This window comes from Microbispora sp. GKU 823, from assembly GCF_002027145.1.
Taxonomy (GTDB): domain Bacteria; phylum Actinomycetota; class Actinomycetes; order Streptosporangiales; family Streptosporangiaceae; genus Microbispora; species Microbispora siamensis.
This window is the reverse complement of the sequence record NZ_MWJN01000043.1, coordinates 1-56312: the sequence shown is the minus strand read 5'-3', so window position 1 is coordinate 56312 and position 56312 is coordinate 1. Positions and strand designations below refer to the sequence as shown.

Sequence of the window (56312 nt, the reverse complement as noted above, 5' to 3'; positions counted from 1 at the left end):
GCGCCTGCGCGCCGAGGCCGCGCGACTGGGCGAGTAGCGCTCGTCTCCGCGGCAGGGTGGTGCCGGGACCGTCGACGAGCGGACGAAGAACCGTCCCACCGATCTCGTGGTCGGTGGGACGTTCTCGCGACTGGGCTCAGCAGTTCGGGATGTCCCGGCCCGCGTTGTCCTTGGCCTCGTCGTTGCCCCATTTCGCGAGGTAGTACGCGGAGACGTAGGCGCCCCGGCCGTTCTTGCCGGGGTTCGTCCGGTCCAGGTCGGTTCGCAGCCACCAGTGGTTGAACTGGTTCCCGTTCCGGACTTCCGCACCCCAGACCCGGCAGTACACATAGTTGGTGCCCTTGTTGAGGGTGCCCTGCGGGTCGTCGGTGTTCGGCTCCCGGTATCCGATGGCGTTGGCGAACGTGTCGACCCAGTATTTCCCGCCTGTTCCGGGATCGCCGCCGCCCCCGAGCACCCGCGGCCGGTAGGCGTGGAACTCGCTGCCCGGCTTCAGTCCGTAGGTGAGGACGCGGTGGTCGGTTCCGTAACCGCCGCGCTGCTCGTAGGCCCAGTAGGACGTGCGCGCGGGGTTCGCCCAGCTCTCGAAGATCACCACGTGCCGGGTGTTGTTGTCGCCGGTGGCGTCGATGACGAGGTCACCGGGGAGCAGGTCGGACATCGCTATCGGGCTGCTCACCGCCGACGAGGCGAGGGCCACGGTGTTCAGGCCGGGAGGGTTGAGCCCGAGCGCCATCGAGGCGTAGCCGGAGCAGTCCGTGCGATAGCCGTTGTGGTACTTGCCCTGGTCGTACGGCACTCGCTGCGGAGTTCTCGGATTCCAGGTCTTCGCCCGGTCGATGACCCGCTGCCTGGCGTCGTCCGCCGTGTGGGTCCGGGGCAGGCCGGGAAGGCCGGATCGGGCCGGGGCCACGGCAGCCGCGGTGGGGCCGAATCCCACGCAGAGGGCCGCGGCGGCGATGCTGACCACGGCCATCCCGCGGAAGCGCCGCGGTCCGTTCGATGTGTTCACGTTGTTACTCCCCCGTGTGACCTGGAGGCGGCGGCCGGCCACCTCCAGATGCCGAGAGTAATAACGTGAACGCGCTCCGTCGGGTAACCGCCTCCGCTGACGTCTGTGAGTCGCAGGCGCGGTCGCCGGAGCCGGGATCAGGGGCGGCCGAGGGCGCGGTAGTCCCAGCCGGCGTCGCGCCAGGTGTCCGCGTCGAGCGCATTGCGGCCGTCGACGATCCTGCGAGCGGCGACGGCCGCGCCCAGCTCCTCGGGGTCGAGGGCGACGAACTCCTGCCACTCGGTGAGCAGCAGCACGACCTCGGCGCCCTGGGCGGCCTCCAGGGCCGACCCGGCGTACCCGAGGTGGGGGTGGGCCGCCCGCGCGTTGGACAGGGCGACCGGGTCGTAGACCGTGACCTGCCCGCCCTGCTCGGCGATCTTCACGGCCACGTCGAGCGCCGGCGAGTCGCGGATGTCGTCGGAGTTGGGTTTGAACGCCGCGCCCAGCACCGCCACCCTGCGGCCGTCGAACGCCCCGCCCAGGATCTCGCGGCTGAGGTCGACCGTCCGGGTGCGGCGGCGCATGTTGATCTCGTCGACCTCGCGGAGGAAGGCGAGCGCCTGGGAGGCGCCGAGCTCCTCGGCCCTGGCCGTGAACGCCCTGATGTCCTTCGGCAGGCAGCCGCCGCCGAAGCCGAGGCCGGGGTTGAGATACCTGCCGCCGATCCGCTCGTCGTACGACAGCGCCTGCGACAGCTGGGTGACGTCGCCGCCGGCGCCTCGCAGACCTCGGCCATGGCGTTGATGAACGAGATCTTCGTGGCCAGGAACGCGTTCGCGGCCGACTTCACCAGCTCGGCCGTGGGGAAGTCGGTCACGACGATGGGGACCTCGCCCAGGGGCGCGTAGACATCACGCAGCACCTTCTCGGCCCGCTCGGAGGCGACCCCGAGCACGATCCGGTCGGGGCGGAGCGTGTCCTGCACGGCGAAACCCTCACGCAGGAACTCGGGGTTCCAGGCCAGCTCGACCTGCATCCCGGCGGGCGAGAGCCGTACGAGCTTGTCCGCGAGGCGCTCGGCGGTGCCGACCGGGACCGTGGACTTGCCCACGACCAGGCACTCGCGGTCGAGGTGGGGAGCCAGCGACTCGACGACCGCGTCCAGGTAGGAGACGTCGGCGGCGTACTCGCCCTTCTTCTGGGGCGTGCCCACGCAGATGAAGTGGACGTCGCCGAACTTCGCCACCTCCTCATAGGAGGTGGTGAAGCGCAGCCTGCCCGAGTCGAGGTTGCGGCGGAGGAGCTCCTCCAGGCCGGGCTCGTGAATCGGCAGTTCGCCACGCTGCAACCGTTCGATCTTGCTCTGGTCCACGTCCAGACCGAGCACTTCGAAGCCCAGTTCGGCCATGCACGCCGCGTGCGTAGCACCCAGGTATCCGGTCCCCAGCACAGTGAGGCGGTACGGCACGGCATGCTCCCCTCTTACCGACTCTTTGTGATCTGGCATGGTACCGGCCCAGTCAACTGCCCTGTGAGCCACCTGGGCAAACCGGCGCCTTGGCCCCCACGGTACGGCTCCGGACGTGCTCGGTCGACGTCAGGCCACCACTTACTCGCCCCAGTCAGGGTGTTCTGTCAAGGAGGGGACCGTACTGACTGGTAACTTTCTAGTCGGACGTCCTAGTATCGGCGCTATGAGCTTCCCTCTCTACGCCCCCGCTGAGGAGCACGAGATGCTCCGCGAGACGGTCCGGGCCCTCGCCGACGAGAAGATCGCCCCGCGTGCCGCGGCGGCGGACGAGAACGAGGAGTTCCCCTGGGAGGTCTACAAGGACCTCGTCGCGGCCGACCTGCACGCCGTCCACATCCCCGAGGCGTACGGCGGTGCGGGTGCCGACGCGCTCGCGACCGTGATCGTGATCGAGGAGGTCGCCCGCGCGTGCGCCTCGTCCTCGCTGATCCCCGCCGTCAACAAGCTGGGCACCGTGCCGCTGCTGCTGTCGGCGTCCGAGGAGCTCAAGCAGCGCTACCTGACGCCGGTCGCGCGCGGGGAAGCCATGTTCTCCTACGCCCTGAGCGAGCCGGAGGCGGGCTCCGACGCCGCCTCGATGAAGACCAGGGCCGAGCGCGACGGCGACCACTACGTGCTCAACGGCACCAAGATGTGGATCACCAACGCGGGCGTGTCGGAGTACTACACGGTCATGGCCGTGACCGACCCGTCGGCCGGCGCCCGCGGCATCTCGGCGTTCGTGGTGGAGAAGGACGACGAGGGCGTCTCTTTCGGGCCCAAGGAGAAGAAGCTCGGCATCAAGGGCTCGCCCACCCGCCAGGTCATCCTGGAGAACGTCCGCATCCCGGCCTCGCGGATGATCGGTGAGCCGGGCACCGGGTTCAAGACCGCCCTCGCCACGCTCGACCACACCCGCATCACGATCGCCGCCCAGGCGCTCGGCATCGCCCAGGGCGCGCTCGACTACGCGCTCGGGTACGTCAAGGAGCGCAAGCAGTTCGGCAAGCCGATCGCCGACTTCCAGGGCCTGCAGTTCATGCTCGCCGACATGGCGATGAAGCTGGAGGCCGCCCGCCAGCTCACCTACGCCGCCGCGGCCAAGTCGGAGCTGGCGATGCACGGCACCCCGGTCAAGGACCTCACGTTCTTCTCCAGCGCCGCCAAGTGCGCCGCCTCCGACGCCGCCATGGAGATCACCACGGACGCCGTCCAGTTGCTGGGCGGGTACGGCTACACGCGCGAGTTCCCGGTCGAGCGCATGATGCGCGACGCCAAGATCACCCAGATCTACGAGGGCACCAACCAGATCCAGCGCATGGTCATGGCCCGCCAGCTCCTCAAGTAGTCCTTGAGCAGCGAAACCCCGCCTGCCGTATACGGGAGGCGGGGTTCGCCGCGGACCCGGATCACCTGCTCGTCGAAGTCGACGTCCTCCAGGGCGAGGCCGAAGAGCTTGCTTGCCGGAGCCCACAGGACGCCGCAGTCACCGGGACCGGACCGAATTCGTGGGCTGCGTGCAACTTTCAGGCTGTCCTCCTGAACCGCGGCCGGGTCGTTGCGAGGCGGCGAAGGGCTTGACCTGGAGACGCACCAAGTCAGGGGGGCCACGTTTCTTCGGTTCCGCCTGGCCGCCCGCCTCCGCGCGACTGCAGCGCCTTGACTCGGGTGAAGCGTCCGGTCAGGCTCCTCGACTGTTGACCGATGGATCGATTGACGGGAGCGTCGACGATGGGTGCTCAACGGCGGCGGAAGCTGCGATCGGCCACGACGCTCGGCGTAGCGGTGTCCTTCGTGGCGGGGACATTGACCGCCCAGGCGGCCCTGGACCCGGCTGCGGCGGCAGCGGGTCCTACGTTGTCGGTGGACCTTTCCGCCGCCCGGCACGCGATCAGTCCGGACATCTACGGCATGAACGGCGCCGACCCGGCGTTCGCCGCCGAGATCGGCCTGCCTGTGGCGCGCTGGGGCGGCAACGCGAGCACGCGTTACAACTTCAAGAACCACACCTACAACACGGGAAGCGACTGGTACTTCGAGAACATCGTCGCCGGGCCCGACAACACGGTCGAGGCGTTCGTCAAGACCAACCAGGACCGCGGCAGCAAACAGGTCGTCACCGTGCCGATGAGCGGGTGGGTGGCCAAGGACTCGCCCGCCCAGCACCCGTTCGCCTGCGGATTCCCTGCCAGCCGGTTCCCCGCTCAAGACGGATTCGACCAGTGGGACGCCGGCTGCGGCAACGGCAGGCTCAACAACGCGAACCTCACCGGGGCGGTGCCTGAGGACACCTCGATCCCGGTGGACGCCTCGTTCGACGGCGAGATGGTGTCGCATCTCGTGAGCCAGTTCGGTACGGCGGCGCGCGGCGGCGTGTCGATCTACGAGCTCGACAACGAGCCGGTGTTGTGGAACTCCACGCATCGCGACGTGCACCCCGAGGCGGTCTCGTACGACGAGCTGGGCAGCAAGAGCACCGCGACCGCCGCGGCCATCAAGGCTGCGGACCCGAGCGCGGCGGTGCTCGGCCCGTCCGGCTGGGGATACTGCGAGTGGGTTGCGTCCGGGGTGGACGGATGTGCGCCGGGCGCCGACGCGGCCGCGCACGGCGGGCTCAATCTGTCGCAGTGGTTCCTGAAGAACATGAAGGACTACAGCGACGCGCACGGCGGCAAGCGCATGCTCAACTACTTCGACCAGCACTACTACCCGCAGATCAACGGCGGGAAGGACCCGGAGTCCAACGCGTGGCGGCTGCGGTCCACGCGTTCGCTGTGGGACCCGACGTACGTCGAGGAGTCCTGGATCGGCCCCACGGGCGTGAACGCGCCGCCGCTGCAGTTCATCCGCAAGATGAAGGAGTGGGTCGCGCAGTACTACCCCGGCACGAAGACCGCGATCACCGAGTACAACTGGGGCGCGCTGGACGACATCAACGGCGCCCTGGCGCAGGCCGACGTTCTCGGCATCTTCGGGCGTGAGGGTCTCGACCTCGCGACCATCTGGGGCGAACCCCAGCCGACGCAGCCCGGCGCCTACGCGTTCCGGATGTATCGCAACTATGACGGCGCGGGGAGCCGGTTCGGCGACGTGAGCGTGTCGGCGGCCAGCAGCGATCAAGGGCAGCTGGCGGTGTACGGGGCGCAGCGCTCGCACGACAAGGCGCTGACCCTGATGGTCATCAACAAGACCGGCGGTGAGCTGACCTCACCGTTGTCGATCGCCGGACTGCACGGCAACGCCAAGGCGCAGCGATTCACCTACAGCCCGGCCGATCTCAACTCGATCGTGCGCGGTGACGATCTCATGGTGCACCAGGGCCGGGTCACTGCAACGTACCCGGCGAATTCGATCACCCTGCTGGTCTTGCCAGGGCAGCGGCGTTGATGGACGCTGATCGCCCGTTGCCGCCAACCGGCCTTCTGCTTACGAACAGCGACGAGTCACCGAGGGCCGCGAACGCTGACGACAACGTCGGCCACCACGAGCACGCGTAGGCGTCCGTACAGCAGCACTGACCTCGGGACGGGCGGGGTTCGCCGTATCCGGACGAGCCGTGTGAACGATCTGCGGCCACGTGCCCGCCCGTCCCTGCTCTCTACGTCATCCAACCTGTGGTCGTACGCGCCGCGAGGCGTCAGACGTTCAGGCCGGGACGTTGGCGCATGCGCCCGTCCGTGCCGAGTTCGAGGACCGTGTCGATCCCGATCCGTTCGAGGAACGTGAAGTCGTGGCTGACGACGAGGAGGGCTCCGCGGTAGGCGTCGAGCGCTTCTGCGAGTTGCTCGACGCTGGCGATGTCGAGGTTGTTGGTGGGTTCGTCGAGGATCAACAGCTGGGCGGGCGGCTCGGCCAGAAGGAGCTTCGCGAGCGAGACCCGGAAGCGTTCGCCGCCGGACAGGGTGCTGACCGGACGGTCGGCGCTGTCCCCGCGAAGCAGCAGACGGGCGAGCTGGTTGCGGATCGTTCCGGCCGGTGTGCCGGGGGCGACCGACTGCACGTTCGCCATGGCGCTCGCGTCCTCGTCGAGTCCGTCGAGGCGCTGGGGCAGGTAACCGATGAGATCGGTCAGGAGTCTCCCGTGTGCTCGGCCGGGAACCGGCGTTCCGCCGTGGACGAGCTGTTCGACCAATGTCGACTTCCCGGCCCCGTTCGGCCCGACGAGGGCGACTCGCTCCGGTCCCTGGATGACCACGGTGCGGTCTTCGTCGTGGAGCTCGGCCAGGCGGCGGCCACGCGGTACATCGGGATCGGGAAGCGTGAGGTTGATGTGCTCGTCCTCGCGGACGCGTGCGTCGGCGGCGTTCACGGCGGCCTGGGCGGCCTGGACCTTGTCGTCGAGGGTGGAGCGCAGCGATCCGGCGGATGCCTGCGCCTTGCTGGCCCGGTTGCCCGCCAGGATCTTCGGGATGCCTCCGTCCTTCTGCGTCTTCCTGGCGGTGCGCTCCCTGCGGGCGAGCTTGGTCTCGGCCTCGACCCGCTGGCGTTTCTCGACCTTGAGCGCCTGCTGGGCCGAACGAGCGGCCTGAACCGCCGCGGCCTGCTCTTGTTCCAGGTGCTCCTTCCAGGCGCTGTAGGGGCCACCGAAGGTGTCGAGGTTTCCGGCGTAGAGCTCGGCGGTGTTCTCCATGTGCTCCAGCAGATCGAGGTCGTGGCTGACGACGACGAGGGTCCCGGGCCATTCGTCCACGAACTCGGCGAGCTTGGCCCGGGTGGGCCGGTCAAGGTTGTTGGTCGGCTCGTCGAGCAGCGTGATCGGAGTGCGGCGGATGCGCAGGCCGGTGATGGCGATGAGCATCGCTTCTCCGCCGGAGACTTCGGCGATCCGACGGTCCAGATCCGCGGCGGTGAAGCCGATCTGGTGCAGCGCCTCGTCGGCTCGCGCCTCGATGTCCCAGTCGTCGCCGATGGTGTCGAAGTGCCGCTCGTCGACGTCGCCGGTCTCGATCGCTCTCATCGCCGAGAGGATGCCGTCGATGCCGAGGAGCCCGGCGACGGTCGTCTCCTGGTGGAGGGTGAGCGTCTGCGGCAGGTAGCCGACCTCGCCGATCGTGTCGATGTGGCCGGCTGTCGGGGTCAGGCTTCCGGCGATCAGTCGCAGCAGGGTCGACTTCCCGGCGCCGTTGCGGCCGATCAAGCCGGTGCGGCCGGTCGTGAACGTGCCGTTGACGCCGGAGAGCGCGACGCTGCCGTCGGGCCATTCGAACGTCAGGTCGCGGAGCGTGATGGCGGACTTAGTGGACATTGGTGGTGGTTCTCTTCTCTCTGCCCGTCACCGCGGGACGGGTGTGATGGGGATCAGCACGCTTGTCTTCCACCGCGCGCGACGACGGGTACGGGTGGCCGAGTGCCCATGCGGCAACGGAGGCGATCCCGGCGACGGAAGCCCCCGACATGCGACAACGGGCGGATCCGCTGCCGGAACGAAGAGAAGCCGGAGGGGCGACGAGATCGACATCAGGTGCGTTCGCAAGCACGGACTCGTAACCGAGGTCGGTGCGGTGCGAACGTGCCGGTGAGGTTCACGCAGGGAGGTCAACGCCACGAAGTGGCGGACCAACGGCCCTGCGGGGAGGGAATGGTCGTCACCGACGAGGGAGCGATGCTCCCCACAGGTGAAAGCCACCGGCAGTTCGGTGGCTAGATTCTGTCGACCTCAATCTCCATGGCCCGGATCGTATCAGTTGCGAGGGTCCTCTCGTTTCTGTCTCGACAGGGGGAGGCTGAGGTCCCCCTGACCTTCGCCGAATGGTTCGAATCACAAGAATCCGGGGCAAATGTGATCCCAATGTCATAAAGATCCGCCATCGTGGAGGAGTGCGAACGTGGCTCGGCGATCAGGTGAGGAAACGGCTGGGCACGTTCGGCCTGATCGTGCCCTCGATCGCGCAGTGTGCCGTGGGCGCGGCGCTGGCCTGGATCGTCGCCGTTCATCTGCTCGGTCACGCCCATCCCCTCTTCGCGCCCATCTCTGTGATGATCTGCGTGGGTCTGGGGTTCGGGCAGCGGCTGCGCAGGGTGGCCGAGCTGGTGGTCGGCGTCAGTCTGGGCGTGGGCATCGGCGACGTGCTGGTGTCCTGGATCGGCTCGGGCCCCTGGCAGTTGGCGCTCGTGATCGCGCTGGCGATGACCATCGCGGCGCTGCTGAACAGCGGTGAGCTGTTCGTGTCGCAGGTCGGGTCGTCCGCGGTGCTGGTCACCATGCTGGTGCCGGGCGAGGACGCGGGCGGACTGGACCGGATGGCCGACGCGCTCACCGGCGGCATCATCGGCCTCGCCGCGGTCGCACTGCTGCCCGCCAGCCCGCTCACCATCGCGGGCAGACATCTGGCCGGCGTGCTGGACGCCTTCTCCACCGTGCTGGAACAGGCGGCGGAGGCGATCGAAAAGGGCGATATGGACCTGGCCGCCGAGGCACTGGAGTCCGGACGCAGAACCCAGACCGCGGTCGAGGATTTCGCGGTGGCGCTGGAGAACAGCAAGGAGATCATCAGGATCTCGCCGCTGCGCTGGCATCACCGGGCCAGACTGGCCAGGTACACGACCGCCGCCGTGCCGGTGGACCTGGCGCTGCGCAACGCACGGGTGCTGGTCCGCCGGACGCTCGCGGCGATGGGGGAGGCGAGCCCGCCACCGGTCGCCCTGGCCGAGTTGCTGCGCGAGGTCTCGGAGGCGGCGCTGCTGCTCCAGCTCGAACTGGGGGCTGGACGCGAACCGATGTTGGCCAGACAGGCGTTGCTCGCGGTCGCCGCACGGGAGCGGCCCAAGAACCTGGGCTTCTCGGCGAACGTCATCATCGCGCAACTGCGCTCCATCGCCGTCGACCTGCTCGAGGCGACCGGGATGGATCACGACACGGCCTCGGCCGCGCTGACCCCGCTGGACGAGCTGAGCGACGAGAGCATGCGCGGCTGAGGCCGAACGCCCTGTTCACCGTCGTACTCAAGGCCCTGCGCCGAGCAACCAGATCCAGCGGATGGTCATGGCGCAACTCCGCCTCTGTGCTCGCGAGGCGGGGGTGTCGCCGCCTTGGCACCTCGTGATGACCGGTTCTGGAGACGGCGACGGTCAGTTCGGGCAGGCGTCGCGGCAGCCGCCGAAGCGCCCGGCGTCCGGCCGGACGAAGCGGGTCTCCTGCGTCCCCCGCAGCGCCTCGGTCATCGCCTTCTTCCAGATCAGGCCGGGCACCGACGTGCCGTCCACGTGGGAATAGCGGCGGCCGCCGATGGTGACGTCGATCAATGGGTACCGGTTCGCGCCGCGAGAGTCGCCGAGGCTGACGGCCGAGGCCAGGCCGGGGGTGTAACCGGCGTACCAGGCGGTGCGGAAGCCGTCGCCATCGCCGGGCATGCCCGCCGCCTCGCGGCCGACGCCCTTGAGCGCGCTCTTCGCCAGCACGTCCGTCAGCACTCCGGTGACCGCGTCGGCGACCGCCGGGTCCAGGACCTGCACGCAGTGCGCGGGAAAGGAGCGCCCGGCGCCTGCGCCGTCGCGGATCTCCGTGATCACCCTCGGCTCGCAGAAGCGGCCCCGGGCGGCGAGGGTCGCGTAAGAATTGGCCACCGAGACGGGGTCGGCCTCGGTGAGGCCCAGCGCGAACGTCTCAAACTCCTGCAGCGGTGACCCGTCGGCGCTCCTGAGCCCGAGCCGCAGGGCCATCTTGACGGTCTCGCACAGGCCGACCTTCTCCTGTAATCGCATGTAGAAGGTGTTCACCGCGTCCTGGGTGCCCGATCGCAGGGTGACGAAGCGGGTCCCGCCCTTCTCCCGGTTGTGGATGCTGTGGGTCGGATCGCCGACGGCCCGGTCCGCGCAGTCCTTGAACGCCGTGTAGCGCTGGGCACGGTACTCGTCGGAGACGACGAAGCCGTCGTCGTACCGGAGACCGGCGGCGAGCGCGGCGGCCAGGGCGTAGGGCATCGCCGTCGTGCCCTGGTGGAAGCCCGGCCCGTCGGCAGGCTCACGGTTGGCGGCCATGGCCTTGATGGCGCCTTCGCCGGGGACGATCATGACCTGGGTGGCGAGCTGTGGGTCGTCGCGGTGGACGTGAGCGTCGATGGCCCGCTGCGCCGCCCGCTGGAGCCGCTGGTCGATCGTCGTCTGGATCGTCAGGCCGTCACGGGTGAGCAGTTGCGGATCCTCCGCGAGAAGTTGCTCTCTGACCCGACGGCAGAGGTAGGGATATCCGCTGCCCGCGCAGTCGCCGGAGAACTCCTCGATGACGGCGCCCTCGGCATCCAGCAGCACGCTTTTCCGGGCCGCGGGGGAGGCGGAGGCCACAGGGGAGGCGGGGACGGCGGCGGTGGTGACCGAGGGCGCGGGCTCCTCATCCGCGCCGCCGCCCGCCGGGTCCCGCAACAGCAGGAGAACCGCGATCACCGCACCCGCCGCGGCGACGCCCAGGAAAACCAGAAATGCCTTCATCGTCGCCCTTCGGTCGCCCAAGGCCGCGTTTCCGCCATACTCCGATTGCCGCGCCGACCCGAAACGTCCATCCATGATGCAGTCCCCGCATCACACCGGCAAAATTGCCGCGGGTGCCTCGGCGGCCCATTCCTCCGCCGTCTGAAACCTGATTTCGGTGGCGTGCCAATGCCGAGAGACGTGCCGTTATTCGGTTTTCAGCCCCGCCGATGAACGATTCAATGGCCATCGGAAGCGTTCGCCGCCTCGCGCACACCGCCCTGTCACCGATCGGATGAACCATGACCTTGCTCGTGCACCTCACCCCGGCCAAGAACGTCCGGTCGATCCGGCGGGCGGGAATTCGTACCACCAGCCTCGGGCGGAACAATGTGACAGGCGTCTACTGCCTGCCGGTGCTGCCCTCCTACCAGATCACGTATCAGTGGGGCCGGGAGTTGCGGCGCAGTGGTCAGCGCACTCTTGTGGCCGTTCACTTCCGCATCCCGGATGACGAGCCGGTGTGGGTGGGCCACTACAACGCCCCGCCGGTCCGACTCGGCAGCGCCGCGGCCGCCGCCCTGATCGCGGCGGAGCAGGACGCCCGCGGATACGAACTGCTGGTTCCGCGTCCGATCCAGGCCGGCGAGATCCACCGCGTCAGGGGCGTGAACCAGGTGACCGGGTGGCGTTACCTGCCGAACGCCCACGGCAGGCCGCCCTGTGGATGCCCGGTCTGCAACCCCCGGGGAGCGTACGGCGCGGCCAAGATCCGCAAGGCGTACCTGGATGAATGAGCCCAGGTCGTTCCGATGACAGGCTCACCACATGCGCGAGTAGCGGGAATGGTCAGGCGGGCGGGGCGTCCGTCCTCGATACATCGCGGCGTGTAGCCGTCGTATATCCGGCGTCCCGTGCCGGTTCCTAGCGTGGTGGGCGACCCGCCCGCCCGACCGGGGATGAGGACGCCCGTGGCCTATCTCTTCGCTTTCTGCCGGCTGCTCACGGGGATCGTCTTCCTCATGTCCGCCCTGAGCAAGCTGCGCGGGCGGGCGGCGTACGAGGAGTTCACGGTGGCCACGCGCGCCCTCGTGCGCCTGCCGGCCCGGCCCGTCGCGGTGCTCGTCGTCGTCGCCGAGGCCGCCGTCGCGCCGCTGCTGGCGTGGCGGCCGACCGTGCTGGCCGGTTTCTGCGTCGCGCTCGGGCTGCTCGTGGCCTTCACCGTGGCCATCGGCGTCGCCCTGCGGCGCGGCAGGCGGGTCCCCTGCCGCTGCTTCGGCGCCTCCGCCGTCCCGGTGGGCCCCGGTCATATGGCACGCAACGCCGTGCTCATCGTGGCAGCGGCGGCCGGAGCGATCCAGGCCGGGACCGGGGCGATTCAGGCCGGGACCGGATTCGCCCTCGCGGGCCTCGGCCCGGCCGGGCTCGCCGCGGTCGCCCTGGCGGCCGGAGCCGCGGCGGTCCTGCTGTCCGCGATCGGCGAGATCGCCGGTCTCTTCACCAGTTCACCCTGACGGAGGTAGTCCCTCATGCCGTTCCTGACAGCGCTCGTCCTGGGCGTCGGCGTCCTGTGCCTGATCGACCTGGTGCTGACGGTCGGGGTGATCCGGCGGTTGCGGGCGCACGAGGAGATCCTGACGGCGAGGCCGTCCGCGTTCCCGTCGATCGTGCTCCCACCCGGGGCGGTGATCGGCGGCTTCTCCGCGGAGAGCACCGACGGCGTCCGGGTCTCCGACGAGACGCTGACCGAGCCGGTCCTCATCGGCGTCTTCTCGCCCGACTGCCCGGCCTGCCACGACCGCCTGCCGCAGTTCGCCGAGCGCGCGCGATCCGTCCCCGGAGGACGCCGCAACGTGCTGGCCGTGCTCGTCGGTACGGAGGAGGAGGTGGCGGACCAGCGGCGGACGCTGGAGCCGGTCGCCCTCGTGCTGATCGAGAAGCACGGCACCGGCCTGACGAAGGCGCTGCAGGTGAACGGCTTCCCGTCCCTCGCCCTGGTCGACGAGAACGGGAGGGTCGTCGCCAGCGGGAGCACCCTGGAGGACCTCGACAAGATTCCCGCGCACGCGTGACGGCGCGGGTGCGGGGCGCCGCCGGAGCGCGGGCCGTGGCCACCGCTCTCGGCCTGGCCTGGCGGGCGAGCAGGGCGCTGACCATCGCCTTCGCCGTCCTCAGCACGCTCATGGCCGTCCTGCCGGTGACGATCGCCTGGTGCACCAAGCTGGTCCTCGACGAGATCGCCGACGGCCGGGCCGGGGCCGGCGTGACGGCGGCTCTGGGCGCCGCGCTCGCCGGGTGCGGGGTGCTGACGGCGCTCGGGCCGCAGATCGTCCAGTACGTCAGGGACGAGAGCGGGCGCAGGATCGGCCTCGTCGCCCAGGACAGCCTCTTCAGGGCCACCGAGCGGTTCGTCGGCCTCGCCCGGTTCGAGGACCCCGCGTTCCTCGACCGGATCAGAATGGCCCAGCAGTACGGCGGGGCGACCCCGGGCATGGTGGTCTCCGCGGCCCTGGGCACCGCCAGGACGGCGATGACCGGTGCCGGATTCCTCGTCTCTCTCGTGACGATAAGCCCCTGGATGGCCGTCCTCGTGGTCGGCGCCGCGGCTCCGTCTCTGGCCGCGGAGCTCTGGCTGTCGCGGCGGCGAGCCGCGATGCTGTGGGGCATCGGGCCGGTCGAGCGCCGCGAGTTCTTCTTCGGCCAGCTTCTCGTCAACGTCCAGGCGGCCAAGGAGCTGAGGCTCTTCGGCATCGGGGCGCACCTGCGCGGGCTCATGAATGCCCAGCGGCGGGCCGCGAACGCCGAGCGGAGCCGCACCGACCGGCGCGAGCTGGGCGTCCAGGCCGTCACCGGCACGACGGCCGCGCTGGCGGCCGGGGGCGGCCTGCTGTGGGTTCTCGTCTCCGCGGCGAACGGCACGGGCGGGGTCGGTGACGTGGCGCTGTTCGTGGCCGCCGTCGCCGGAGTCCAGGCGGCGGCCGGCGGTCTCGTCCTCGAACTCGTCACCGTGCACCAGCAGGTGCTGCTTTTCGGTCACTACCTCGCCGTCCTGGACGCCGAACCGGACCTGCCGGTCCCGGCCCGGCCCCGGCGGGCGGGCCCGCTGCGCCGGGGAATCGAGCTGAAGGACGTGTGGTTCCGCTACTCGCCCGGCCACCCCTGGACCCTGCGCGGCGTCAGCCTGACCATCCCGTACGGCACTGCGGTGGCGCTCGCCGGCAGGAACGGTGCGGGCAAGAGCACGCTGGTCAAGCTCCTGTGCCGGATGTACGACCCGGAACGCGGCTCGGTCCGGTGGGACGGGATCGATCTCAGGGAGTTGGACCCGGCGGAGCTGCGCGCGCGGATCGGGGCGGTGTTCCAGGACTACATGGAGTACGACCTGACCGCGGCCGACAACATCGGCCTGGGCGATCTCGCCGCGATGGACGACCGGGGGAGGATCGAGGCGGCGGCCCGGCGGGCGGGCGTGCACGGCGTCGTGAGCGGCCTGCCCCGGGGGTACGACACCATGCTGTCCCGTGTCTTCGCCGATCCCGCGCAGGACGGCGGCGACGTGGGCGTCCACCTGTCGGGCGGGCAGTGGCAGCGGCTCGCCCTCGCCCGCGCCTACCTGCGGGGCGAGCGTGACCTGCTGATCCTGGACGAGCCCAGCTCGGGCCTCGACGCCGAGGCGGAGCACGAGATCCACCAGGGCCTGCGGGAGCACCGCCGCGGTCGCACGAGCCTGCTGATCAGCCACCGGCTCGGCGCCGTGCGCGACGCGGACCACATCGTGGTCCTCGACGGCGGACAGGTCGCCGAGCAGGGCACGCACGCCGGGCTGCTCGCGCGCGGCGGGATCTACGCTCATCTGTTCGCCCTTCAGGCCGAGGGATATCGGCAGCGGGAGGACCGGGACGCCGGGGCCCCGCGCGACCGGCTCTCGGGGGCACGATGACACCCGTCCTGCTCGTCCTGCTCGCATCGGCGCTCGGGGGCGGCGCCGTGACGGCGGCCCGGCGGACCCTGCGCGTCGTCGAGGTGCACGGGGAGAGCATGAAGCCCGGTCTGCGGCCCGGTGACCGGGTCCTCGTGCGCAGGCTGCGGCCCGGCCGGTCCGGTCGGTTTGGCCGGCGCGTCCGGCGCGGGGACATCGTCGTCATCTCCCGGGTGGGCCCGGGGGAGGGACTCACGCTCGACGGCGGCACGAACCTGGTGATCAAGCGGGCCGCGGCCGTGGCGGGGGGATCCGATCCCTCCGGGATTCGAGGCGCTGGGAGAGGCCCGAGTGCCACCGGGGCGGTTGCTCGTCCTCGGGGACAATCCGTCGCGCAGCACCGACTCCCGGCAGTGGGGACTGCTCCCGGAAAGCAGGATCACGGGTGTCGTGCTCCGGCGGTTGAACGCGTGAACCAGGTGAAGCCGATACAGGAAGTCGTGTATCGCAGTGGTACGTCCGCGAACGAAGCCACTCCTAATGTCGGTCACCGAAAAGGAGCCCTTCAAAAGGAGGAACTGAATGACACGGACGATTCAGCGGCTGGCGGACCGGATGGTCGCCCGGCTGGTTCCGGCCACCCGCGCGGAGGCGATCAACTGCTGGTACGAGGGCTCAACCTGCGTCCAGCGTTACTGCTGCAGCGGGTCGGAGATCCCCGGCGGCCGCTACTGCACGTCGTGGCAGTACCTCTGCTAGACGAGCACGGCGGAGCGCCCCATTGAACAAACAGCGCCCCTTGGACAAGGGGCGCTCCGCTCTCGCGGCGCCACCCTAAATGAGGGCTGCCGAATCACCGCTCTCGCGTTTTCCGGCGGCTCGGGCGATCTCCATGGCGTACAGGCGGGTGAGGTCGTTCATCCGATAGCGGTCGGGGGCCGTCGACGTCGTCAGGCGGAGATCGGCCAGCCTGCCGAGCGCCGCCCACGCCGTGCGCCGGTCGCATCCGAGGAGCGCCGCCGCGGTCGCCGACCCGCACTCGGCCATGCCTCGCTCGCCGAGGCGGTGGAACAGGGCGAGCGCGCTGCCGTCCGCCGTTCCCGTGCGTCGCCGCAGAGCCTGGTAGTCGAGGTCCAGGGCGCTCCGCACGGAAAGGTCACCGCAGGTCAGCAGGTCGAGCCGGTGCTCCTCGTCGGCCAGCATGTCGGCGAACGCCGCCAGCGTCCACTCCCGCCTGACCGCCAGTCGCTTGCCCGCGATCCCCAGCGCGAGCGGCAGGTTGTCGCAGAGCCGGGCCACTCTTCTCACCTGCTCGGGGTCGACCCGCTCCCGGCCGCAGAGCCGGACCAGCAGCTCGTACGCCGCGTCGTCCCTCAGGGGGGCGAGGGGCAGGTGATCGACATCGTCGAGCGCCGCGAGCACCGTCCTGCTGGTGATGACGAACCGGCAGCCGGGAGCGGCGCCGAGCAGCGGGCGCACTTGCCCCTCGTCGGTCACGTTGTCGAGGAGGACGAGCACGCGCCTTCCGGCCGTGGCGGTCCCGAGCTGGAGCACCGCGTCGTCGAGGTCCGGAGCGATCTGGTCGTCCGCCAGCCCCAGCAGGCCCAGCAGCCGGGTCAGCGTCTCGTACGCACCGGGCCGGGGAAGGGCCCGCAGGTCGACGTGGAACACCCCGCCGGGGAAGCCGGGCGCCGCCGTCCGGACGGCACGGAGGGCCAGGGCCGACTTGCCCACCCCCGCCTGGCCGTGCACGGCGACGGGCCGCGGAGGTGAGGCGGTGATCGCCGCGACGATCTCCCGCAGCTCCGGATCCCGGCCCACGAGACATCCGGGACCCGCGACCGGTGTCCGATTCGGCCCCGCTTCCGGCGCAGGCGCCGCGCGGGACGGGCCGAGGGCGGGAAGGATGGGTTCCGCCCGGAGCGCGGGGTCCCGGTTGAGTATGCCCCGGTGCAGCTCGGCCAGCTCCGGCCCGGGCTCGACGCCCAGCTCCTCCGCCAGGAACGTTCGCGCCTGCCCATAGGCGGACAGGGCGGCCGCGGAGTCGCCGGTGCGATACAACGCGAGCATGAGGCTGCCCCACAGCCGCTCCCTGGTGGGATGGGCGGCCACCGTCTCACGGAGCTCCGGCACCGCGTCGGCGTGCTCGCCCAGCATGAGGCGGGCCTCGGCCTGCGCCTCCAGGGCCAGGCAGCGCTGCTCGGCGAGCGCGTCCAGGCGCGGGCCGAGCGCCGCCGATCTGGGCACGTCCTCGGCCGGTGCGCCCCGCCACCGCGTGAGGGCCGCCGACAGGTGCCGCAGCGCCGCCTCCGGCCGCCCGGCGGACAGCGCCTTCCTGCCCTGCCGCAGGGCGTCGGCGAACTCGATCACGTCGAGCTCGCCGGCGTGCACGGTGAGGACGTAGCCGGGCGGCCGAGCCGTCAGCCGGTCGCCTTCGCCGAGCGTGCTTCGCAGGCGGTTGACGTAGGTGCGGACGTTGGCGACGGCGGAGCGGGGCGGCTCCTCGTCCCACACGGCCGTGACCAGCCGGTCGATCGACACGACCCGGTTGGGCTCGAGCAGCAGCGCGGTCAGCAGGGCGCGCTGCTTGGGCGAGCCGAGCGGGACCGGCCTGCCGTCCCTTCTGACCTCGACCGGGCCCAGCAACCCGAACCTGAGGTTCAATCCGCCCTCCGGAAGCCCGAGAGGGCGGGCGTACGCTTCCAACCGCGTGATCGGTGCACGAGGGGACCTCCGTAGGCGTCGGGACGCCACGAAGATCCCTGCTCCTCGCGCGCCCTCACAAGTCCGGCGAGCGTCCGGAACAGTTCCGGATCACGTCTACCGGGGCAAGTGCGTGATTAGGGGGGAACCAGGCGGGAACCGACTACCGCATGACGGGTACGGGCGACGAGGGCCTGTCCGACCGCGTTATCCAGGTGGCGACCCGCCTGTTCGCCGGGCTGGGCTACGACGGCACGGACATGCGGCAGATCGCCGACGCCGCGGGCACGGATGTGGCCTACGTCAGGCGGCGGTTCGGCGAAAAGCGCGAGATCTACCTCGAGGTCATGGATCGCATGAACAGCGCGCACAACGCCGTCCTGGAAAAAGGGGTCAAGGACATCGTCAGCGCCTCGCCCGAACAGAAGATCTTCGCCCTGCACCGGCTCCTCGACCGATACATCGACTTCTGCCGCAAACAGCCGGAGTATCCGGCGCTCTACACCCACAGGTGGCTTTCCGACGCCACCGACATCCCCGAGCTGGAGCCGATGTACGCCGCGCCGGCGGCGCAGTTCGTGATCGACACCATCGCCCCCCTGGTCACCGCTCCCGACGTGGACGTCGACTACACCATCAACTCGGTGATCTGGTGCGTCCACAGCTTCGTGCAGAGCGGCGTGTACGACCGGTCGGGCCGGCGCTACGACCACGACCATCCCGGCGCGCTGTGGCGCTTCCGCAGCTATCTGCATCAGATGGTCCACCGCACGCTCCGCCTGCCGGGGGAGCCCCCGCCGTTGGAGCGTCCCTCCCGCAGGTGAGACGGCCCGTCGCCGACGCTCACCGGCCGGGCCGGGGCGCAGGGCCCTGCATCCGTGCGGTCAGGACGTCCGTCCCGGGACCGGACAGGCCGGCCAGACCGGCCGGACGCCCCGTCGCGATCAGGAGCAGGTCGCCGGCCGCGCCGCTGATCTCCTGCCCGCTGCCGGAGGTCCAGTCCACGTCGGTGGCGACCAGGTGAAGGTCCGCGAGACGCGCGGGCGCGTCGTAGAAGCGGTTGCCGGCGACGTAGGTCAGGGCGGCGACCGCGGGGCCCGCCGGGAGCGGCCGGTCACGGTGGAGCGGGCGGGCGATGTCCTGCCCGTGCACCAGCAGGTCCACCAGCGGATCCAGCGGTCCGCTGCCGGGCATGCGGCGCGGCGACGTCGCGCTGCCGCGCAGCTGCGCGATGAGATCGGCCGGAGTGGATCTCCGCGCGCGTGTCCGGGCACGCCTGTCGGTCATGCGGTGGAAGTCGCCGCGGGCGCGGGCCATACCGGCCACCATGTCCAGCACCGTGGTGCGGGTGGTGGTCGTCAGGTGGGCCACCACGTCCTTCACCGTCCAGCCCGCGCACAGCGAGGGGGTTGCCCACTCGGCGTCGTCCAGCTCTTCCAGCAGGTCGCACAGGCTCATCCGCTCGTTCGTGATCGCGTCGCGCACGGCATCGGCGTCCATTCGCCGCTCCTTCCGTCCCGTCCCGACTGATGTATACACTGTGAACAATCTGCAATGTGCACACTGTAGACATCCACGAAGGCGTCAGGCAAGCATGAAGAGAACCTCGCCGGGCTACCACCACGGCAACCTGCGTTCGGCCCTGATCGAGGCCGCTCTCGATCTCGCCAGAGACAAGGGCGCCGGTGCTCTGGGCCTGCGCGAGGTGACCCGCGCGGTCGGGGTGAGTCCCAACGCCGCCTACCGGCACTTCGCCGACCTGCGGGCGCTCGTCCTCACCGTCGCGCTGGAGGCCCGGCACCGTCTCGCGCGCGCCATCATCGACCGGCTCGACACGATCGCGCCCGGCCTCGACCCCGCGCGGCGATCCACGGAACGGCTGCGCACCTTCGGGCTGGCGTACGTGGAGTTCGCCCAGTCCACTCCCGGCTGGTACGAGCTCGCCTGCGCCTCACAGGAGGCGCCGCCGGACGGAGTCGAGGAGGGGGGCCCGCCCCCGCCCCACCTCATCCTGCTCGGCATCCTCGACGAGATGACGCGGGCGGGAGTCATGGCACCGGCTCGCCGTACCGGTGCCGAGTGGTCGTGCTGGTCCACTGTTCACGGCCTCGCCGAGTTGCGCGTCCACGGGCCGCTCCAGGCGCTGTCCGGGGAGGAGGCCGTCCGGCTGGCCCGCCTCGCGCTGGACACCCTCATCCAGGGCCTGACCGCGAAGTCATGATCCTGAGCGATGGCTGACGCCCCTCCTGGGACGTCCGGGCGGGGCCGCCGGGTTTCCGGGCTGTTGACGATGTCCCACCTCCTGATCTAACTTCGTCTCTGTAGGGGACGAAGTTAACGCAGCGTCTTTGCGGGGCTTCGTCGTGCCCGTGGTAGTAATGAGATCCGCGGAGGAGGACGTACAGACAGAGTTGGTGCACCATGACCGAGCGGTACCTCGGCGTCGTCGGCATCGGCGAGGCGCTGGGCGTGAGCCGGCACGCGGTGCACAAGTGGCGCTCCCGCTATCCCGGCGATTCGGAGCACCCGTTCCCCGACCCCGACGTCGAGGTCGACGGCACGCCCGGCTGGCGGCCTGACCGGCTGGCGGAGATCATCGAGTGGCGCAACGGCCTGCCGGGCCGTGGCGCGGGCGGCGGACGTCCTACCGCCGCACGACAGGAGTACCTGAAAGAAGCGGCGGCGCGAGGCCTGGACCGGGACGAGGCGCTGCGCGCGCTCGTCACGTTGTCCGAAGAGTTTCCCGAGATGACCGAGCCGGAAATCTGTGCCTGGCTCATCGGGCACTGGCGGAGATAGCACTTTCCCCGATCAATTCCTGAGCGAAGGCGATGACGCATGCCCGAAATCGGCGGCGAGACCGCACCCGGATTCGAAGCGGTACGTGAGGCCTTCGCGGCCAACCTGGCCGGCGGACAGGAAGTAGGCGCCGCGGTCGCCGTCTACCTGCACGGCCGGAAGGTCGTCGACCTGTGGGGCGGGATCGCCGACCCCGAGACCGGCCGCCGCTGGGAGCGCGACACCCTGCAGGTCGTGTTCTCCACCACCAAGGGCGTCACCGCCGCCTGCGCGCACCTGCTGGCCGAGCGGGGCGAACTGGACCTGGACGCCCCCGTCGCCGACTACTGGCCGGAGTTCGCGGCATGCGGAAAAGACCGGATCCCGGTCCGCTGGCTGCTCACCCACCAGGCAGGCCTGCCCGCGCTCGATCGCCCGATCACTCCGGCGGAGGCGATCGCCTGGCACCCGATGGTGACCGCGCTGGCCGCCCAGCGGCCGTTCTGGGAACCGGGCACCGCGCACGGCTACCACGCCCACACGTACGGCTGGCTGGTCGGGGAAGTGGTCCGCAGGGTGACCGGCCGGAGCCTCGGCACGTTCCTCGCCGAAGAGATCGCCGCACCGCTCGGCCTTGACCTGTGGATCGGGCTGCCGGAATCCGAGCGGCACCGGGTCAGCCGGATCGTCGCCGCCCCGATCGACCCCGGTGCTTTCGCCGCGATCGACCTGGACGCCCTTCCCGAGCCCGCGCGCGAGGTGATGAGGGCCTACACCGATCCCACGTCGCTGACGATGCGGGCCATGACCGTCGTCACGCCGATGCTGAACCACGACGACCCCGCCGAGCAGTTCGCCGAGATGCCCTCGACCAACGGCATCTGCACCGCTCGCGCGCTGGCCCGCTTCTACGCCGCGCTCATCGGCGAGGTCGACGGGCACCGCATCCTCTCACCCGGCACTCTGGCGGCGGCGACCGCCGAACAGGTCAGCGGGGTGGACCGCGTCCTGCGGGTGCCAGTCCGGATCGCCACCGGTTTCGGCCTGCCGACACCCGACGCCTTCTGGTACAGCCCGACCGCCTTCGGGTTCCCCGGCTACGGCGGATCGCTCGGCTTCGCCGATCCGGCGACCGGCCTGGCCTTCGGCTACGTCATGAACCACATCCAGGAAGGCGTACCTGACCGCAGGGCCGCCACGCTCCTCGACGCGGTCCGCGGCGCGATCGGGACGCAGGCCCGGTAGCACCAGTCATCCGCCTGATCGGCCTTGGCGACATCTACGCCCTGGGGGAGTTCGGCTGAGGCCTCGCCGGTCACGCGGGCCGTCGGCGGTCACAGGACCGGCGGGTCGAAGTCGAAGTCGAGACGGCGGCCCTCCTGCGTCGCCACGGCGTCGGGGTGGTCGGTGCCGAGCACCCGCGCGTACCGGTCGAGGGTGTCGGCCAGGAGCGCCTCCGCCTCGGCGGTGACCCCGAGCGTCCGCAGGTCCACGACGAGGTTGGCCGCGCCTGCGAGGGTCAGCGGGTGGTCCTCGCCGAGCAGGGCCCGCAGCCGCTCGAGCGTGCTCGCGCCGAGCTCCCTGGCACTTTCGGGATCGCCCAGCTCCGCGAGGTCGCTGGCCAGGTTGATCGCGCAGGTGAGCGAGAAGTGGTGGTCCCGGGTCCGGCGGTCGAAGCCCTTCAGCGCCCGTGCGTCGATCTCCCTGGCCTGGTCCGCCTGCCCGTCCACGCGAAGCAGCAGCGCGAGGTTGGTGTCGCAGCCGTACTTGAACGGGTGGTCGTCGCCGTACATCCGCGGATAACGGGCCGTCATGTCCTGCAGCAGGGCGAGCGCGTCGCCGATCGCCCCGGAGGCGCGCTGCGCGTTGGCCAGGCACAGCGCCGCGGCCAGCGTGTCGGGGTGGTCGAGGCCGAAGATGCGCTCCTGCAGCTCGTAGGTGACCCGGGCCAGGTCGAGCGCCTCCTCGACCAGCCCGGCGCGGCGTTTGGCGATCGACAGGTCCTTGGCGGTGCGCAGCGTCCAGGGGTGTTCGCGGCCCAGCTCCTGCACGCCGTAGTCGTAGGCGTCCTCGCCGATGTCGCAGGCCTGGCGATACTCGCCGTTCAACCGCAGGATGCGGGCGAGGGCTCGCGGGCCCGCTTCCACCTGCGGCCGTTCACCCCCGAGGCGGCCCGCGAGGCGGTGGCCGGGCCGCTGCGCGACACGGGCAGGACGATCACGCCGGCCGCCGCGGAGCTGCTCGTCGACGACCTGCGGACCGCCGTCATCGCCGACGAGGCGGGCAACGTGTCGGAGATGACGCTGGACCGCCTGCAGCAGACCCGGAGCATGCCCAACGCGGTCGCCCGGGCCCTGGAGGACCGGCACATCCTGCGGGCCGAGCACCGGCGGGGCATCCGGTGGTACGAGCTCGCCCACGACCGGCTCATCCGGCCGATCTCCCGCGCCGACTCCCCCGAGGCGTACCTCCGGGCCGCCCGCGCGGCCCTGGCGGGACGCAAGTGGGAGCAGGCCAGGCGGCTCGCCGACGAGGCGGTGCGGGCCTCCGACCTCGGCGAGTCGTGGGTGCGCGCCGAGGCGGCCGAGATCTTCGCCGACGTGGCCGTCGCCAACGGCGAGATCGAGACCGCGCGACGGCACTGCGAGGAGGCGGCCGTGCTCTACGCGGAACGCCAGCGGTTCGACGGCGTCGCCAGGGTGCTGAGGATCGACGGGCTGCTGTGGCTGGAGCAGGGGGACCACGCGAAGGCGATCGAGCGCCGCTGGCGTCCGTCGCCGCCGCGGCGGTCGTCCGGGCGGGCGTGACCTGCGAGGTCGACGTGCCGATGACCGGCGGCGTGGTCACCATCCCCTCGCTGGGCCAGGTCACGCTGCCCGGTGCGAGCGCGGCCGGGGACGCCACCGCCACGGTCCACTCCGCTCCGGACGGAGCCGAGGTGAGCGTGGAGGGCGTCGCCGTACGGATCGGGGGAGCGGCCCCCGGATGGGCGGGGCTGCGGTCACTGTCGGCGGAGGCGGGCGGACGGTCGTTCCGGGTGCTCGTCGACGACCTCGACCCGCACCGGATGCCCGGCTCGGGCAACCTGCGCAGCCGCCTGAGCGAGTCGGAGACCGAGCGTTGGCAGGGGGTGCTCCAGGAGGCGTGGGGCCTGCTGGCGCGCAACCACCCGGACGTGGCCGACGAGGTCGCCGCGGCGATCACCGTCTTCACCCCGCTCACCGCGCCCGACCAGGGCCTGTCCAGCGCGACCTCGCGGGAGACGTTCGGCTGCATCGCGCTGTCCACGCCGCCGGACCCGCACACGCTGGCGGTCACGCTCGCCCACGAGACCCAGCACGCCAAGCTGTCCGCGCTGCTGGACATCGTCCCGCTCAATGCGTTGGTGACAGCGCCGTCCGGAGCGATGAGTCGCAGCGCTTCGAGCATCGCCCGGTCAGACAGTTCTGCGAGGTGATCGCGGCCGGTCGCCACCAGCAGATCACGAAGCCGGGCGACTTCCACGGCGCTCAGGTCATCGAGCCCCGCACGAGATGCCTCGGCAGACCAGTCGATCTGTCCTCGCGCGATCAGCACCTCGCGCTGCTGCGAGGGCGGAAACGGAAGGCATTCCTTACCGAGGCGACGGGTGGCGAGGCCCGCGGTGTTGCTGTGCGGCATGACTCCGCGGGGAACGGACAGGGCGACCAGGCGGACGCCGTCCACGAACCTCTCCACGACGAACGGCGTGATCGGCGGAGACGTCCGGTCGAAGACCCCTTTGCGGATGCCGTCCAAGGAGTACGAGGCGGGCACGCCGCGCAAGGCGTTCTCCCGCGCTGTCGCCTTGTCGTCCACGCCCAGTACCACCGTGCCGCCTTGGGCGTTGATAAAGCAGACCAGGGCATCGGCCAGCAGATTGAAGGTGGCCTTTGGGGAGTCGGCGACGAGTTTGAAGTCCAGGGTTTCAGACTCCAGGGCGTCCGCCGTCACGCCTTTGCCGACGGTGTCGAGGATGGCGCTCAGCGCCTCCGGCTCCACTGATGCTAACTGAGAGACCGTCGTATGTTGACGCGATCTCAGTTGGCTCTCAGTGGGTCTCGTCCGTACGGTCCTCCAAACCCGTGCTTCCGACACGGCGCTGCCAGGCCGGTGGTCGCCGATCGGCTGCGGCAGTTCTGCCGGACCGGAGGCGAGTGCCGGCCGGGGCGGTTACTTCTTGCAGATGTTCTGTGTGGCGGTGCGGGCCGAGGGGGTCGCCTGCGGTGCAGGTGCCGACGGCGTGGCGGAGCCCTCCGGCGCGGCCACCGTCACCTTCTTCACGTCGTGGTTCTTCTGGCCCACGACGACCTCGATGCCGGTGACGTCCGGTTGCTCACGCAACTCGGCGCCGGGAATGGCGGCGGCCACCGTACGCGCCGAGTCCTCGCGGCCGGGCGGGTAACGGACGACCGTGGTGGCGAAGTCGCGGCGGGCCGTGTCGCCGGGAGGTGACGGCACCATGAACCCGGCCTCGACGAGGCGGGCCTTCGTGGTCGCGCCAAGGCCGGTGATGAGCGTGCCGTTGAGCACCTTGACCGAGATGCGGCCCGGCGGGATCGTGAGCGCCGTCGTGGCCGGGGAGGGCCCAGAGGAGGGCACAGGAGAGGGCGCTGCGCTCGCCGGCGCCGCGGGGCTGCCCGAGGCGGACGCCGAGGCCTTCGCCGACGGCTTGACGAGGGGCTGGTCGGCGTCGATCCGCTGGAACAGGTCGCGGGCGGCCGGCTTGTCCCACAGCACCGCCGACTCGCCCGTGGGCGCGTGGTAGTTCACGTCGGCCAGCGGGACGGTCGCGAACGACACGTCGTCGGTCGAGACGTCTTTGAACTGGTTCACCATGCCGAGCAGGTCCTTCTGCAGGGCCGCGTCCACCGTGAGCGTCTTGAACGTCGAGTCGAGGAACCCGGCGAGCTTGGCGGGGTTGGCCAGCGTGCCGCCGCTGAGGGCCTTGCCGAGCAGCGCGGAGATGACCTGCTGCTGCCGGTCGATCCGGTCGAGGTCGGAGCGCGCCGTGGCCCTCGTACGCGCGTACGCGAGCGCGTTGACGCCGTCCAGCGTGTACGTCCCGGGCTGCAGGTTCAGCTTGGTCTTCGGGTCGTCGATGGGCACCGGCGTGCAGACGGTGACGCCGCCCAGCGACTCCACCACGTCGATGAACCCGAGCACGTTCACCTCGACGTAGTGGTTGATGCGCAGGCCCGTCGCCTGCTCGACCGTCTTCACGGCCAGCTTGGCGCCACCGAACTGGTACGCGGAGTTGATCTTGTGCTCGCCCTTGCCGGGGATCGTCGTCCAGGTGTCCCGCGGCAGGCTGACCACGGTCACCTTGCGGTGGTCCTCCGACAGGTGGATCACCATCATCGTGTCGGTGCGCTGCCCGACGTCGCGGCCGAGGTGGAGCTGGTTCTGCTGGCGCCTGGTCAGGTTGTCGCGCTTGTCCACGCCCACCAGCAGGATGTTCATCGCGCCCGTGGATTCGGCCTCGCTCGTGCCGGCGTCCACCGAGTGGATCCGGTTGAGCGCGTAGTTCGGCGCCACCCACGCGATGCCCGAGCCGATCAGCACGACTCCGGACAGCGAGCCCGAAATGACCAGGGATCGGAGGTTCGACCTTCGTCGGCGGGCGCGTTGCGCCGTCACCCTTACCCCGCCGTACCCGTCGCCCCCTACGCGGACGCCGGAGTCCTCCTCATGGTCGCCGGGCATTCCCGTCCTCCGGTTGCCGTCTCCACCCCTCCGTACAGTAGCGTGAGCGCCGCCATGAAGCCCTTTCCCGACTCGCGACAGTCGAGCCAGAATCCGGCGCGGCCCTGGCCGCCGGTGTCGGTGATCATGCCGGTGCTCAACGAGGAGCGGCACCTGCGCGACGCCGTACGGCAGGTCCTCGAACAGGACTACGAGGGCCCTCTCGAGGTCGTCATCAGCGTTGGCCCCTCCCACGACCGCACGCAGGAGGTCGCCGACGCCATCGCGGCCGAGGACCGCCGTGTCGTCGTCGTGCCGAATCCCACCGGCCGCACCCCCAACGCCCTGAACGCCGCCATCGCGGCCTCCCGCAACCCCATCGTCGCGCGGGTCGACGGGCACGCGATCCTGCCCCGCGACTACCTCCGTACGGCCGTGGAGACGCTGGAGCAGACCGGCGCGGACAACGTCGGCGGCATCATGGCCGCCGAGGGGATCACGCCGTTCGAGCAGGCGGTGGCCTGTGCCATGACCTCGAAGATCGGCGTGGGCAACGCGCGGTTCCACACGGGCGGGGAGGCCGGCCCGGCCGACACCGTCTACCTGGGCGTCTTCCGCCGCAGCGCCCTCGACCGGGTGGGCGGCTACGACGAGCACTTCCTGCGCGCGCAGGACTGGGAGATGAACCACCGCATCCGGGAGACCGGCGGGCTGGTGTGGTTCCAGCCGAGAATGCGCGTCACCTACCGTCCCCGGCCCAACGTGCGCGCCCTGGCCAAGCAGTACTTCCACTACGGCCGCTGGCGGCGGGTCGTCTCCCGCACCCACCAGGGCACCATCAACCTGCGCTACCTCGCCCCGCCCGCCGCCGTGGCGGCGATGGCGCTGGGCCTGGTGGTCTCGCCCTTCTTCTGGCCCGGCCTGATCATCCCCGGGGGCTACCTCGCGGCGATCCTCGCGGGCTCGGTCCTCACCGGCCGCGGACTGTCCGGCGCCGCGCTCGTACGCCTGCCGCTGGTGTACGCCACCATGCACGTCTCCTGGGGGACGGGCTTCCTGACCAGCCCCCCGAAGCTAAGCAAGCCCCGTCCCAAGCCGGAACGGGCGAGCCTAGAAGACCTCTTCGAAGACTGAGGTGTCCAGCGTGAAGCCGATCGGGTGGGGGACGTGGATCTCCCGCCCGAACGGCACCGTCGAGGTCACCTGGTAGAGGCCCTCCTTGGGGTCGCTGTAGACCGTGACCGACGCGGGCCTCGTCAGCGGGTCCACGAGGAGCATCACCGGGACCCCGCCCCCGGCGTAGATCGCCGGCTTCTTGAGACGGTCGTCCTCCGCGCTCCCCTTCGAGACCACCTCGGCGACCAGCAGAAGCCCGGAAGAGAACAACTCACGGTTCCCCCAACGCGGGCAGTCGAACGGTGCGATGACGAAGTCCGGCTCTACCGGATCCCGGCTGCCGTCGATGCACACGTCCACGTTCCCGCTGAAGCCCTCCCATCCTCGTTCGTTCATGAGCGGCAGGAGTGCCTCGAACAACCGCATCGCCGCCGACGCGTGTTCGGGAGCGTCCCGCAGGCGGGTGACGAGCCGTCCGTCGATCACCTCTGTCCGCAGGCCGGGCAGCGGAGGCAGCGCATCGAACAGTTCGCGCGGGGTTCTGGGCAGCGGCCGGCCGGGCACCGGCGCCAGAGCGGGCCTGGGCGGCGCTTCAGCGGCATCCATAGGGCTGTCTCCTCGGTTCGTTCAGTCGCGCGCGGAGGGGACGAGGGCTTCGAGGCCGAGGGAGCGGGCGCGGGCCTCGGCGCGGGCGGCGGCACGCCGTACGGCCTCCTCGAAGCGGGCCAGCGGGTCCGGATGGTCGGCGCCGAGCAGGTAGGCGCGCAGGGCCCGCCGGGCCGGGGCCATCTCGTCCTCCCCAGGGGCGCCGAGACTGCGCAGGATGCCGGGAAGCTCCGCCAGGTCGGGCCCGAGCAGGTACGCCGCCCCGGCGGCCGGGTAGCGCTCGCGGAACCGGTCCGGCGGCAGGTCCGCCACGTTGGCCACGACGTACGGCTTGCCGCTGGCCACGAAGTCCGACACCACGCTGGAGATGTCGGAGACCAGCACGTCGGCCTCGTTGAAGCACTCGTAGAGCGACGGCTCCCGGCCGGTCACGATGAGATGCGGCATGCCGGTGCTCTCGTGCAGCAGGGACATGATCTTCCGGTGCGCCGCCCTGGCCGCCGGTGAGCGGTGCCCGGTGAGCGGGTGGGGCTTGTAGATCACCCGCACCGGCTGGTCGAGCAGGGCGCGCACGATCGCGGGTCCCATGGCGACGAGGGAGCTGTGGAACAGGTCGTCGCTCCACCCCTCCCACGTGGGCGCGTACAGGACCGTCCGGTACGGCGCCGCCCCCTCGGCGTACGGGCTGGTGCGCAGCACCCCGGCGAGCTGGGGGCGGCCGACCTCCTCGATGGCCTCGTCCCGCACGCCCACCTGGGCGCGCAGGTAGCGGTCGCGCCCGGCCGGTCCGGCCACCCAGACCTCGTCGTACACCTTCGTGTACGGATTGAAGGACGCCTCCTTGTCGCTGTCGCCGTGGCCGATGAACACGCTCCGCACGCCCGGCACCCGGAGCATGTGGATGTTGTTGCCGACGTTGGCGGGGAACAGCGCGACCCGCACGCCGTCGAGCGCGCGGAAGTTCATCAGGTCGACCGACAAGGGGATGCACACTACGGGCAGCGTGGTCGGGCCGAGGGCCGTGGCCAGCGGCCGCTCGCGCAGCACCACCAGCGTCCTCGGCGTGATCCGCTCCAGTGTGCCGAGCCACATGGTGGCCTGGTAGACCGCCGTGGCCGGCCCGGAGAAGTACATGACGACCTCGGGCCGGTAGGCCGCGACCCAGTCGTCCACGGCGGCGAGGACCCGCCGCCGGTCGCCCAGGTGCCTGGCCCGCCTCGCGTGGGCCAGCAGGGCGACCACGGCGGTGACCTCCAGCATCAGGGCCGCGACGGCCCCCGCCACGCCCGTCCAGCCCAGGCCCATGGGCGCCGTTGCCGCCGCGGGCACGACCGCGAGCGCGTCGAGGTGGAGCAGCTTGGCGCCCCGCCAGGTGAGCAGCGCGCGGGGCGGCGCGGGCGGGATCCGCAGCGCGGGCAGGTCGATGTTGCGGGTCACCACCGGCATCTGGTTGTGCCGGCGGTCGACGTGCTCGGCGAGCCACGTCTGCACGGCCCGCAGGCCGTGGAACAGGAACAGCCCGGCCGCGAGCGCCGCGAACCACCACGGCCGCCCCGGCGCCAGCCGCGCCAGCAGCACGACGGCGGCCGTCTCACGCGACAGGAAGCGGACCGTGGCCCCGAGATGGGCCCGGCTCAGCGCCCCCGCCGCCCGGCCGGGCAGCACGGCCTCCGCGGCGTACGACAGCGGCACGAGCACCGCGAAGGTCGCGGGCAGCGGCCACACGGCGGCCGCGAGCAGGGCCGGGTACGACGCGAGTGTGAGCGCGGTGAACGCGCCCCTGCGCCCACCGGCCAGGCTTCTCAGCGCCGGCCGCCGGACCAGCGCGACCAGTGCGTTCGGGGCCCTGCGCCCCCTGTTGTTTCCCCCCATGGGCGAGCGCCCATCCCTCCGTGTTTTCGCGGGTACGCGGTTGCGGTCATCGGCTGAGCCGTACGTCCACGACCTGTCCCGTGAGGCGGGACAGCAGCACGTCGATGCTGGTGCGGGCGACGGCGGCGGGGGAGAGAAGCGTTCCGGCGGGTTCCTCGCCGAACGCGCGCAGCCGCATGGGGGTGGCGGTGCGCTCGGGGTTGACGCAGTTGACGCGGACACCCTGGCAGGCCCACTCGTCGGCGAGCGCCTGGGTGAGGTTGACGACGGCGGCCTTCGTGGAGGAGTAGAGGCTGTAGTCGGCCCGGCCGCGGGTGTAGGACGAGGAGGTGTAGAGCAGCAGGTGGCCGCGGGTCTCCATCAGGTATTTCACGGACGCGCGGGCGATATTGACCGGTCCGAGGTAGTTGACCCCGATGGTCTCCTCGATCGTGTGCTGCCCGGCCTCGCCGAGCTTGCCCATGTGCAGCACACCCGCCGTGTTGACGACGTAGTCGATCCTGCCGGTCTCGGCGTACACCCGGGCGAGCGCGTCCTCCACCGCGGCGACGTCCTCGACGCGCACGCCGTTCTGGCTGCGGGAGAACGAGTGGACGCTCGCGCCGTAGCCCCTGGCCAGTGCGACGATGTCCGCGCCGATGCCGTAGCTGCCGCCGAAGACCACGAGCGTGCGGCCCTCGAGCCCGGCCCGGTAGGCCTCCTCGTCCAGCGCGGGCGCGGTGTTCTCGGCGAGCTGGAAGAGCTTGTCGGCGATGAACACGTCGACCGGATGGGTGACCTTCATGTTGTGCTCGCTGCCGGGCACGATGTAGATCGGCACGTCGGGTAGGTAGCGCAGCACGACGCCGCAGTCGTCCGTGGTCGGCAGCGAGGGGAACTCGGGGTCGGCCAGGGCCCGCTCGTACGCCGCCCGGATCACCGACAGCCGGAAGCACTGCGGGGTCTGCCCCCGGCGCAGCCGGGAGCGGTCGGGGATGTCGCGGATGATGTCGCCGCGCGGGCCGGGCGCGGCCACCACGATCGTGTCGGAGGACGGGATCGCCACCTCGACCGCCTCGTAGCGTTCGAGCGCGGCCACGCACTCGCTGATGATGCGGGGCTCGATCAACGGCCGTACGGCGTCGTGCAGCAGCACGTCGCACTCCTGCTCGCCCAGCGCGCACAGCGCCCGCCAGGTCGTCTCGGTGCGGCTCGCGCCTCCTTCGAGCACCCGGCCGACCTTGGTGTAGCCGTTCCTCCTGATGAGCTCCTCGGCCTCCGCGACGAAGCCGGGGGCCATCAGGACGACGACCTCGTCGATCTCCGGGTGGCCGTCGAACACGTCGAGGGTGTGCTCCAGAATCGTCTTCCCGGCGATCTTCAGAAGCTGTTTCGGGGTGTTGAGGCCCACGCGCTGACCGACGCCGCCGGCCAGCACCACCCCCACCCTGCGCAGACGCGATTCGGCGATCATGATGTCCTCCCCGGAAGGAGACCATACCCGTGCCGGAAGCCGGAGAAGGTGATTGCCACCTAGTGATCACTCGGTTACTTTGCGAGGTGAGCACGTGCGGTCGACGTGAAGCGGGTTTCCATATGGGGGCGGATCCGAGCAAGCCCGGTACGTCACGGGACACAGAGACGGTGGCGGTCGTCCTCGCGACCTCGCCGGCCGCCGGTCTGCCCTGGTCCGACGGCGCCCGGTCCGACGGCAGCCTCCTGGAGCGGCTCACCGCCCAGCTCCTCACGCTGCCGGTCCGCGAGGTGCTGGTGGTGGTGCGGAGCCAGGACGCCCAGGCGGGGGGATGGGAGAGGGCGGCGGCGAGCGGCACGCGGCACCAGATCTGCGTCAGCGACGGGCTCGCCGAGGACCTGCGGATCGTGGCCAAGACGGCCCGCGCCTCCACCTCCCCGGTGGCCGTGCTCGCGGCCGACGTGGTCGCGCACACCGAGGCGCTGTCGCTGCTGCTCGAACATCCCGCGCGCCCGACCGGCGCGATCGTCGCCAGCGGCGACCCGGCCCCGCTGCGGCCGCCCGTACGGACCGAGTGGGGCCGCGTCGTGTCGGCGGGCACGTCCTTCCACGAGGTCGAGTGGGCCAACGGCACCTTCCGCGGCGTCCTCCAGGTGGGGGAGGCCCATCTGGCCGGGCTGGCCGACATCGCCGAGGACCTGGCCGACCTGGCCCAGCGCCGCCACCTCGGGCGGGTCGGCGACGGCGAGGTGCCGGAGTTGCTGCTCACGGGCCTGGTGCGGGCGGGCGTCCAGGTGCACGCCGTCTCGTTGAACACCCTGCACTGCGGGCGGGCCGGCACACGCCCCGCCGCCGAGCGCGCGGTGCGCGAACTGGCCGACGTCGACGAGGCACAGGCCAGGCTCGACGCCGCGGTGAAGAGCGGCGACGGCTTCTTCGCCACCCACTGCGTCAGCTCGTGGTCGCGTCACCTCATCAGGCCGGCCGTCCGTCTCGGCCTGACCCCGAATACGGTCACCGGCATCTCGGTCGGATTCGCCGCCATCGCCGCGATCTGGTTCTCCGACGGCCGCAGGGCGGGGCTCGTGGTCGGCGCCGTCGCGCTCTACCTGTCGTTCGTGCTCGACTGCCTGGACGGGCAGCTCGCCCGGTACACGCGCAGGTTCTCCCCGCTCGGGAGCTGGCTCGACGCGATCTGCGACCGGCTCAAGGAATACCTGGTGTACGTCGGCCTGGCGGCCGGATACGCGGCCGGCCCTCGGGAGCCGTGGGAGATCTGGGCCCTTGCGGTGGGCGCGATGATCCTCCAGACGATCCGTCACATGATCGACTTCTCCTACGCGGGCGCGGTGGCCGACCGGGCCAGAGCGGCGGACCTGCGGGCGGCGGCCCCGCGCCCGATGGCCGTGCCCTGGGACGAGGCGCCCGCGGCGGCCGCCGCGAAGGGCACCGGGTCGGTGCTGGCGCTGTCGCGGCGGCTCGACGCGCTGAGCGGCGCGCGGGGCGTGGCCTACTGGGCGAAGAAGATGATCGTCCTGCCGATTGGGGAGCGGATGGCGCTGATCGCGGTGACGGCCGCGCTGTTCGACGCGCGGGTGACGTTCCTCGCGCTGCTGGGCTGGGGCGTGGTGGCGCTGGCCTACACGGCCGCCGGGCGGATGGCGAGGTCGTTCGCATGAGCGAGCGTAGCGAGCGAATCGGTAGACACAGCGTCTGGCGCATGCCGCTCCGAGCCGAAGGCGAGGAGGTGGCATGAGCGAGCGTAGCGAGCGAATCGGTAGACACAGCGTCTGGCGAATGCCGCTCCGAGCCGAAGGCGAGGAGGTGGCATGAGTCGTCGCCCCCGCGAGGCCGGTGGGAAGGCAAGGGGCGCGATCTCCGTGCGCATGACCCCGGTGCCGCGCAGCGTCGTGGTGGCCTACCGCGACGACGGCCCGCTGTCGAAGGCGATGGGGCTGCTCGTGGCCGGGCAGCTCCCGCCGCTGCCGCCCGCGGTCGCCGGGGCCTTCGTGACCGCCGTGCTGCTGGTGCTCGGCATCGCCGGGGGCCGACGACTTCGCGGTCTTCGCCCCGGCGGTGGCCCTGCTGCTGGCCGGGGCGGGCAGCGCCCACCGGCACGACGGCCGGCTCGACTGGCTGGCGCCCCCGATCCTGCGGCTGACCGAGTACGGCTTCATCGCCTCGGCCGGGTTCGCCCGCTCCGTCCCGCCGGTGCTCGTCGTCGCGCTGCTCGGCGCGATGGCCTTCCACCACTACGACACGGTCTACCGGCTGCGCCAGCACGTGTATCCGCCGCCGTGGCTGGCGACGGCCGGGCTGGGCTGGGACGGCCGGATGCTCGTCGTCGCCCTGGGCGGCCTGCTCGACGTGATGACCGCCGTGTTCGTGCTGCTCGCGCTCTACCTGTGGGGCCTGTTCGGCTGGGAGAGCCTGACCTGCTGGCTCGCCGCCCCCCGCACTCCCGACGAGGCCGTGGAACCGGCACCACAGGATTAACGTCAGACCAACGGTGGATTACCCAAGCGGGGTGCCGAGCCAACTAACCTTTGGGGTTACTGTCTGACGCTCGACCTCAAGGAGTGCGGGAAATTGCTCGGAATGGTGCTGGCCGCCGGAGCCGGACGTCGCCTGCGGCCGTACACCGACACGCTGCCGAAGGCGCTGGTGCCGGTCGACGGTGAGACCACGATCCTCGACATCGCCCTGCGTAACCTGGCGGCCGTGGACCTCCGCGAGGTCGTGGTGATCGTCGGCTACCAGGCCCAGGCCGTACGGGAACGGCAGGCCGACCTGGAGCGGCGCCACGGGGTGACGCTCACGCTTGTCCACAACGACAAGGCCGAGGAGTGGAACAACGCCTACTCGCTGTGGTGTGCCCGCGACTACTTCTCCCAGGGTGCGCTGCTGGTCAACGGCGACACCGTCCACCCCGTGTCGGTGGAGCGGACCCTGCTGGCCGCCGAGGACACCTCCGACATCCTGCTCGCGGTCGACGACGTGAAGTCGCTGGCGGACGAGGAGATGAAGGTCACACTGGAGGACGGCTGGCTGAAGCGGATCACCAAGCTGATGGACCCGGCCGAGGCGTACGGCGAGTACATCGGCGCCACGCTGATTCGGCCGGGCGCGGCCGAGCGGCTCGCCGACGCGCTCAAGGCCACCTTCGAGCGCGACCCGCAGCTCTACTACGAGGACGGCTACCAGGAGATGGTCGAGCGCGGCGAGAAGATCGCCGTCGCGCCGATCGGCAAGGTCGAGTGGGTCGAGGTGGACAACCACGACGACCTCGCGAAGGCCCGTGAGATCGCGTGCCGTTACTGATGTCCGCGGCCTTCTGAGGAGTACGCATGCCGATTCTGGCAAGGATGCTCCCCGCCCCCCTCAAGATGGAGGTGCGGCGGGGCGCGATCGCGCAGCTCGGCACCCTGCTCGCGGACAGCAGGGTGGCCACCTCCGGCCGGGTGGCGGTCGCGGTCGGCGTCGGGCAGGGCGACCGCATCGCGGAGGTCATCGCGCCTTCGCTGGGTGAGGCCAAGGTGCTCCGGGTGCCGGACGGCACCGTGGACGCGGCCGTGTCACTCGGCGCGGACCTGCGCAAGGGCAACTACGAGGCGGTGATCGGCGTCGGCGGCGGCAAGACGATCGACGCCACCAAGTACGCCGCGTCGCTCGCCGGCATCCCGATGGTCGCCGTCGCCACCAACCTCTCGCACGACGGCATCTGCTCGCCGGTGGCCTCGCTGGTGTACGAGGGCGGCAAGGGCTCGTTCGGCGTCCCGATGCCGCTGGCGATCATGGTGGACCTCGAGTTCGTCCACGACGCCCCGCCCTCGCTCGTCCGGTCCGGGATCGGCGACGTGCTCAGCAACCTGTCGGCCATCGAGGACTGGCAGCTCGGCAACGCCGAGCGGGGCGAGCCCATCGACGGGCTGGCGATCTCCATGTCGCGCACGGCAGCCGAGGCCGTGCTCGGCCGGCAGGACTCGATCGAGTCGGACGCCTTCCTGACCGTGCTCGCCGAGGCGCTGATCCTGTCGGGGATGTCGATGGTCATCGCAGGGTCAAGCCGTCCGGCGAGTGGTGGCGATCATGAGATCCTTCATGCTGTGGACCAGCTTTTCCCCGGCACCTCCAATCACGGTGAGCTGGCCGGCATCGGCGCGGCGTTCTGCTACTTCCTCCGCGAGGACGCGCACCGGCTCGGCCAGGTGACCGGCTGCCTCAGGCGGCACGGCCTGCCCGTCGCACCCGACGACGTCGGCCTGACGACCGAACAGTTCACGGCCGCGGTGATGCTGGCCCCCAGCACCCGGCCCGGCCGCTACACCATCCTTGAGCACCTCCGGCTGTCGGAGCACGAGGTCCGGGGGAGAGTTGAGGACTATGTCCGCGCCGTCGGTCGCTGAGCTTCGGGCGGTCGCCCAGCCGCAGACCACCATGGACCGCCGCAGCGGCGAGCACTGGGCCGGCCTGCTGTACATGCGGCGGCTGTCCATCTACGCCACCTGGCTGCTGGCCAAGACACCCATCTCGCCGAACCAGGTCACCGGCCTGATGATCGTGTGCGGGGTGGCGGCGGGCGCCGTGCTCGCCCTCCCCGGCTTCTGGGCGGCGCTGGGCGCGGCCCTGCTCATCCAGGTCTACCTGCTGCTCGACTGCTCGGACGGGGAGCTGGCCCGGTGGACCGGCCGCACCTCGATCACCGGGGTCTATCTCGACCGGGTCGGGCACTACTTCGCCGAGGCGGCGCTGCTGATCGGGCTGGGCTTCCGGGCCTCGGAGACCCTGCCCGACTGGTACACGGTGATGGGCGTGGCCGCGGCGCTCGGCGCGATCCTGATCAAGTCGGAGACCGACCTGGTCGACGTCGCCCGCGCCCGGTCGGGCCTGGTGGCGACCACCGAGGCGGCCGCGCAGCAGTTCACCTCGCCGCGGCTCGCGCTGGCCCGCAGGGCCGCGGCGGCGCTGCGGTTCCACCGGTTGATCCAGGCCGTCGAGCTGTCGCTGATCGTCGTGGTCGCGGCGGTGCTCGACAACTGGTTCTCCGCCACCCGGATCCTCGTGGTCGCCTGTGTCGTGATCGCGGGAGTCCAGCTCGTGCTGCACCTGGTCAGCATCCTCGCCTCCCGGCGGCTGTCATGAGCGCGCCGTCTCCCGCCCGGCATGCCGGTCGGTCGTACATCGGCGGTTGGGTAGGGGTTTGTTGGCAGTTCCGATACCCTTATTCCACGGTAAACCAGGCAGATTCCGGATTGCCCGGCCATACAGACTCGGTGATCATGAAGTCGTGTGTAGTGCGCCCCACGTCGAGGCGATGACGCGGTGAAAATCTCCTGTGTCATCCTCACCATGGGCAACAGGATCGCCGAGCTCGACAGGGCGGTGGAATCCGCGCTCACCCAGACCGACGGTGACATCGAGGTGGTCATCGTCGGCAACGGCGCGGACGTGCCGCAGCTGACCGTCCAGCCGCTTCCCGGCTCCGCCGCGACGATCAAGACCGTACGGCTGGAGCACAACGCGGGCATCCCCGAGGGGCGCAACCGCGGCGTGCAGGAGTGCTCGGGCGACATCGTCCTGTTCCTCGACGACGACGGCTGGTACGCCAACTCCAAGGTCGCCGCGCACGTCCGCGAGCGGTTCACGCACGAGCCCGACCTCGCCGTGATCAGCTTCCGGGTGATGGACCCTGAGGGCGGCTTGGTGCAGCGGCGGCACGTGCCCCGCCTGAGGGCCGGCGACCCCGAGCGGTCCTCCCCTGTGACGACCTTCCTCGGTGGTGCCTGCGCGATCCGCAAGTCGGCGTTCCTGCAGGTCGGAGGGCTGCCCGAGCGGTTCTTCTACGCCCATGAGGAGACCGACCTCGCCTGGCGCCTGCTGGGCGAGGGCTACCGCATCGAGTACGACGCCGAGACGGTCATGTACCACCCGCTGGTGCTGCCGTCCCGGCACAGTGACTTCTACCGGCTGAACGCCCGCAACCGCGTCTGGCTGGCCCGGCGCAACCTGCCGTGGCCGCTCGCGATGCTCTACCTGCTCAACTGGGTCGTGCTCACGCTCGTACGCGAGCGTTCGATGCCCGCGATCAAGGCGTGGTTCCGCGGCTTCTTCGAGGGGCTGCGCGAGCCGGCGGGCGAGCGCCGTCCCATGGCCTGGCGCACCGCCTGGCGCATGCTCCGGCTCGGCCGCCCGCCCATCGTCTAGGGCGCGCGCTCCGGACGGGCGGCTGCGGCGAGGGCGCCTCCCGTGCTCAGCCGGCCGCCGACGTGGTGCTCAGCCGAGCGCCGACATGAACGACGCGACGAGCCGGGATCGGTCGCCGGGGAGCACCCGCCCGCCGTGGACCATGAACGACGTCGTGGAGGCCTGCGCCAGGCCGCGCCCGGCGAACCACGAGATCAACTCCTGGTGGCGGTGGTGGAGGTCGATCCTGATCCGGACGTCCGCGTCCCGGGCCAGGTCCGTGACGAGGGCGCGGGCGGTCTCGTCGTCCTCCGCGACGACCGGTCCGACGAACAGTTTGTCACCGCTCCGCCAGGCCGCCCCGTAGCCGGTGATCCCGCCGTCCCGCTCGACGACCCGGACCTGCTCGGCGAAGGCGAACAGACGGGCCAGCAGGTGAGATCGATCGGCCCCGAAGACCTCGACGTCGAGGGCGCACAGCGCGGCCAGGTCCCGCGCGGGCTCGGCGAGCCGTGAGGCGGTCCGCCCGGTGCCCGGCCCGCCGTACGGGTCGTCGCCGGTGTCGAAGCGGCCGACCCGGGCCTCGACCACGCCGACCGTCTCGAAGCCGAGCTTCTCGTAGAGGGGCCGGCCGTACTCCGTCGCGCACAGGAACAGGGTCGCGTCGCCGGCCTCCACGAGGACGTGGTTCATGAGGCGGCGCCCCAGCCCGCGCCCGCTGTAGCGGGAGGCCACCAGCATCATGCCGACCGCGGCCGCCGTCCTGCCGTACCGGGTGAGGACGACGGTCCCCGCCAGGCCGCCGCCGTCCGGGGCGTCGATGCCGAAGCCCTCGCCGTTCTCCAGCAGGAGCCGCCACTTGCGCTCCTCCCGTGGCCAGGAGCGGTCCTGCGCCAGGTCGAGGCAGTGGGGCAGGTCGCCGAGGCCGAGGCGGCGGACAGGCGGGAAGGACGGGTCTGCGGGCTTCATGGTCACCTTTCCCTCGACGGCCCTCCGACGGTAGCGCCCCCGGCATCCCGGCCTGCGGCGGAGCGCCGACCGTCTTCGTTTGTTTCCCCCCCGGCCCCCACGCCGGCTCACGTCCGGTGACGCTCCGCCGAAACCGTGGTCAGGTGCAAACTGTAAGATTTCGGGCGTTTGCTCTGTCCGATCTCCTGGGGTGTGGGATTGCCCGTTTTCCATCGCGAACGGCTCCGCGTCTTCGTCGACTCTCCGGTCTTCCAACGTGCGGTCATCGCCGTCATCGCGCTGAACGGGATCGCGCTCGGGCTCGAGACCTCGCCCGAGCTGGCCGGACGCCACGCCACGGCCTTCCTCGTGATCGACCGGGTCATCCTCGCCGTCTTCGTCGTCGAGGTCCTCCTGCGGATCGTCGCGCACGGCAAGGCGTTCTTCCGTGACCCCTGGAGCTGGTTCGACCTGGTCATCGTCGGTGTCGCCCTCGTGCCGGCCTCCGAGTCGTTGTCGATCCTGCGGCTCTTCCGGTTCCTGCGCGTCCTGCGGCTGATCTCCGTGGTGCCGGGCATGCGGCGGGTGGTCTCGGCGCTGTTCGCCGCGATTCCGGGACTGGCCTCGGCCGTGGTCCTCCTGCTGCTGTCGCTCTACATGGCGTCCGTGATCGGTGAACAGCTCTTCCGCGAAGCGGCCCCGCAGTACTTCGGAGATCTCGGCCGGTCGCTGTTCACCATGTTCACGGTGCTCACGGTCGAGAACTGGCCGCAGGTGGCCGAGGACGTGATGGCCAAGGAGCCACTGGCGTGGATCTTCTTCGCCACGTTCATCGTGATCACGGCGTTCTTCGTCCTCAACCTGCTCATCGGTGTGATCGTGTCCGCGATGGAGGCCGAGGTCAACGCCCAGCGGTGGAAGGAGGACCAGGCGTTGGAACTGGAGCAGCACACCGCGGTCATGAACGAGATCAGGGCGCTCAGCGAGAAGGTCGACCGGCTGGCGGCCGGCCTGCCGGTGCCCGTGGACGCCCGTCGTGCAGGGGCCGACACCCCTTCGGGAGCGGACCGCTGCTCCTGCCGCCACGAACCGTGAAGTCGGGCGCCACTCCTCCGGCGAGCGCTGGCGCGGGGCTCCCGGTCACGCGTCCCAGGTGACCGGGAGGCTCTTCACCCCGTAGATGTCCGCGGTCTCCGGGCGCAGGGCGACCTCTTCAGCCGGTACGGCCAGGCGCAGCGTGGGGAAGCGGTTGAGCAGCGCGGGGAACGCGACCCGCATCTCGACGCGGGCCAGCTGCTGACCCAGGCACTGGTGGATGCCGTGGCCGAAGGCCAGGTGCCCGCCGTCCTGCCTCCGGAGGTCGAGCACGTGGGGATCGGCGAAGCGCTCGGGGTCGCGGTTGGCGGTGTTGTACGACAGGATGACCGTCGTGCCGGCCTCGATGGTCTGGCCGCCCAGCTCGACGTCCTCCAGCGCGGTCCTCATGAACGTCTTGGCGACGCTCAGATACCGCAGCAGCTCCTCCACCGCCCGGTCGACGAGCGCGGGATCGGCACGCAGCGCGGCCAGCTGCTCCGGGTTGCGCAGCAGCGCGAAGGTGCCCAGCGCCAGCATGTTCGCGGTGGTGTCGAACCCGGCCGACAGCAGGATCAGGGCCATCCCCCTCAGCTCCTCGTCGGTCAGATCGCTGTCGGTGAGGTCGCTGAGCACGTCGTCGGTGGGGTTCGCGCGCTTGGCGGCGACCAGCTCCGCGAGGTACTGCTGGGTCGCGGTGTAGGCCGCGATCAGGTCCTCGTCGCTCGACTCCCCGCCGAGGAACGTGTCGATCTGGTCCTGGAAGCGGCCCCGGTCCTCGTACGGCACGCCCAGCAGCTCACAGATCACGATGGAGGGGATGGGCTTGGCGAACGCGGTCACCAGGTCCGCCGGCGGTCCGGCCTTCTCCATGGCGTCCAGGTGGTCGGCGGTGATCTGCTCGACGCGCTCGGTGAGCTGCCGCATCCGCCGTACGGTGAACTTGCCCACCAGCGGTTTGCGGTAGCGCCCGTGCTGCGGCTCGTCCATGAGGAGGAACTCGCCGGGCGGCGCGGGAGGGACCTCCACGCCGGTGAAGTCGATGGTCGGGTGGTGGATCATGAGCTCCTTGCGCGAGCTGAACCGCGAGTCGGCCAGCACCGACCTGACCAGGTCGTATCCGGTGATCAGCCAGCCCTGGTGCCCGTCCGGGAAGGGGTAGCGGCTGATGGGGCCGTGCCGGCGGGCGTCGATCAGCTCCGCCGGCGGGTCGAAGGGGCAGCCGGGCTGACGGGGCGGTCGGCAGGGTGGTGACGGTGTGGACCATGGTCGTTCCTCTTGTCGGCTGGGCTTCACTCGCGAGAGTGCGTGTTCCCACCATGGCCGACCGCCCTGACATCGGGCCTCGCCGTGCTGACACACGTATCAGCTCGGCGACGGCCCGGTATCAGCGCGGTCCGCGATCGTGGACGCCATGAACGGTTCAGCCATCGCGGCCTCGGGGCTGCGGAAGGCATACAAGGACAAGGTCGTGCTCGACGGCATCGACCTGGACGTCAAGGCCGGCACGATCTTCGCCCTGCTCGGGCCCAACGGCGCCGGCAAGACCACGACGGTGAACGTGCTGACCACACTGCTGACCCCCGACGCCGGCCGGGTGGTCGTCGCCGGGCACGACGTGGTCACGGAAACCAAGGCGGTGCGCGCGGCGATCGGGGTCACCGGGCAGTTCGCCGCGGTGGACGACCTGCTCACCGGCGAGGAGAACCTGCTGATGATGGCGGATCTCCTGCACCTGCCCAAGGCGGAGGGCAGGCGGATCGCCGACCGGCTGCTCGACCGGTTCGATCTGGCCGAAGCGGCGGGCAAACCGGCGGCGTCCTACTCCGGCGGCATGCGCCGCAAGCTGGACCTCGCCATGACGCTGGTCGGCGAGCCGCAGATCATCTTCCTGGACGAGCCCACCACGGGACTCGATCCGCGCAGCCGCCGCACCATGTGGGAGATCATCCGGGAACTGGTCGCCGGCGGTACGACCGTCTTCCTCACCACCCAGTATCTGGAGGAGGCCGACGAGCTGGCCGACCGCATCGCCGTACTCGACCAGGGCCGGCTGGTCGCGGAGGGCACCGCCGACGAGCTCAAGCGCCGGGTCCCCGGCAGCCATGTCCGGCTGCGGTTCACCGGCCGGCACGAACTCGACGCCGCGGCACGGATCCTGCCCGGGTCCACGAGGGACGACGAAGAGCTGACCTTGCGGGTGCCCGGCGACGGCGGGGTGAGGTCGTTGCGCGCGCTGCTCGATCGGCTCGACCAGCACTCCATCGACGTCGAGGAACTGTCGGTGCACACACCCGACCTGGACGACGTCTTCCTCGCCCTCACCGGCAACGCGAACAAGGAGGTCAGTGCACGATGAACGTCATCGCGGATTCCGGGACCATGCTGCGGCGCAACTTCCGGCACACGATGCGCAATCCGATGGCGCTGTTCAACGGCATCGTCATGCCGGTCTTTCTGATGTTCCTGATGGTCTACGTGTTCGGCGACGCGTTCAGCGTCGGCGTCGACTACGCCGACTACGCGACGCCGGGGTTGATGCTGACGACGATCTGCTACGGCATCGGCGCCACCGCGATCGCGGTGAACTCCGATATGACGACCGGATTCATCAACCGGCTTCGCGTCATGGACGTGTCCAGGGCCGCGGTGCTGAACGCGCACGTGATCGTGACCATGCTGCGGAGCCTGGTGGCCATCGCGTTCGTCACCGGGGTCGCGTTCCTGATGGGATTCCGGCCGTCGGCGAGTTTCGCGGAATGGCTCGGCGTGATCGGCATCGTCGTGCTGACGGTGTTCGCGATCGGCTGGCTGACCGTGGCGTTCGGCCTCGCGGCGAAGACGCCGGAAAGCGCGGGCCTCGCCGCTGTCCCGCTGATGCTCCTTCCCTTCCTGAGCAGCGCGTTCGTGCCGGCCGGCAAGATGGGTCCCGGTGCGCGGCAATTCGCCGAATACCAGCCGTTCACCCCGATCATCGAAACCCTGCGCGGGTTGCTGACCGGCACGCCGTCGGCGGGCTCGGCCATCACGGCGGTCGCCTGGTGCGCGGGGCTGGCGTTGGTCGGCTACCTGTGGGCGCGCGCGTCGTTCAAGAAGCGAGCGTGATCTCGGCCAGCTCGCGCCAATCCCGCCGCCGCCCGTCACGGATCGCCTCGGCGAACACGGCTTCGCCGAGGCGATTCCGCGCCTCCGCGGCGATCCTGGAAACGTCCGGGTGCGAACGGTTCGGCGTGCCGCGCACGCCTTCGCTCGCCGCGAGCAGCCGCGCGGCCTGCTCGTGGTCTCCCTGGCGCAGTGCGAGATCCGCGATCCCGACCAGCACCTCGGCGATCGTCGGCGGATGCTCGTACTTCATGACCGCGTGGAGCGCCTCGGTCCGGTACGCGCGGGCCTTGTCGAGATCCTCGGTGAGGTAGCCGTACAGGTCCATGATCGCGGCATGGACGGAGTCGCTCCTTTCCGCGTCGTCCAGCACGGCACGCACCCTGGCCAGGTGCTCGTGTGCCTTGTCCGGCTCGCCGCGCCAGCGCGCCAGTTGCGCCTGCACGAGCGCCAGCTCGGCATGCGAGTCCGGCCAGCCGATCGCGCCCGCGCACCGCTGCGCCTCCGCCATCGCGGAAGCGCTGGACCGCTCGTCGCCGAGCAGCCAGTACAGCTGAGCCTGCCGCGCCCGCAGGCCGACCACGTCCTCGGTCCCGCCCACCTCGGTCAGCGCCACGATCGCCTCTTCGAAGTGCTCACACGCGCGTGCCAACTCGCCGCGCATGGCGAGCCGATCGGCCAGGAAGGTCAGCGCCAGCGAGATCCCCATCCGCTCACCCAGCGTGCGGAACTCGGCGAGGGCGATTTCGGCGTCGGCGTCCACGTCGGTCTCGTCGCCACCGAGCGTGAGCCGCAGCCGGCCACGGGCGAGCCTGGCCTGCGCGCGCACCCACGGATCGTCGTCGGCGATGAGCGGCTCGAACGCGGGGAGGAACTCCGCCGGGCCCTCCAGCATCCGCTCCAGCACCCCGACGAACCCGAGCAGCGGGTGGCGATACCCGCTGCGCTGGGCGAGCCGGTGCGCCTCCTGGATCCACTCCCGCGCCTGATACTGGTCGCGCCGACCCCGGCGGTCAGGAACATCGTCACGATGAGGTACGCCATCGCCCGCACCTCGTCGGGCACCTCACCGTGCATCTCACCGTGCATCTCACCGTGCATCTCACCGTGCATCTCACCGTGCATCTCGCCGCGCATCGAGGCCGCCGCGATGCTCAACTCGGTGCCCTCGGCCCTGTGCCCGCCGAGGTACCAGTACCAGCCCGCGGCCCCGACCAGCCGCATCGCCTCCTGGGCCCATCCCTCGGCGATCGCCCCGCGCAGGGCCGCATTGATGTTGTCGTGCTCGGCCTCGAGCCTGGCCAGCCATTCCAGCTGCTCGGCCCGGCGCAGGTGCGGATCGGCCGTCTCGGCCAGCTCGATGAAGTAGGCGAGGTGTGCCCGTCGCGCCTGCTCGGTCTCCCCGGCTTCGGCGAGCCGGTGCGCCGCGTACTCCCTGATGGTGTCGAGCATCCGGTAGCGCGGTGCGTCCTCGCCGTCGGCGAGCAGCAGCGACTTCTCGATCAGCGCGGTCAGCACGTCGAGCACCTGCTCCCCGGCGGACGCCTCGTCCCCGCACACCCGTTCGGCCGCTTCCAGGCTCGCCCCGCCGGAGAACACCGAGAGCCGCCGCAGCACGCGGCGTTCGGCCTCGCTCAGTAGATCCCAGCTCCAGTCCACGACCGCGCGCAGCGTCTTGTGCCGGGGGAGCGCCGTACGGCTGCCGCTGGTCAGGAGGTGGAATCGGTCATCGAGCCGGCGTGCCAGCTGCTCGACGGACATGGTGCGCAGCCGCGCCGCGGCCAGTTCGATCGCCAGCGGAATCCCGTCGAGCGCCCGGCAGATCCGCGCCATGGCCGACAGGGTGTGCGGGTCGGAGCCGATGTCCTTGCGTACCAAACCCGCGCGGTCCCGCAGCAGCCGTACGGCGGGGGAGGAACCGGCCTCGGAGGGGTCCGCTCCCTTGGCGGGCAGCGCGAGCGGCTCGACCTGCCACAGCACCTCTCCGGTGATACCGAGCGGTTCCCTGCTCGTGGCCAGGATCCGCAGTCTCCGGCACTCTCCCAGCAGCCGGTCCGCGAAAGCCGCGGCCTCCTCGATCACGTGCTCGCAGTTGTCCAGGATCAGCAGGATCGCGCGCTCCCGGACCGCGGCGATGAGCTGATCCATCGGTTCCCCACCCCGCGCGCGCCGAGCAGTGCCTGGTCACGCAGGCCGATCGCGGTGAGGGCGGCCTGCGCCAGCTCACCGCCCGCCCGCACCGAGGCCAATTCGACCAGCCACGCCCCGTCCGGCAGCTCGGCGAGCATCGTCCGTGCGGTCTCCGTGGCCAGCCTCGTCTTGCCGGAGCCACCCGCCCCTATCAAGGTGACCAGCCGGTGCGTGACGGCCAGACCGGCGACCGCGGAGACGTCGTCGTCCTTGCCGACGAAACTGGTCAGCTCGGCGCGCAGGTTCGTCCTGCCGTTCTCCGCCCGCTCGCCCAGCTCGCCTCGCAGCAACGCGGTGTGCAGCGCGGAGAGCTCGGCCGACGGATCCGTGCCCAACTCCTCGGCGAGCCGCTCGCGCGTCCGCTGGTACACGGTCAGCGCCTCAGCCGTACGCCCCGCTTCGGCGAGCGCCCGCATCAAGGCCGCCACGAACCCTTCCCGCAGCGGATACGCGGCGACCAGCTCGGTCAGCTCGGAGACCAGCTCCGAGCCGCGGCCGAGGCGGATGTCCGCATCGACCCGATCCCCGAGCGCGGCGACGTGGAGTTCGTCCAGACGCGCGACCGCGGCGTCGAACGCGTCGCTGTCCCGCAGTGCGATGTCCGCCATGGCCGTCCCGCGCCACAGTGCCAGGGCCGAGCGCAGCAGATCGGCACGCGCCGCGGGCTCGGCGGTGCGGGCCTGACCGACCAGGTGCTCGAACCGGCACACGTCCACGGCGTCGGGAGCCACGGCCAGCCGATAGCCGCCGGAATGCGCCTCGACCACACCGTCCGGCAGCACCCTGCGCAGCCTGGACACCAACGCCTGCAAGGCGTTCACTTCGTCCGCGGGCGGCCGCTCCCCCCAGATCCAGTCCACCAGCCTCGCACGCGTGACGATCCGGCCGGGTTCGAGGGCGAGTGCGGCGAGCAGGGCGCGCAACCGGACCCCGGGGACCTCCACCACGGCGCCATCGCCGTTACGGACCTCGAACGGCCCGAGCAATCCGACTCGCACATCAGTGATTGTGCCGTACGCCCCCAAATGACCGAACCGCGGAGACGACCGACCAGAGGGAGTCGTCGCCCGCCTGGCGCGCGACGACTGAGCGTGATCACGCGCGTCAGCGGGCCGCGTGGCGGGCGGTACGGACGGCCAGGGCGGCGCAGAGCAGGGCCGCGGCGAGGCCGGCCACGACGAGCGGGGACGGCCCGGCGGGCAGCCCGCCCGTACGGACCGCGCCCATGTAGTCGACGGCCGCCGTCCCGTTGACGGCGAGATACCACAGGCCGAGGTAGACGACCTGGAAAACCCGGTGCGTACGGCAGGCCACGCCGAGCGCCAGAGCGAGCGAGGGCACCAGGAGCGTGCCGCCCGCCCATGACCCCACTCCGGGCCAGTCGGCGGCGACCGCCATGCGGACGAGGGGGCCCACGCCGGTCGCGGCCGTGAGGACGACCCCGGCCGCCCACTCCGCGAGCAGCCCGCGCCAGGGCGCGGGATAGGCGCCGAGCAGTCCCTCCACGCCGTGTTCCACCCGCTGGGTGCCCATCCGGGACCAGATCAGCACCGGCCATATCCAGGCGAACGGGAGCGCGGTCGCGGGTTCCGGCGTGGCGAAGGAGGCCGCCGTCACCCCGGCGGCCACGAGCCACCACCAGCGCGAGACGCCCTGGAGGAGGATGCGCAGCTCACCGGAGAGAAGCCGTCCCGACGCCCGTCCCGGACGCGGCGCGCCCCCGGGGACGGTTGCAGTCCGGAAGGCCGGTCCCGTGCTCTCGGCGGTGGCGCCCCGCTCGTACGGCGCGACGGCCGGGGCGGTGAGACGACGCGCCGGGTCGAACCGGGCGAACCAGAGGCACGGCAGCAGCGCCAGGACGAGCGCCAGTAGGAGGACGACGAGACGGCCGCCGAGGAACGCGCCGGTGACCGAGAAGCCGTCCCACTGGAAGGTGCGCAGCGGCCTGGCGACGGAGGTCAGGCCGAGGCTGAACTCCCTGCCGTGCGCATCGACGCCCTGCGCGGTGAGGGCGGCGCGCATCGAGTCGGCGGCCCCCTGAGTAGCAGCGTGCACCCCGAGACCCCCGAGGGGCGCCTTCCGCGACTGGCCGCCGATCAGGAGGACCAGGGAGACGACGAACCAGACGACGTTTCCCACGCCGCCCCGCAGCAGCGGCACGGTCTCGAACAGCACCGCGGCCGCCGCCGTCAGCGCCAGCGGGGGCAGCGTGATCGTCGCGAAGGGCAGGAGGAGCGCCACCGGGTCCACGGCCCCGGACTCGCCGCGGGCGAGCTGCATGATCGGCGCGGCCACCGCGAGCACGCCGGCCATCGAGGCGAGCACCAGGAAGTCGCTGAGGAACTTCCCCAGCAGGTACGCCGGCGTGCGCAGTGGTGTGGCGGCGACGAGCTGGCCCACGCGGGTGCGCTCGTCCCGGCCGATCGCGTCGCGTACCAGGTAGAACCCGCCCATGGTGAGCCAGAGGGCGCCGGCGAGCGCGGTCGCGTCCCGACCCAGGCGCTGGTGTAGACGCCGCGGTAGCCCCCGACGTCCAGGATCACCCATCTGGAGTCCGCGGGCGGGACGGCCAGCCGGGCCAGGCCGACCGCCGCCAGCAGGATCAGCGCGTACGCGGGCCGCCGCACCCGCTCCCGGAAGTCGGCGACGGCGAGCGCGATCATCGCCCGCGCCGTGACCCGTGCCGTCATCGGACCGCCTCCCGGACGCCGCCGCCCACGACGGCGAGGTACAGGTCCTCCAGGTCGGGAGGCACCCGTACGGCGCCGGCGGCCGGCGGAGTGTCCGACAGGAGCCGCAGACGGACCCCGTCCACCGTGCGGATCACGCGGCCGGCCGGGTGGCGCTCCCGCAGGACGGCGGCCTCGGACGGATCGACGAGCGTCTCCCAGACGTGGCCGTCTACCTCGGCGAGCAGCGCCTCGGGGGTGCCGCGCCGCAGCAGCCGTCCCCCGGCCACGACGGCGACGTCGGACGCGACGGACTCAATGTCGGACACGATGTGCGTGGACAGCAGGACCACCCGGTCCTCCGCCAGGTCGGCGAGCATGGCGCGGAACCGCACCCGCTCTTCGGGGTCGAGCCCCGCCGTCGGCTCGTCCACGATCAGCACCCTCGGGTCGGACAGCAGGGCCTGGGCGATGCCGACCCGGCGCAGCATGCCGCCGGAGTACTTGCCGAGGGGCGTCCGGACCGCCTCCGTGAGGTTGACGAGTTCGAGCAGTTCGTCGACGCGCGTACGCGTCGCACGCGCGGCCAGCCCCTTCAGGGCGGCGAGGTAGGAGAGGAACTCCCGCGCGGTCAGGTGCGGGTAGACGCCGAAGTCCTGCGGGAGGTAGCCGAGAACCCCGCGCAGCGCGCCGGGCCGGGACACCACGTCGGTCCCGTCGAACAGGACCCTGCCTCCCGTCGGCCGGGTGACCGTCGCGCAGATCCGCATCAGCGTCGACTTCCCCGCGCCGTTCGGGCCGAGCAAGCCGAGCAGTCCCGCGCCGCACCGCAGGGTGACGCCGTCGACCGCGCGCTTGCCGCCCTTGTAGGTCTTGGTGACGTCCACCAGTTCGAGGGTCGGAGTGTCGATCATCTCGTCACCTCACCCGGCCAGGCCGCGCAGATCGGTCGCGCGGCCGTCGCGCAGCACTTTGACCTCGCGGGGCACCTCGACCCTGAACCTGGCCGAGCAGTCGGCCCATCCGGAGCATCCGGCATCGAGATCGAGAGTGCTTCCTTCGAGGGTCTGGCTGGAGTGGGGGTTCGTGCCGTGCACGTCGAACCACAGGGTGACCTTGATGTCCTTCCTGTCCGTCGCGACGAGGTCGGTCGGGGTGTCGTGCGCCCGCACGTCGAGCGTCCTGCCGCCGAACGAGAAGGTCTGGGACACCGGTGTGGCCTTCGACGCGTCCGAACAGCCGCTCAGAACCGAGCCGCTCATAACCGCCGCCGCGAGCGCCGCCAAGGCGCACCCCACCGTCTTGCGCGTAGTCATCGGATCCTCCGGGTAAGCCGTCCCGAGCAGGATCCGCGGTGGGCGGCCGGGCCGGCATCTGCCGTTCGGCAGATATCGGGGACCCGATCAGCGGCCGGCGCGGCTCCTGGCGCTGTGGCTCCTGGCATTCTGCGGAACGGGGAGGACGGCGCCGACCTGCCACCCCTCCGCCTGGCGGCCGGCGTGGAGCACGCCCCCGAGCGCCCTCACCCGCTCGGCCAGGCCGATCAGGCCGGTGCCCCCGCCGTGCCGGTCGTCTCCCGCGAGGCCGGTCGGAGAGGTGCCGCCGCCGTCGTCGGTGACGGACACCCGCAGGGCCGGGCCGTCGGCCGCGCCGTCCACTGAGGCGACCGCGACCACCACGCGGGTCGCGGCGGAGGCGTGCCGCCGCACGTTGGTCAGCGCCTCGAGCACGACGGCGTACGCGGTGCTCCCGATCTCCGGCGGCACCGGGAGGGCGAGGTCGCCGGGCAGGTCGAGCCTGGCCGGGATTCCTCCGGTGGCCGAGAAGCGGCCGACCAGGTCAGGCAGGTCGGCCAGGCCGTAGACCCGGGTCGGCGGCGGCTCCTCCGCCACTCGCTCGTCCGGGTCGCGCAGCGCGCTCACCATGTGGTCCGTAGACGCCAGCGCGCGCAGCCCGGCCTCCTCGACGCGTACGGCGAGCTCGCGCGCCTGATGCGGATCGAGGTCGCCGAGCTGGGCCGCCTGGGCCTCCAGGACGATCCCGGTGACCTCGTGGGCGACGAAGTCGTGCAGGTCGCGAGCCGTGTCCAGACGCTGGGCCCGCCGCGCGTCCGCGACCGCCCGGACCCGCCGGTCGTCCAGCGACCTCAGGTACAGCGCGACGGCGGCCACGGTGACCACCGCGAAGAACGACAGAAGGCAGGCGATGACCGACGCCTCCGCCGTCGGGCGGGGCATGCGCAGCGTCAGCCGCAGCGGCAGCGCGACGGCCGTCGCGATCCCGAGCGCCGTCCCGATGACCGCCGCCTGCCGTCCCGGCAGCCGCCGTACGACCCGTCCGAACAGGAGCAGCAATGCGCCCATCTCGACGGGCAGCCACAGCCCGGCGAACTGGTGCCGCCCCTGGTAGACGAAGGTGACCGCGTAGGAGACCAGCGCGACGACGCTCGCCGCCGTGGCGAGGCCGATCCGCCGGTGCGGCCAGCGCGTCAGCGCGACGGCGACGGCCAGGGTGGCGGACAGGGCGACGACGAGCGCGTGCGGGGGAGCGAGGATCGCCGGCGCCGGCACCATCGCCACGACCACGACGCACAGGAAGGCGCGGACCCGGGACCTCGTCATGCCACCGAGGGTACGCAGCAGGCGGGACGGACCGTCACCGTCCGCCGGCGTACCCCAGCTCCCAGGCGCGTACGGCGATGCCGACCCGGTTGCGCACGCCGAGCTTGCGCTGAATGCTCGCCACGTGGGTCTTGACCGTGCCCGGTGAGATGAACAGCTCGGCGGCGATGTCGGCGTTGGTCTTCCCCTCGGCCACCTGGCCGGCGATCTCGATCTCGCGTTCGGTCAGCGGCTCGGACGGCGGCGTGTGCCGGGGACCGTCGCCCGTGACGTGCCTGAGCAGCCGCACCGTGACCGAGGGGCTGATCAGGGTGTCGCCCGCCACGGCGGCCCGGACCGCCTCGACCAGGAGCGCGGGGCCCGAGCGCTTAACCAGGAACCCGGACGCGCCGTGCCGCAGCGCCGGGTAGACGTACTCGTCCAGGTCGAAGGTCGTCACGACCACGACCCTCGTCGGGACCGCGGCGCCGGGGCCGGCGAGGGCCCGGGTCACCTCGAGCCCGTCCATCCGGGGCATGCGGATGTCGACGAGCGCCACGTCCGGCTGGAAGCGCCGGGCCATCTCCACCGCGGCCACTCCGTCGGCGGCCTCGCAGACGACCTGGATGTCCGGCTGGCTCTCCAGGATGCGGCGCAGGCCCCGCCGCACCATCTCCTGGTCGTCGGCGATCAGGACGCGAATCGTCACCTGCCGATTCTTCCAGCCCCGCCGGGAGCGGACCGCGGTGGTGTCACGCCCGTCCCGGCTCCTCGAACGCCATCGACACGTGCTCGGCGGTGGCCGTCATCAGGGCCCGCCGCGGCAGGCCCAGCTCGCTCAGCTCCTTGGCGATCGGGTGGTTGCCCAGGCGGATGAGCGCGCCGCCCGGCCGCCAGCGGATCCCCCGGGCGCGGACCGTCCAGGGGATGCGGCGGGTGACCCCGTCCAGGTGCGCGTAGGCGTCCGGCACGGGCAGCGCCTCGCCGAGCAGCGGCGCGGGCGTCGCTGGGATGCCGGGCCTGATCAGCAGGTCGACGACCATCCGGCCGTCCCTGCGCAGCAGGCACCGCTTGTACGGCGAGCCGAGCCGCAGATCCACGTCGGCCAGTTCCTTCGGGAAGCCCCAGATGGTCCGCCCGGCCTCCAGCGTGAACGTCTGGTCGACCGGCAGCCAGTGGACGAAGGCGCCCGACCCCGCCCCCCCGCAGGTCCTTCAGCCCGGCCAGCGGCCCGCGCCTCGGCGGTGGGCCCGCGTCGGCCGGCCGTACGAGGAAGGTGACGCCGAACTCGTTGTAGGAGCCCAGGTCGGAATCGTGATAACGCACGAACACCAGCGAGCACAAGGCCTTGCCCGGCAGGACCTCGGTGACGTCCATCCGGGAGTACGCGAGGACCGCGCGGGCGGCGTCCGCCCGCACCAGGTAGGCGGCGAGGCAGACCGACGCGTCGCGGACCTCCACCGGCGTCTCGACCCTGCGACCCTGGACGAGATGGCTTGCCATGCTTCCAGTACAGCAAAGCCCGGCGGCCGGGCGACAGCGGTACGGCGGCAAGGTTGTCCCAGTCCTGTTTCCGGCGGGTGTCGATATCCGGGGCGGCCGTTCGTGTAGAGGGTGAACGGGCCCGCGCCGGGCGGGCCCCGCCGAGGAGGTGTACGAGACCATGAGGCACTATCTGCTCAGCATCCAGCAGCCCGACGGCGGGACGCCCCCGCCGGAGTCCTGGAGCCGATCATGCGCGACCTGGCGCTCCTCAACGAGGAACTGCGCGCCGCGGGGGCATGGGTCTTCTCCGGCGGCCTGCACGATCCGGGCACGTCGACGGTGGTGCGGGTGCGCGACGGCGAGGAACTCGTCACCGACGGTCCGTACACGGAGGGCAAGGAGCACGTCGGCGGGCTGACGATCATCAAGGCGCCGGACCTCGACGCGGCGCTGGAGTGGGGCCGCAGGCTCGCCCGCGCGACCACGCTCCCGGTGGAGGTGCGCCCCTTCGCGGGCGTCGTGGAGGGCGATGACGACCGGAAGTAGGGCCCCCGACGTCGAGCGGGTGTTCCGCGAGGAGTACGGCCGGGCCGTCGCGGTCCTGGTCCGCCACTTCGGCGACATCGACGTCGCCGAGGAGGCGGTCCAGGACGCGTTCGCCGAGGCGGTGCGGCGCTGGCCGCGCGACGGGACGCCGCCCAGCCCGGCCGGCTGGATCATCACGACCGCCCGCAACCGGGTGATCGACCGCCACCGGCGGGAGTCCCTGCGTGCGGACAGGCACGCGCGGGCGGTCCTGCTGCACACCCTCGAAGACGAACAGGCCGAGGAGGGGCCCGTGCACGACGACCGGCTTCGCCTGATCTTCACCTGCTGCCATCCCGCGCTCGCCCCGGCCGCCCGGGTCGCGCTGACGCTGCGCCTGCTCGGCGGCCTCACCACGGCCGAGATCGCGCGGGCGTTCCTGGTCCCCGAGCCGACCATGGCCCAGCGGCTGGTGCGGGCCAAGGCCAAGATCCGCGACGCGGGGATCCCGTACCGCGTCCCACGGGAGGCCGACCTGCCGGACCGCCTCAGGGCCGTGCTCGCCGTCGTCTACCTGATCTTCAACGAGGGGCACACGGCGAGCGCGGGCGACCGGCTGGCCCGCGAGGACCTGTGCGCGGAGGCCATCAGGCTCGGCCGCCTGCTGGCCGCGCTGATGCCGGACGAGCCGGAGGTCATGGGGCTGCTCGCGCTCATGCTGCTCGTCCACGCGCGGCGCGACGCCCGCACCACCCCGGCCGGCGACCTCGTGCCGCTGCCGGAGCAGGACCGCGGCCGGTGGGACCGCGCGTCGTCGCCGAGGGCCAGGACCATCGTGCGGGCGTGCCTGCGCCGCGACCGGCCCGGGGCCGTACCAGATCCAGGCGGCGATCAACGCCGTCCACGCCGACGCGCCGATCGCCGCCGCCACGGACTGGCGGCAGATCCTGAGCCTGTACGACCACCTGCTCGCCCTCGCCCCGAGCCCGGTCGTCGCGCTCAACCGGGCCGTCGCGATGGCCGAGGTGGACGGGCCGGAGGCCGCGCTCGCCCTCGTGGACGGTCTCGACCTGGACGGCTACCACATGTTCCACGCCGTCAGGGCCGACCTGCTGCGGCGGCTCGGCCGGGCCGGGGAGGCCGCGGGGGCGTACGAGGCGGCGATCGCCCGGACCCGGAACGCCGCCGAGCGGGCCTTCCTCGACCGGCGCCTGCGTCAGGTCCGGGAGTTGAGGTAGAGCAGGACGGCCAGCACGCGGCGGTGGTCCTCCTCCGAGCCGGGCAGGCCGAGCTTGGAGTGCCGGGTCTCGACGTGCCGGGAGAGCAGGACGATGCCGGGATCACCGTGGACGTCATGGCGCGACGTGGGGGCCCTCTCGCGGATTACGCGGCGGTCGTCGACGGCGCCCAGAGCGACCCGTCGGCCGTCTGGGTGTTCCTGCTCTTCGTGCTCGGCAACCTGGTCGGCACGTTGCTGCTCGGGCTGGCCCTGCTCCGCGCCCGTGTGGTGCCGCTCTGGGCCGCCGCCGGGATCATGGCATGGCCCCTGCTGCACGTGATCGGGCTCGTGGCCGGCACCGAGTGGTTCGAGGTCGCGGGTGCGCTCACCCAGGCCGTCGGCCTGGCCGTCACCGGCGCACGCCTGGCGGCCGCGTCCCGGTGATCCGCGTACGCGCCGTGGGGCCGGGCTGTCGGGAGGCCAGCGTCAGGCGCTACGCCCGCCTCGTCGCCGCCCAGATGCCCCGGCGCGGGCCGCTAGACGTTCTGCCCCGACAGGTTGGTCAGGCGGCCGGCGGGAGAGCGGTCCGGCAGGGCGACGACGGAGCTCGGGGCCTGGGCCCACCGCTCGAGCAGGGCGACGAACTCCCCGGCCACCGAGGGCCAGTGGAAGTGGTTCAGCGCCTCGACGTAGCCCCGGGCGCCCATCGCGGCACGCCGTTCGGCGTCCTCACGCAGGCGGAGCACGCACTGCACGACCGCGTCGGCCACCGCGCCGACCTCGCCGAACGGGACGATCGTCCCGCAGTCGACCCGCCCGACCAGGGACGCCGCCCTCGGCAGCGGGGTCGTGACGACGGGGATGCCTCGTGCCATGTATTCGACGACCTTCGTGGGCGTCGACTCGCGGTAGTTCGGCACGTCGTGCAGCAGGGACAGCCCGGCCAGGGCGCCCTCGGCCATCCGCAGCGCGTGGTTGTTGGGGACGTACCCGAACCAGTCGAGCAGCCCCGCCCGCTGCGCGTCGCGCAGCATCGGACGCACCGAGGCGTCGGCCGGTCCGATCAGGTCCAGGCGGATGCCGTGCGGCCGGAGTCGCCGGGCGATCTCCACCATCTCGGCCGCGCCGCGGGCGAGGGAGATGTGGCCCACGTAGACGATCCGGGAGTCACCGGGCGGCGGGGGCGGCGCCTGCGGCACGTACGTGTGGTTGGGCACCACGGGATGCGGGCCGGGGAAGCGCTCACGATAGGACTCCTCGGCGAGGATGAGGTGGAGCCGCCGCTCCGCCCGTCCTTCGACCGCGCGGATCAGCGGCGGCAGGACGCTCCGCAACGGCCCCGGCAGGTACGCCTTGGCGTTCAGCGCGCCGATCGTGTCCTCGTGGACGTCCCAGACCGTGGGCGGACGCCTGCGCGGCAGCGCGAGCAGCAGCTCGATGTCGTGCACGAGCAGCAGGTCGGCGTCTCGCACCGCCGTACGCAGGGCGGAGGCGGCGGCCCGCAGCGCCTTGCCCCGGTGCAGGCCCACTGCTCTCGGCACGTCGACGGCCCGGATGCCCGGCCGCGGCGTCACGTTGCAGTGCGTGAACGGCGCGACGAAGGTCACCTCGTGCCCCGCGTCGAGCAGCGCCCGGATCTGCCGGTGGGTGATCCGGGCGTCCTCGGGGTGATGGACTGTCGTGCCGACGCATACCCTCATATGGGGAGGCTGACCGCACCGTCCGAAATGACCGGATGCGCTGGGTGAATGCCCCTCGAAATGCCGCTTAACTTCCGGTGTTCGCCGGCTGCGGCACCTGCCCGCTCGGCCTGCGGTACAACCAGGTCAGCCGGGGTTCGAGCAGCCACTTGAACGCCGTACGAGTGATCGGCAGGCACAGCACGATGGCCAGCGCGAAGCAGGAGCACGCGATGGCCGCCACCCCGAGCGGGCCGTACAGCCAGGAGAAGCTGAGCCAGCCCATCTCCTTGGCGATCATCACCGGCACGCCGTGCAGCAGGTAGCAGTAGAGCGTGCGGGTGCCGAGGTCGGTGAACCACGTCTGACGCCGGGGGATCAGCGACATCACGGCCGCCGACATCGCCAGCGCGGCCACCAGCAGGCCTGTTCGCAGCAGCATGCCCTTCCACCAGACCAGGTGGAGGTCCTTGTAGCTGTTCTTGTAGTAGATCGGGCTGAGCTTGATCGAGTAGTTCTTCACCAGGAAGATCGCCACACCCGCGGCGCCCAGCAGCACGAACACCGACAGCACCATCACCCAGCGCTGCTTGAGGAAGTCGAAGACCTGCGGCTTGAGCACGAGGCCGAGGACGAAGAACGGCATCAGGCCGAAGAAGCGGTCCATGCTGAAGTCGCCGGTCAGCTCGGAGAACCCGGCGAACAGGTACACGGCGACCGAGATGACGAACGGATACTTCATCCGCTTCCACACGGGTGTGGACAGCCGCCAGAACAGCAGCGCGAGCAGATACCAGTTCAACCAGGCAGGATCCATGATCGTGAGGCTGAACTTGTGCCCGAAGGCGGTGCGCAGCAGGGCGTACCCCAGCTCGACGATCACGTACGGCACGAGGAACGTGTCGACCAGCTTGTTGGTCTTGGCGTTGGAGTTCCAGAAGTTCCTGGACAGGTAACCGCTGACGATGACGAACAGCGGCATGTGGAAGACGTAGATGAACAGGTACGCCGCCCGGGCGGAGTCGGCCGCCAGCGTCGGGACCAGCGAGTGCCCGATCGGCACCAGGGCGATGCCGACGAACTTCACGTTGTCCAGATAGGGGTCGCGCGGCTTCCTGGCCCTGGGCGCGGGCTCCTGCTCGGGCTCGTCCCCCAGGCCGTCCTGCTGTCCCGCACCCCGGGCGAAGGGGTCGTCCGGCCGGACGGGCGCCTCCGCCCAGGCGGGCAGCGGGGCGCGCAGCGGCCTGCCGAGCGGGCCGGTCTGGCGAGGGTCGTTCGCGCCGCCGGCGCCGTCCTGTGAGCGCCGCCAGGGGTCCCATTGGGCGGGGTCGGCCTCCTGACCGGGCCACGCCGGCGGCGCGCCCGGCGCGTCCGATGTGGGCGCGGGGCTGAAGGCGCGTGCGGCGCGGCCCCGGGGAAGGCGTCCGGCAGGCCGCGCCCGCCGCTCGAGCCACGGGTGGTCTCGGGGAACGGCGCGGCGCTGAAGGGGTCGTCCGGCGTGAAGGCCGGGCCGGCTGACCTCCACACAGGGGTGCGGCGCTCTTCCGGGGGAGCGCCGCACCCCCTGTCGTTTACTCGTCG

At 71.4% G+C, this 56312-nt stretch carries 50 protein-coding genes and 4 pseudogenes (1 of these 54 running past the window's edge); 29 read left to right on the top strand and 25 right to left on the bottom strand.

The window, feature by feature from the left end; translation table 11 throughout:
* On the top strand, positions 1-37 hold the 3' end of the coding sequence (gene purE / locus B1L11_RS22780) for a 5-(carboxyamino)imidazole ribonucleotide mutase (RefSeq protein ID WP_079316359.1). The gene continues 467 nt to the left of window position 1, outside the view; 37 of the gene's 504 nt are visible here — the last part of the coding sequence; its start codon lies beyond the left edge, outside the window; the stop codon is at positions 35-37.
* Positions 38-136: 99 nt separating this feature from the next.
* On the opposite strand, the gene B1L11_RS48530 is transcribed toward purE, so the two are convergent.
* Complete coding sequence (locus B1L11_RS48530) at positions 137-1012, bottom strand: hypothetical protein (protein ID WP_218671260.1); 876 nt, start codon at positions 1010-1012, stop codon at positions 137-139.
* Positions 1013-1149: 137 nt separating this feature from the next.
* Positions 1150-2501, bottom strand: a pseudogene (locus B1L11_RS22770) (UDP-glucose/GDP-mannose dehydrogenase family protein).
* 187 nt (positions 2502-2688) lie between these two features.
* On the opposite strand from B1L11_RS22770, the gene B1L11_RS22765 reads away from it, so the two are divergent.
* Positions 2689-3852, top strand: a complete 1164-nt coding sequence (locus B1L11_RS22765) for an acyl-CoA dehydrogenase family protein (RefSeq protein WP_079316357.1) — start codon at positions 2689-2691, stop codon at positions 3850-3852.
* Positions 3853-4235: 383 nt separating this feature from the next.
* Positions 4236-5891 (top strand): glycoside hydrolase family 44 protein, encoded by a 1656-nt coding sequence (locus B1L11_RS22760; RefSeq protein WP_079316356.1) that lies wholly within the window; start codon positions 4236-4238, stop codon positions 5889-5891.
* A 250-nt stretch (positions 5892-6141) separates the two neighbouring features.
* Here the strand turns inward: B1L11_RS22760 and B1L11_RS22755 are convergent, their stop codons facing one another.
* Positions 6142-7749 carry an ABC-F family ATP-binding cassette domain-containing protein gene (locus B1L11_RS22755; RefSeq protein WP_079316355.1) on the bottom strand — a complete coding sequence of 536 codons (1608 nt, stop codon included), beginning with the start codon at positions 7747-7749 and terminating at the stop codon, positions 6142-6144.
* A 572-nt stretch (positions 7750-8321) separates the two neighbouring features.
* Between B1L11_RS22755 and B1L11_RS22750 the strand changes: the two genes are divergently transcribed.
* Positions 8322-9419 carry an aromatic acid exporter family protein gene (locus B1L11_RS22750; RefSeq protein WP_079316354.1) on the top strand — a complete coding sequence of 366 codons (1098 nt, stop codon included), beginning with the start codon at positions 8322-8324 and terminating at the stop codon, positions 9417-9419.
* A gap of 153 nt (positions 9420-9572) precedes the next feature.
* Here B1L11_RS22750 and B1L11_RS22745 read toward each other — a convergent pair whose 3' ends face one another.
* Positions 9573-10928, bottom strand: a complete 1356-nt coding sequence (locus B1L11_RS22745; RefSeq protein ID WP_079316353.1) for a hypothetical protein — start codon at positions 10926-10928, stop codon at positions 9573-9575.
* 281 nt (positions 10929-11209) lie between these two features.
* Here B1L11_RS22745 and B1L11_RS22740 point away from each other — a divergent pair, with 281 nt between their 5' ends.
* From B1L11_RS22740 to B1L11_RS51655, 7 genes and pseudogenes are all read left to right on the top strand, one after another.
* Positions 11210-11704, top strand: coding sequence for a hypothetical protein (locus B1L11_RS22740; protein WP_079316352.1), 495 nt, complete (start codon positions 11210-11212; stop codon positions 11702-11704).
* Positions 11705-11878: 174 nt separating this feature from the next.
* A complete protein-coding gene (locus B1L11_RS22735; protein WP_179155274.1) occupies positions 11879-12421 on the top strand; it encodes a MauE/DoxX family redox-associated membrane protein in 543 nt (180 codons plus the stop codon).
* A gap of 15 nt (positions 12422-12436) precedes the next feature.
* Positions 12437-12979 (top strand): redoxin domain-containing protein, encoded by a 543-nt coding sequence (locus tag B1L11_RS22730; RefSeq protein ID WP_079316350.1) that lies wholly within the window; start codon positions 12437-12439, stop codon positions 12977-12979.
* A complete protein-coding gene (locus B1L11_RS22725) occupies positions 12976-14847 on the top strand; it encodes an ABC transporter ATP-binding protein (protein WP_239108562.1) in 1872 nt (623 codons plus the stop codon). Before B1L11_RS22730 ends, B1L11_RS22725 begins: the two co-directional genes overlap by 4 nt.
* Positions 14844-15122, top strand: a pseudogene (locus B1L11_RS51660) (S26 family signal peptidase); the annotation flags it as partial. The gene B1L11_RS22725 and the pseudogene B1L11_RS51660, both read left to right, overlap by 4 nt.
* A gap of 55 nt (positions 15123-15177) precedes the next feature.
* The gene (locus B1L11_RS55060) at positions 15178-15300 is read left to right on the top strand and encodes a S26 family signal peptidase (RefSeq protein ID WP_372974711.1); all 123 of its coding nucleotides are present in this window, start codon (positions 15178-15180) and stop codon (positions 15298-15300) included.
* A gap of 108 nt (positions 15301-15408) precedes the next feature.
* Positions 15409-15585: a hypothetical protein gene (locus B1L11_RS51655; protein WP_179155273.1), complete on the top strand. Its 177-nt coding sequence runs from the start codon at positions 15409-15411 to the stop codon at positions 15583-15585.
* A gap of 75 nt (positions 15586-15660) precedes the next feature.
* On the opposite strand, the gene B1L11_RS22715 is transcribed toward B1L11_RS51655, so the two are convergent.
* Positions 15661-17490, bottom strand: a complete 1830-nt coding sequence (locus tag B1L11_RS22715; RefSeq protein ID WP_143737460.1) for a BTAD domain-containing putative transcriptional regulator — start codon at positions 17488-17490, stop codon at positions 15661-15663.
* 209 nt (positions 17491-17699) lie between these two features.
* Between B1L11_RS22715 and B1L11_RS22710 the strand changes: the two genes are divergently transcribed.
* A complete protein-coding gene (locus B1L11_RS22710; RefSeq protein WP_079316348.1) occupies positions 17700-18353 on the top strand; it encodes a TetR/AcrR family transcriptional regulator in 654 nt (217 codons plus the stop codon).
* Positions 18354-18372: 19 nt separating this feature from the next.
* On the opposite strand, the gene B1L11_RS22705 is transcribed toward B1L11_RS22710, so the two are convergent.
* Positions 18373-19029 carry a maleylpyruvate isomerase family mycothiol-dependent enzyme gene (locus B1L11_RS22705; RefSeq protein WP_079316347.1) on the bottom strand — a complete coding sequence of 219 codons (657 nt, stop codon included), beginning with the start codon at positions 19027-19029 and terminating at the stop codon, positions 18373-18375.
* A 94-nt stretch (positions 19030-19123) separates the two neighbouring features.
* Between B1L11_RS22705 and B1L11_RS22700 the strand changes: the two genes are divergently transcribed.
* The 3 genes from B1L11_RS22700 to B1L11_RS22690 all read left to right on the top strand — a co-directional run bounded on the left by B1L11_RS22700 (position 19124) and on the right by B1L11_RS22690 (position 21552).
* Positions 19124-19750: a TetR/AcrR family transcriptional regulator gene (locus B1L11_RS22700; RefSeq protein ID WP_079316346.1), complete on the top strand. Its 627-nt coding sequence runs from the start codon at positions 19124-19126 to the stop codon at positions 19748-19750.
* A 200-nt stretch (positions 19751-19950) separates the two neighbouring features.
* Positions 19951-20328 (top strand): hypothetical protein, encoded by a 378-nt coding sequence (locus tag B1L11_RS22695; RefSeq protein WP_079316345.1) that lies wholly within the window; start codon positions 19951-19953, stop codon positions 20326-20328.
* Between the two features lie 39 nt (positions 20329-20367).
* Positions 20368-21552, top strand: a complete 1185-nt coding sequence (locus B1L11_RS22690) for a serine hydrolase domain-containing protein (RefSeq protein WP_079316344.1) — start codon at positions 20368-20370, stop codon at positions 21550-21552.
* A gap of 89 nt (positions 21553-21641) precedes the next feature.
* Here the strand turns inward: B1L11_RS22690 and B1L11_RS22685 are convergent, their stop codons facing one another.
* Positions 21642-22454, bottom strand: coding sequence for a tetratricopeptide repeat protein (locus tag B1L11_RS22685; RefSeq protein WP_143737459.1), 813 nt, complete (start codon positions 22452-22454; stop codon positions 21642-21644).
* Here B1L11_RS22685 and B1L11_RS51650 point away from each other — a divergent pair.
* Both B1L11_RS51650 and B1L11_RS22680 read left to right on the top strand, forming a co-directional pair.
* On the top strand, positions 22335-23114 hold the full coding sequence (locus B1L11_RS51650) for a hypothetical protein (RefSeq protein WP_256862805.1): 780 nt from the start codon (positions 22335-22337) through the stop codon (positions 23112-23114). The genes B1L11_RS22685 and B1L11_RS51650 overlap by 120 nt on opposite strands.
* Complete coding sequence (locus B1L11_RS22680) at positions 23111-23764, top strand: HEXXH motif-containing putative peptide modification protein (protein WP_256862800.1); 654 nt, start codon at positions 23111-23113, stop codon at positions 23762-23764. The genes B1L11_RS51650 and B1L11_RS22680 overlap by 4 nt, the downstream gene beginning before the upstream one ends.
* A 209-nt stretch (positions 23765-23973) precedes the next feature.
* Here the strand turns inward: B1L11_RS22680 and B1L11_RS55055 are convergent.
* A pseudogene (locus B1L11_RS55055) lies at positions 23974-24279 on the bottom strand (helix-turn-helix domain-containing protein); the annotation flags it as partial.
* Between the two features lie 219 nt (positions 24280-24498).
* Positions 24499-26031: an LCP family protein gene (locus B1L11_RS22670; protein WP_079316342.1), complete on the bottom strand. Its 1533-nt coding sequence runs from the start codon at positions 26029-26031 to the stop codon at positions 24499-24501.
* A 54-nt stretch (positions 26032-26085) separates the two neighbouring features.
* Here B1L11_RS22670 and B1L11_RS22665 point away from each other — a divergent pair, with 54 nt between their 5' ends.
* Complete coding sequence (locus tag B1L11_RS22665) at positions 26086-27144, top strand: glycosyltransferase family 2 protein (RefSeq protein WP_079316341.1); 1059 nt, start codon at positions 26086-26088, stop codon at positions 27142-27144.
* On the opposite strand, the gene B1L11_RS22660 is transcribed toward B1L11_RS22665, so the two are convergent.
* Genes B1L11_RS22660 through B1L11_RS22650 form a run of 3 tightly spaced genes read right to left on the bottom strand, consistent with a single transcriptional unit; the run spans position 27121 to position 31057 of the window.
* Positions 27121-27732, bottom strand: a complete 612-nt coding sequence (locus B1L11_RS22660) for a Uma2 family endonuclease (RefSeq protein WP_079316340.1) — start codon at positions 27730-27732, stop codon at positions 27121-27123. The two genes, B1L11_RS22665 and B1L11_RS22660, sit on opposite strands and share 24 nt — an antisense overlap.
* Positions 27733-27753: 21 nt before the next feature.
* Positions 27754-29604: a CDP-glycerol glycerophosphotransferase family protein gene (locus tag B1L11_RS22655; RefSeq protein ID WP_079316339.1), complete on the bottom strand. Its 1851-nt coding sequence runs from the start codon at positions 29602-29604 to the stop codon at positions 27754-27756.
* A gap of 46 nt (positions 29605-29650) precedes the next feature.
* Entirely contained in the window at positions 29651-31057 is a 1407-nt protein-coding gene (locus tag B1L11_RS22650; RefSeq protein ID WP_079316338.1) for a bifunctional cytidylyltransferase/SDR family oxidoreductase, read from the bottom strand.
* Between the two features lie 170 nt (positions 31058-31227).
* Between B1L11_RS22650 and B1L11_RS22645 the strand changes: the two genes are divergently transcribed.
* The 6 genes from B1L11_RS22645 (at position 31228) to B1L11_RS22620 (ending at position 37261) form a co-directional block, all read left to right on the top strand.
* On the top strand, positions 31228-32736 hold the full coding sequence (locus tag B1L11_RS22645; protein ID WP_256862798.1) for a CDP-alcohol phosphatidyltransferase family protein: 1509 nt from the start codon (positions 31228-31230) through the stop codon (positions 32734-32736).
* 397 nt (positions 32737-33133) lie between these two features.
* Complete coding sequence (locus B1L11_RS51640; protein ID WP_256862797.1) at positions 33134-33553, top strand: DUF5941 domain-containing protein; 420 nt, start codon at positions 33134-33136, stop codon at positions 33551-33553.
* Between the two features lie 93 nt (positions 33554-33646).
* Entirely contained in the window at positions 33647-34378 is a 732-nt protein-coding gene (locus B1L11_RS22635; RefSeq protein ID WP_079316336.1) for a sugar phosphate nucleotidyltransferase, read from the top strand.
* Between the two features lie 44 nt (positions 34379-34422).
* Entirely contained in the window at positions 34423-35463 is a 1041-nt protein-coding gene (locus tag B1L11_RS22630) for an iron-containing alcohol dehydrogenase family protein (protein WP_179155275.1), read from the top strand.
* Positions 35441-36199: a CDP-alcohol phosphatidyltransferase family protein gene (locus tag B1L11_RS22625; protein ID WP_079316334.1), complete on the top strand. Its 759-nt coding sequence runs from the start codon at positions 35441-35443 to the stop codon at positions 36197-36199. The genes B1L11_RS22630 and B1L11_RS22625 overlap by 23 nt, the downstream gene beginning before the upstream one ends.
* 180 nt (positions 36200-36379) lie before the next feature.
* The gene (locus tag B1L11_RS22620; RefSeq protein ID WP_079316333.1) at positions 36380-37261 is read left to right on the top strand and encodes a glycosyltransferase family 2 protein; all 882 of its coding nucleotides are present in this window, start codon (positions 36380-36382) and stop codon (positions 37259-37261) included.
* A 69-nt stretch (positions 37262-37330) separates the two neighbouring features.
* On the opposite strand, the gene B1L11_RS22615 is transcribed toward B1L11_RS22620, so the two are convergent.
* Positions 37331-38209 (bottom strand): GNAT family N-acetyltransferase, encoded by an 879-nt coding sequence (locus tag B1L11_RS22615; RefSeq protein ID WP_079316332.1) that lies wholly within the window; start codon positions 38207-38209, stop codon positions 37331-37333.
* A 198-nt stretch (positions 38210-38407) separates the two neighbouring features.
* Here B1L11_RS22615 and B1L11_RS22610 point away from each other — a divergent pair, with 198 nt between their 5' ends.
* A complete protein-coding gene (locus B1L11_RS22610; RefSeq protein ID WP_079316331.1) occupies positions 38408-39283 on the top strand; it encodes an ion transporter in 876 nt (291 codons plus the stop codon).
* Positions 39284-39328: 45 nt separating this feature from the next.
* On the opposite strand, the pseudogene B1L11_RS22605 reads toward B1L11_RS22610, so the two are convergent.
* A pseudogene (locus tag B1L11_RS22605) lies at positions 39329-40529 on the bottom strand (cytochrome P450).
* Positions 40530-40676: 147 nt separating this feature from the next.
* On the opposite strand from B1L11_RS22605, the gene B1L11_RS22600 reads away from it, so the two are divergent.
* Positions 40677-41621 (top strand): ATP-binding cassette domain-containing protein, encoded by a 945-nt coding sequence (locus B1L11_RS22600; protein ID WP_079316330.1) that lies wholly within the window; start codon positions 40677-40679, stop codon positions 41619-41621.
* 23 nt (positions 41622-41644) lie between these two features.
* The gene (locus B1L11_RS22595; protein WP_079316368.1) at positions 41645-42367 is read left to right on the top strand and encodes an ABC transporter permease; all 723 of its coding nucleotides are present in this window, start codon (positions 41645-41647) and stop codon (positions 42365-42367) included.
* On the opposite strand, the gene B1L11_RS51635 is transcribed toward B1L11_RS22595, so the two are convergent.
* The 9 genes from B1L11_RS51635 to B1L11_RS51620 all read right to left on the bottom strand — a co-directional run bounded on the left by B1L11_RS51635 (position 42351) and on the right by B1L11_RS51620 (position 50971).
* Positions 42351-43127 (bottom strand): hypothetical protein, encoded by a 777-nt coding sequence (locus B1L11_RS51635; RefSeq protein ID WP_256862796.1) that lies wholly within the window; start codon positions 43125-43127, stop codon positions 42351-42353. The genes B1L11_RS22595 and B1L11_RS51635 overlap by 17 nt on opposite strands.
* The gene (locus B1L11_RS51630) at positions 43052-44512 is read right to left on the bottom strand and encodes a hypothetical protein (RefSeq protein WP_256862795.1); all 1461 of its coding nucleotides are present in this window, start codon (positions 44510-44512) and stop codon (positions 43052-43054) included. The genes B1L11_RS51635 and B1L11_RS51630 overlap by 76 nt, the downstream gene beginning before the upstream one ends.
* Positions 44467-45552, bottom strand: a complete 1086-nt coding sequence (locus tag B1L11_RS51625) for an AfsR/SARP family transcriptional regulator (RefSeq protein WP_256862794.1) — start codon at positions 45550-45552, stop codon at positions 44467-44469. The genes B1L11_RS51630 and B1L11_RS51625 overlap by 46 nt, the downstream gene beginning before the upstream one ends.
* 106 nt (positions 45553-45658) lie before the next feature.
* Entirely contained in the window at positions 45659-47008 is a 1350-nt protein-coding gene (locus B1L11_RS22585; RefSeq protein ID WP_079316329.1) for a hypothetical protein, read from the bottom strand.
* A 232-nt stretch (positions 47009-47240) separates the two neighbouring features.
* Entirely contained in the window at positions 47241-48137 is an 897-nt protein-coding gene (locus tag B1L11_RS22580) for an ATP-binding cassette domain-containing protein (protein ID WP_079316328.1), read from the bottom strand.
* Between the two features lie 9 nt (positions 48138-48146).
* Positions 48147-48539 (bottom strand): hypothetical protein, encoded by a 393-nt coding sequence (locus tag B1L11_RS22575; protein ID WP_079316327.1) that lies wholly within the window; start codon positions 48537-48539, stop codon positions 48147-48149.
* 87 nt (positions 48540-48626) lie between these two features.
* Entirely contained in the window at positions 48627-49844 is a 1218-nt protein-coding gene (locus B1L11_RS22570) for a sensor histidine kinase (protein ID WP_079316326.1), read from the bottom strand.
* A 34-nt stretch (positions 49845-49878) separates the two neighbouring features.
* Positions 49879-50532 (bottom strand): response regulator transcription factor, encoded by a 654-nt coding sequence (locus B1L11_RS22565; RefSeq protein WP_079316325.1) that lies wholly within the window; start codon positions 50530-50532, stop codon positions 49879-49881.
* A gap of 43 nt (positions 50533-50575) precedes the next feature.
* Positions 50576-50971, bottom strand: a complete 396-nt coding sequence (locus tag B1L11_RS51620; RefSeq protein WP_256862804.1) for an acetoacetate decarboxylase family protein — start codon at positions 50969-50971, stop codon at positions 50576-50578.
* 586 nt (positions 50972-51557) lie between these two features.
* Between B1L11_RS51620 and B1L11_RS22555 the strand changes: the two genes are divergently transcribed.
* Both B1L11_RS22555 and B1L11_RS22550 read left to right on the top strand, forming a co-directional pair.
* Positions 51558-51854: a YciI family protein gene (locus B1L11_RS22555; protein WP_218671257.1), complete on the top strand. Its 297-nt coding sequence runs from the start codon at positions 51558-51560 to the stop codon at positions 51852-51854.
* A complete protein-coding gene (locus tag B1L11_RS22550; RefSeq protein WP_256862793.1) occupies positions 51838-53496 on the top strand; it encodes a sigma-70 family RNA polymerase sigma factor in 1659 nt (552 codons plus the stop codon). Before B1L11_RS22555 ends, B1L11_RS22550 begins: the two co-directional genes overlap by 17 nt.
* 92 nt (positions 53497-53588) lie before the next feature.
* Here the strand turns inward: B1L11_RS22550 and B1L11_RS22540 are convergent, their stop codons facing one another.
* Together B1L11_RS22540 and B1L11_RS22535 are read right to left on the bottom strand one after the other, a co-directional pair.
* A complete protein-coding gene (locus tag B1L11_RS22540) occupies positions 53589-54752 on the bottom strand; it encodes a glycosyltransferase family 4 protein (RefSeq protein ID WP_079316323.1) in 1164 nt (387 codons plus the stop codon).
* A 67-nt stretch (positions 54753-54819) separates the two neighbouring features.
* A partial coding sequence (locus tag B1L11_RS22535) for an acyltransferase family protein (protein WP_218671256.1) occupies positions 54820-56312 on the bottom strand: 1493 nt, incomplete at its 5' end.

Excerpts from the sequence above, each read along its gene's own strand:
- B1L11_RS22765 (WP_079316357.1), top strand. The coding sequence starts at position 2,689 with ATGAGCTTCCCTCTCTACGCCCCCGCTGAGGAGCACGAGATGCTCCGC.
- B1L11_RS22760 (WP_079316356.1), top strand. The coding sequence starts at position 4,236 with ATGGGTGCTCAACGGCGGCGGAAGCTGCGATCGGCCACGACGCTCGGC.
- B1L11_RS22755 (WP_079316355.1), bottom strand. The coding sequence starts at position 7,749 with ATGTCCACTAAGTCCGCCATCACGCTCCGCGACCTGACGTTCGAATGG.
- B1L11_RS22745 (WP_079316353.1), bottom strand. The coding sequence starts at position 10,928 with ATGAAGGCATTTCTGGTTTTCCTGGGCGTCGCCGCGGCGGGTGCGGTG.
- B1L11_RS22740 (WP_079316352.1), top strand. The coding sequence starts at position 11,210 with ATGACCTTGCTCGTGCACCTCACCCCGGCCAAGAACGTCCGGTCGATC.
- B1L11_RS22730 (WP_079316350.1), top strand. The coding sequence starts at position 12,437 with ATGCCGTTCCTGACAGCGCTCGTCCTGGGCGTCGGCGTCCTGTGCCTG.
- B1L11_RS51655 (WP_179155273.1), top strand. The coding sequence starts at position 15,409 with ATGACACGGACGATTCAGCGGCTGGCGGACCGGATGGTCGCCCGGCTG.
- B1L11_RS22710 (WP_079316348.1), top strand. The coding sequence starts at position 17,700 with ATGACGGGTACGGGCGACGAGGGCCTGTCCGACCGCGTTATCCAGGTG.
- B1L11_RS22705 (WP_079316347.1), bottom strand. The coding sequence starts at position 19,029 with ATGGACGCCGATGCCGTGCGCGACGCGATCACGAACGAGCGGATGAGC.
- B1L11_RS22700 (WP_079316346.1), top strand. The coding sequence starts at position 19,124 with ATGAAGAGAACCTCGCCGGGCTACCACCACGGCAACCTGCGTTCGGCC.
- B1L11_RS22695 (WP_079316345.1), top strand. The coding sequence starts at position 19,951 with ATGACCGAGCGGTACCTCGGCGTCGTCGGCATCGGCGAGGCGCTGGGC.
- B1L11_RS22690 (WP_079316344.1), top strand. The coding sequence starts at position 20,368 with ATGCCCGAAATCGGCGGCGAGACCGCACCCGGATTCGAAGCGGTACGT.
- B1L11_RS22670 (WP_079316342.1), bottom strand. The coding sequence starts at position 26,031 with ATGCCCGGCGACCATGAGGAGGACTCCGGCGTCCGCGTAGGGGGCGAC.
- B1L11_RS22665 (WP_079316341.1), top strand. The coding sequence starts at position 26,086 with ATGAAGCCCTTTCCCGACTCGCGACAGTCGAGCCAGAATCCGGCGCGG.
- B1L11_RS22660 (WP_079316340.1), bottom strand. The coding sequence starts at position 27,732 with ATGGATGCCGCTGAAGCGCCGCCCAGGCCCGCTCTGGCGCCGGTGCCC.
- B1L11_RS22655 (WP_079316339.1), bottom strand. The coding sequence starts at position 29,604 with ATGGGGGGAAACAACAGGGGGCGCAGGGCCCCGAACGCACTGGTCGCG.
- B1L11_RS22650 (WP_079316338.1), bottom strand. The coding sequence starts at position 31,057 with ATGATCGCCGAATCGCGTCTGCGCAGGGTGGGGGTGGTGCTGGCCGGC.
- B1L11_RS22630 (WP_179155275.1), top strand. The coding sequence starts at position 34,423 with ATGCTCCCCGCCCCCCTCAAGATGGAGGTGCGGCGGGGCGCGATCGCG.
- B1L11_RS22625 (WP_079316334.1), top strand. The coding sequence starts at position 35,441 with ATGTCCGCGCCGTCGGTCGCTGAGCTTCGGGCGGTCGCCCAGCCGCAG.
- B1L11_RS22615 (WP_079316332.1), bottom strand. The coding sequence starts at position 38,209 with ATGAAGCCCGCAGACCCGTCCTTCCCGCCTGTCCGCCGCCTCGGCCTC.
- B1L11_RS22600 (WP_079316330.1), top strand. The coding sequence starts at position 40,677 with ATGAACGGTTCAGCCATCGCGGCCTCGGGGCTGCGGAAGGCATACAAG.
- B1L11_RS22595 (WP_079316368.1), top strand. The coding sequence starts at position 41,645 with ATGCTGCGGCGCAACTTCCGGCACACGATGCGCAATCCGATGGCGCTG.
- B1L11_RS51630 (WP_256862795.1), bottom strand. The coding sequence starts at position 44,512 with ATGGATCAGCTCATCGCCGCGGTCCGGGAGCGCGCGATCCTGCTGATC.
- B1L11_RS22585 (WP_079316329.1), bottom strand. The coding sequence starts at position 47,008 with ATGGGCGGGTTCTACCTGGTACGCGACGCGATCGGCCGGGACGAGCGC.
- B1L11_RS22580 (WP_079316328.1), bottom strand. The coding sequence starts at position 48,137 with ATGATCGACACTCCGACCCTCGAACTGGTGGACGTCACCAAGACCTAC.
- B1L11_RS22575 (WP_079316327.1), bottom strand. The coding sequence starts at position 48,539 with ATGACTACGCGCAAGACGGTGGGGTGCGCCTTGGCGGCGCTCGCGGCG.
- B1L11_RS22570 (WP_079316326.1), bottom strand. The coding sequence starts at position 49,844 with ATGACGAGGTCCCGGGTCCGCGCCTTCCTGTGCGTCGTGGTCGTGGCG.
- B1L11_RS22555 (WP_218671257.1), top strand. The coding sequence starts at position 51,558 with ATGCGCGACCTGGCGCTCCTCAACGAGGAACTGCGCGCCGCGGGGGCA.
- B1L11_RS22550 (WP_256862793.1), top strand. The coding sequence starts at position 51,838 with ATGACGACCGGAAGTAGGGCCCCCGACGTCGAGCGGGTGTTCCGCGAG.
- B1L11_RS22540 (WP_079316323.1), bottom strand. The coding sequence starts at position 54,752 with ATGAGGGTATGCGTCGGCACGACAGTCCATCACCCCGAGGACGCCCGG.